A 43,605-nucleotide genomic window follows, 5' to 3' on the forward strand; every position below is an offset into this window, starting at 1 on the left:
TTCACGCTTCTCTGTTGAAACTGCTGGCAGGTTTGACCTAGACGCAGAGCTTAAATTGTGGATAGGCAGCGACACCACGCCAATGGTAAAAGAGCTGAAAAAAGGCACCGACGTGGTTGGCATCCAAAAAGCACTCGCTCAGTTTATTCTTGGTTAATTCTGTTATTAACGGATGACTGAAGAGTAAATTAACAAACAAAATGCCAAGTGCCATTTATACTTGGCTTCTCACACTCCCATAATTAACCACAAATTCAGCCCACAGTTATTAAGCTTCCCTTATTTAGAATGCGATACTTCGTCAACAAATTGATCGTATATATATGTTTTCAATATAGTTACTTCCATATATTTTCAGCTGAGCTATTTCATAAACTACAACACTTGTATATACAACCATTTTATGCCAGACTAGATTTAAATTTGTATATACAAGCTGTATTCTTGTGCGACAAAATGTGGCATTTCAAAAGTAGTACAAAGCAAGCAGTGAAATAACGCGTATAGCGATAAATAATTAGTTGGCAATTCGTTGCCAGCAATCATACTTACAGGTGAACGCCGTACCTGTTAATTTCAGGGCGTCGTTAGTTTCGTTAAATTGAGCGCAACTGGTAAAAACGGTTTTTTGAGCGATATTTAACATATTTGATAATTAGGAGAACAACGTGACGTTTAAATATGGTATTGATCATCTTGATCTTGACATTGTAAACGGCATTGCCGACGGTACAATTAAAGCAGAGCTTTGCCAAGAAGCCCTCGATCAAATTAATAAGAGCAGACAAAATGTCGAGAAAATGGCAAGTTCTGACACTGCGGTATACGGTATCAATACAGGCTTTGGTCCACTATGCGATACACAAATTTCCCCTGAAGAAACGCATTTATTACAGAAAAACCTTTTAATTACTCACGCGGTAGGTGTGGGCGAATCCATTGCCAAAGAAATCTCAAAATTAATGCTTATCACAAAAGTGCATGCATTAAGCCAAGGTTTTTCAGGAATTCGTTTAGAAGTTGTTGAACGCATGCTGGCATTTATCGATTTAGACATCATTCCAGTAGTGCCAGAGCAAGGTTCAGTGGGCGCATCTGGCGACTTAGCACCGCTTTCTCACCTATTTTTACCGCTAATCGGTGAAGGTGAATTCTGGCAAGATGGTAAGGCAGTACCAGCAGCACAAGTACTAGCAGATAACAACCTAGAACCACTTGAATTGCACGCTAAAGAAGGTCTTGCACTCATTAACGGTACGCAGTTTATTTTATCGCATGCCATCACTGCGTTGACAAAAATGCGTTATTTGCTCGATTTAGCTGATTTAGCTGGTGCAATGAGCATTGAAGGCATGCAAGGCAGTGCCTCACCATTTAGAGAAGAGCTACATAAAACACGCCCGTTTGTTGGTAACTTAGAAGTCGCATCACGCATGAGAGCATTTTTTAAGGACTCTCAAAACATGGCGGATCATGAAGAATGTGACCGTGTACAAGATCCTTACTCGTTAAGATGTATTCCGCAAGTTCATGGTGCATCGCGCAATGCCTACTACCACCTAAAAGAATTAGCTGAGATTGAAATGAACTCAGTGACTGACAACCCAATTGTTATCAGTGACGAAGAAGCGATTTCTGGCGGTAGCTTCCATGGTCAGCCTTTAGCTATGGTATTAGATTATACCTCAATCGCTGCGTCAGAATTAGGCAACATCTCAGATCGTCGCTGTTATTTACTACTTGAAGGCCTACACGGATTACCACGTTTGTTAACCACCTCTGGCGGTTTAAACTCAGGCATGATGATCCCTCAATATGCCACTGCAGCGTTAGTCACCGAAAACAAATCTCTTTGTTTCCCACCGTCTGCAGACAGTGTACCTACCTCAATGGGACAAGAAGATCATGTATCTATGGGTAGTATTTCGGGCCGCAAGCTAAATCAGATCTTAGGTAACCTAGAAAAGATACTGGCTATCGAATTAATGTATGCTGCACAAGCTATGGAATTTAGACGCCCTAACATATGCTCTGACATTATTGAGAAGAACTTTGCTCTAATCAGAACAAGGGTCGCCAAGCTTGAAGAAGACAGACTACTAAAACCAGATATCGACGCCATGATCGACATGGTTAAGTCGCAAGCATTTACTGTTAGCGTTGACAAATAAAAAGGAGTGTCGTGATGAATTTTCAAGAACAAATTAAGCAAGGCATTCCAAGTGAACTGCCACCAGCGAAGCCATACCTTGCTGGTGTAAACCGTGCGCCGAAACGTAAAGACATTTTGAGCGCAGAAGAAAAGCAGCTAGCGGTGCGCAATGCCTTACGTTATTTCCCAAAAGAATGGCATGCTGAGTTAGCGCCAGAATTTGCTCAAGAACTTAAAGATTTTGGCCGTATTTATATGTACCGCTTTAAGCCAAACTACGAGTTGAGAGCACGTTCAGTATCAGACTACCCGGCTAAATGTGAACAAGCGGCTGCGATCATGCTGATGATCGACAACAACCTCGATCCTGCCGTTGCACAGCATCCAGAAGAACTTATTACGTACGGTGGTAACGGTGCAGTATTCCAAAACTGGGCCCAGTACCTTCTGACGATGAAGTACTTGAGCGAAATGGAAAGTGATCAAACTTTGCACATTTATTCAGGTCACCCAATGGGGTTATTTCCATCATCTGAAGACGCGCCTCGTGTGGTAGTAACCAACGGTATGATGATCCCGAACTACTCACAACCAGACGATTGGGAAAAGTTCAACGCTTTGGGTGTAACTCAGTACGGTCAAATGACGGCAGGTTCATTCATGTACATTGGCCCACAAGGCATTGTACACGGCACAACAATCACCGTGATGAATGCATTCCGTAAAGTGTTAAACAAAGGCGAAAACCCTAACGGCAAGATTTTCTTAACAGCTGGCTTAGGCGGCATGAGTGGTGCACAACCAAAAGCCGGTAATATTGCTAACTGTATTACAGTATGTGCTGAAGTAAATCCACAAGCGGCGATCAAGCGTCACGAGCAAGGCTGGGTAGATGAGCTTATCGACAACATGGATGCGCTAATTGCACGTGTTAGAGAAGCACAGACCAATGAAGAAGTGGTATCAATTGCATATATTGGTAACGTGGTTGATGTGTGGGAAGCGTTTTATGAAAAAGAAATCTTCGTACACTTAGGCTCAGACCAAACATCACTACATAACCCTTGGTCTGGCGGTTATTATCCAGTAGATATCAGCTACGAAGAGTCGAACCGTCTTATCCGTGAAGAGCCAGAACTGTTCAAAGTGAAGGTTCAAGAAACGTTAAAACGCCATGCCGACGCGGTGAACAAACACACAGCTCGTGGCACATATTTCTTCGACTACGGTAATGCGTTCTTGCTGGAAGCTTCTCGTGCTGGCGGCGACGTAATGGCAGAAAATGGCATTGATTTCAAATACCCGTCTTACGTACAAGATATTCTTGGCCCTATGTGTTTCGACTATGGCTTTGGTCCTTTCCGCTGGGTATGTGCTTCAGGTAACCCAGCCGATTTAGACAAAACAGATGCGATTGCCGCAGAAGTGCTAAACAAGATCATGCAAGAGTCTCCAGAAGAAATTCAGCAGCAAATGCAGGACAACATCACTTGGATTAAAGATGCCAAGCAGAATAAGTTGGTTGTAGGCTCACAGGCACGTATTCTTTATGCCGATGCTCAAGGTCGCATTGAAATTGCCAAAGCGTTTAATGATGCGATTAATCGTGGCGAAATCGGCCCTGTGGTACTTGGTCGTGATCACCATGACGTAAGTGGCACAGACTCACCATTCCGCGAAACGTCAAATATCTATGATGGCAGCCGTTTTACCGCAGACATGGCGATTCACAACGTCATTGGCGACAGCTTCCGTGGCGCGACTTGGGTGTCTATTCATAACGGTGGTGGCGTAGGCTGGGGTGAAGTGACGAATGGTGGTTTTGGTATGCTACTTGACGGCAGCGCTGACGCTGAGTGTAAACTAAAATCAATGTTGTTATACGATGTAAATAACGGCATAGCACGTCGTAGCTGGGCACGTAATGAAGAAGCAAATTTTGCGATCAAACGTGAAATGGCTAGAACGCCTAAGCTAAAAGTGACACTACCAAACCTTGTAGATGACAATCTTCTAGACAACTTGTCGTTCTAAGCATTAGAAACTAATGAGCTATTCTCTTTGTAAAGAATAGCTCTGGTTGCTAACTTAAAAAAGCTCACTTCATTTATGAGGTGAGCTTTTCTTTTTTACCGTTGACAAACAATACAAGAATCAGGCTTATGCCAAAAGCGACAAAAAAGATTAACGTCCCTGCGCCAAATGCACCTAGTAGCCCTGCTCCGGTACCATTTACACTAAGTGAATTTGTGAATATCAAATAAGTTTCAGCGACCACTACCAATGCAGGAATAGTGAGCGTAAAAATGTTTAACGCTGAACCTTTAATATCAGCATCAAACCGCTTCGCAACAAAAAACGATAACCATACAGGCAAAAATGGCAGTACAGCACCTACAACAATATCAGTGAGAGAAATAGTAAGGTCAGGGCGATTCGTGAGCGAAAAAACGGAATAAACCAGAAACAGTAAAAAGAGGTATTTACTATGATTGAGATAGGTTGCCTTCATATAATTGATGTCCTTAAGTGTCTGATAAGCTAACACATTAGCCTTCGTGACATATTATGTCAACCTAAATATAATCTATTCATTCTTTAGCGACGTTTAAATTAAGAGATCTAATCAATTGACAACGAATTAATCTAAATACCAATATTTCGATCTCACTTCGTTAGCTATAGCTCTACAACCATTGTTCAAATTGATCTAAAGTTTCCTCACCTAACGCCTCCTTGAGTGGCGACAAATACGGTTCAAAGTGCTTCCATTGTTCCATGCCTTTTTTGTTGATCGGCTGTCTCACTTGCTCACTACTTGAGGTACGCACGGCACGTTTGTTTTTGTAGAAATCTAAACATTGTTGCTCAAAAGGTAAATTACAGTGGGCTAGTAATTGTCTTACCTGATTTTCGGTGTCTTTGACCATATTCTCGTACTGAACAGTCAGTACTTTGTTCGGCAATACTTCGTTCCAATGATTCATAAGCGATAAGTAACCATTAAAATAATGACCGATATTTTCTAAGCTGTAACTGAAATCGTGGCCATTAGCATAATGTTGCTTAAAATTACTGAAGCCTGTAGATAATGGGTGTCTTCGTGCGTCGATAATGATCGCATTCGGCAGTATCATGTGGATCAGGCCAATATTGAGAAAATTAGGTGGCGCCTTATCGATAAAATAAGGTTTATTAGTACGATATACCTTGGTCTGTTCAATATAAGTTTGACCAAAAGCCCTTAACTCGTCCGGTGTAAATTTGGCAAGTGATTCAGGATAGCTTGCTTGTCTTTTACCACCCTCAATATTAATTCGACGAATGAGCCGAGGTAGGTTAAATAACTCGCCTGTGCCTTCTACGGCAGAATGACTAGACAATATTTGCTCAATTAATGTTGAACCTGAGCGAGGCAAACCAACAATGAATATCGGGGTTACTTCGTCTTTATCTGTCGATGCTTGGCCTTTAAATAGCTCTGAACTAAATGCTTGCATCAATTCGCTATTTTTTTGCTGAAACTCTTGTGCGGTAAAATTAACATCAGGGCGAACTCGGTTGGCGCTTTCATAGCTGCTAAATGCTTTCTCGAAATCGCCCTTGTCTTCATATCCCTTACCTAACGCGAAATATGCTTGAGAAACCTGACCTTTAGGTGCTTCTTTCTTGGCAACGAGTGTTTCCATGTCAGTAATTTCTTCATCACTAAAATGATATGACTTAAGGTCTGCAAGCGCCCAATAAGCGGCTCCGTTGATTTTTTCCATTGCCAAACATTGCTTATACGCATTTTCGCATGCATCACGGTTACCCAACACTTTGTGCATATGACCTTTTTGCAGTTCAATATTAGCGCGCTCCGGTGCAAACTCTTGTGCTTTTTCGTATGCTTTTAGACTTTGTTCATTTTGTCCAATATGGGTCAAATTCCCAGCCAGTTTCATCCAATGTAAGGCGTTAGTTTCGTCTAATTTTATCAAGCGTTTACACGCTTCTATTGCCTGTACATAGTGTCCTAATTCAGAATAGAAAGAAGCGAGTTTGTCCCAAATAGATGGATGATAAGGTGAGTAACGTAAAGCAAAATTTAAGATATCGATAGCATCTTCAAATGCCCCCACCTGACTCGCTAAAATGGATAAATAGTACAACGCCTGAGGATGGTTAGGGTGACGCTGCAAAACGTTGCGACAAGCTCTTTCGGCATCGGCAAAACGTTTAGCATCCATTAACTGCTTTATCTCAACAAAATAAGGATTAAATGGGTCAGTTTGCTGTGCATTTGCAAAGCAGGTGGTAGCTTCCTTTACTTCCCCTCTTTGCATTAACAAGTTACCTAGCAGATGCCAAGCTTCACTATAATTGCTATCAATACTTACCGCTTCGCGATATGCATGTTCAGCCTCTTTCGCCTGACCATTTGACAATAAAGCACCGGCTAAAAGTCCAAAATTTTGCCCCGATTTATGATGAGAAACCAACTCGTTGAATACGCTAATGGCTTTTTGAAGCTTGCCTTGTTTCATTAAGCAGTTGCCCAATAAACTCAAAATATTATCATCAGCTGGAGACGCTTGATTTAATGTATTCAATAGTAACTCGGCGTCAACTAACTTGCCGTCTGACATCAAATTCAGTGCTGATTCGAATGTTTTTTCCATAGTATTCTCATTATATTTCTTATGTTGAACTGCCATTTAAAGAAAAGGCATTCGTTAATTCGGTTAGATAGGCTTTGTAGCCCTGCCAGTGGTCGTCGCGCTTTTTGGTAATTGGCTGCCTTACTTGTTCGCTGCTAGCGGTGTATACAACGTTTTTGTTTTCATAAAACGACAAGCACTGTTGCTGAAATGGCAGCCCGCAATGTTGCAATACGTTTTTAATTTGCGGTTCGGTATTCGCTATTAAGTTGCTATAACTTAGCGTATAAACCCTGCCCGGTAAAATCGCTTGCCAGTGGTTCATTAGGTTTAGATAAAACTGGTAGTAGTCGACAAAGTCTTGTAGTTGATAACTAAACTCGTGTCCATGAGGGTAATCTTGCTTGTAGTTTGAAAAGCCACACGCCACGGCATCACGTCGAATATCTAAAATTATCGCCTGCGGAAATAATTTATGTAGCAAACCAATATGCTTAAAATTCGCCGGTAATTTGTCGATAAAATATCGCTTGTTAGTGCGAAACATTTCCGTTTCATGTAAGTAACTCTGCGCAAATTTAGCTAAGTCAGCTGATGTTAACGTCGCAATGAGCTGCTGAAATGTAACGCCTTGATTGATGGCTCTTAATTTGAGTCGGCGCACCAAATTAGGCACAATCAGCAATTCCATTGTGCATTCAACATCATCATGACTTGCCAGAATTTGTTCAAGCAAAGTCGACCCAGATCGTGGAAGGCCGACGATAAAAATAGGTATCGGTTGAGACGGCGATAACGGCGCAGTTATTGAACAACTTTCCTGAGTATAACTTGAGGTAAGTAACTGCTCCTGTGCTCGTAATTCTTCTCGATCTAAGCGCTCATTTTTTAATTGATTGGCGAGGCTATAGTAATGCATTGCTTGTTGCGTATCTTCGCGATCTTCAAATGCTTTACCTAAGGCAAATGCTAACTTTGATTGCTGGGAATGATTACCAGTTCCTTGTTTACCATCTCCTTGGTGGTCATAGCCTCGGTTAAACGTTTGCAGCATAAATGCTAATTGTTGTTCACTAAAGTGATAGTTCTTTAAATTGGCCAGTCCCCAACATGCATCACCCACTAGCAACGCTGATGTTAAACACTGTTGATAGTTACATTCACACGCCATACGCTCACCAACGCTGCGTTGCAAGTGCGCTAATACTATTGTGAGTTGTGCTTCCGGTAATGTATGCCCAGAGAATAATTTAAGCGCGTCATTACAAATGTTTATTGCTTCATTATATTGTGCGCTTTGTTCAAAACTATTTATCAGTAACAGCCAGTTACCGACTTCTTGCGGCGCAAGTTCTATTAGCTTTTGAGCGGCAAAAATTGCATGAGGATAACTGCATTTTTGCGACATATATTTTGTCATTAGCCGCCATAAATTAACATTTTGTGGTGCGTAACTTAGCCCTTGCTCCAAAATGCTGACGGCCTGTTCGAATCGGTCAAATTCGGCCGCAATCATTGCCAAATAATAAACAGCCTTTGAGTGGTACTTATTTTGGCTAAGAATTTGCTGACAAAGCGATTGGGCGGTAGAAAAGTCTTGATGGGTAATTGCTGTTTCAATGCGCTGAATATCTGAGGCGTAAACATCAGACGAGCTATTCGTTGATAGTCCATCAAATAAGGGACTATTTTGCTGGTATGGTTGATAATTTACATCGAGCATACTGTTGTACCAATTTCACCAACCGAATGTTGTAAGCAATTATTCATAAACACTTTTTTGTATTTGATTATACGTTGTAATAAATGCTGATGACATTGAATTGCCATCAGCACCCTTAATTACTCCGAATGATTTACGTTAGAACGTAAAATCGATACGGAATGTAACGTTGCGGTCTTTACCGTAACGTGCCCAGTTTGCACCTGAGTAACCAGCGCTCGCAGCACGTTTATAAGTAAAGTACTCTTCGTCAAGTAAGTTATTAATATGCAAGCTTAACTTAGTGTTTTCGTTCACTTCGATACGGCCAGAAAGGTTAACAACTTCGTACGCTGGGATTTCATCTAATTCAGTCCCTTTAAAGTACGAATTGTATTTACCGTATACTGCTAAATCAGCACGAATATATGCTTGACGATTGAAGATCTCGAAACCTTGGTCAAATGCTAAATAACCATTGTATTTAGGTACCATAGTCATTTCGTCGCCTTTTTCAACCTTCAATGCTGGTACATCAGACGTCATTTCGGCATCGGTATAACCGTAGTTCAATGTCATGGTTAAGTCGTCAGTAATACTAACTGTACTTTCGAATTCAAAACCTTGCGTTTGCGCTTCTGCAGCGTTAGCCGTGATGCGGAAACCACAGCCCATACGCATTGGCGCTTGAACACCCGTCCAGTCAATACGATAAACCGCCATCGCAACAGACACTCTGCTATCCATTAATGAGGCTTTGTAACCTAATTCATAGTTTTGAATTTCGTCAGACTCATAACGAGGCTTATAGAACTTCGCTAATGGATCATCACGACAGGATTGCGGAAGTTGTGGTAAGTTGTTGCCACCAGGACGGTAACCTTCTGAATACAAACCGTAAACAGACATTTTGTCAGTTGGACGCCAAGACGCACTGAACTTCTTACGGTTGCCGCTTTCTTTACCCGCAGATTCAGCTACTGTTGGTTCAGGGCCATTCCAAATACCAAGTAAGACTTCCTCGCTTGCATCTTCTAGTTCATAGAAACGGATACCAGCATTTAGCTCTAGCTCACCCATGTCAGCTAAATCAAATACATAGCTGATTTCACCGAACAATGCTTGCTCTTTGTTCCAGCTATTAATCGACTCTTGGCTATAGTTGATGTTAGGGTCATTCCAGTAAAACTCACCTAATTCAGCAACAGTATTAATCATTTTACTGGTTGAACCATCTAATGACTCATACTCTTGTCCTAAGTATCCCCAGTAATAACCCCAAAGGTAAGTTGCAAGGGCTTTACCTTCGTCACCATCACCATGGTACTGGTATTGTGCGTTTGGTCTATCGCCTAACGTAGATTTATCGTAGAAGTAACCTACTGTCCAGTCGAACTTGCTCTCTACATTGTTGCTCTGTAGGCGTAATTCATGTGTTACACGATCAGTTGAATAATCATCGATAATCCAGCTACGGAACAAATCCTGGCCATCAGTACGTGACCAATCCTGCATACCGCCAGTTTTGTTCTCACGGTATGAACCGGCATAACTTAATGAACCTAAGCCATAGAAATCTTCGTCATCAATAGTTACCGCGATAAGATCCATTTCATTATAAGCGCGAGTATCCATTTGTTCCCAAATAGCATACTTAGGATGCGCTGTAGTAATAGGACCATCACTTAAACATTCAACGCGCGACAAATTACAATCAGGGCTAGCACCTAACGAAACGTCATAGCCAAATGGCGCATCTTCGTTAGCTGTTAACTCTGCAGAGTAATATGAGTGAAAACCTGTTGATGTATCTGAATCAGAATCACCTAATGCACGTGAATTTTCATGGATGTACGACACATTTACACGAAAATCACTTTGTGGCTGCCATAAAAATTGAGCACGGATCATTTCATCTTTGTTGTAACCCTGTACACCAGTGTTCACGTTAGTGGTTGGTTTAGGATCATCAGAGATTGAACCGGTTACGCGCATTGCCATCGTTTCACTTAACGGCATATTAATCGCTGCATAACCACGGATTTCGTTACCCGGTGTGCGTTTTTGATTGTTCACTTGGAAAGAACCATTCACTTCAAATTCATCAAGCAATGGTTTCTTAGTGATTACACGTACAGTACCACCTATAGCGTTCGAGCCGTAAAGTGTACCTTGAGGCCCACGTAATACCTCAACACGCTCCACGTCATATAGATCGCTAAAATTGTATGGTATACCATCAGTAAAGGTTGAAGTTGTGCCAGGAGTTGAATCATTACTCCCTGCCAATCCACGTAAGATGAGTTCTCCACGAGGGCTCGCAGCACCAGCTACCGTTCTATAGATATCTTCTTTATTCACTAAGTTTCTGTCTGCAATTTCCATTGCCGAAACTGTTGAAACACTCATAGGAACTTCAATGATTGATTCCGCTTTTTTACGCGAAGTAACCATAATGCGTTCCATGCCTTCTTCTGCTTTACTTTCATTTTCAGCAGCATACAAAGGCATTGAAGATAACGCTGACAAGACAGCACTACAAACGAGACTGGACTTTAACACGTTATTAATATTATTAGACATGCATTTTCCTTAAACTTTACAACTAAGTTTGTTGTATTTATCGTTTTCTTGTTTTACTCAAAAGAGTCCAGCTCCCAAGATTTGACACGCTAGTTCTTTATCTCATCGCAAGAATAAGTTGGCAGAACACAAGCAAAAATAGGTGCTGGCAAAAATTAGTAAATCACCAGTTGGTTGCCAAGGCAATAAGGTAAATAGCAGAGTCCAGAGTCAATTTTTTTATTAATCGTTTTAATTGAATTTTTTTTGCTAATTGCACGTATCTCCAAAAAATTAACAATTTCCTAAGAAAGCTAGGTAGGCAAGTTCATTTTGAATAATCACAGATAAATTGTTCAAAATACGGCATACAACATTACTGAATAACTATTCAGTCAGTTTTAAATGTTAAAAAATGTGTATTTGACGTTAATATCGGTAAATATTTGGCAACTAGTTCGTAAATTTTACAAACTCGTTCGCAAATTCACAATTCCAGCTTTGCAATATCGGTTAAATTGACTATTGTATACGGGCAGTAAATATCATTGATTCGCTAAATTACGAATATAGGTAACCGCAAGTTTGCTACATCGCTAAATTTTGTGCTTGGTTGATATTCAGTTATACAATGACATAGTCACTTTTTATGAAGAACGTCTGGTTACAAAAGCATACTGATTTCATGGCATGGCTAACAATTCTGATGCAATGTTACTTTAGTACCAATCATTACCTCGACGCGTGGCAGCCTGATGAAAAGCGAGTCGTTTAGGTTGTACAATACCAAGTCTGTGCGGTTCAATAATAAATCACCTATACTTACTCGTACCCTCATTTAAAGAGCTCAGATGATGTTGCCTATATCTGCTGTATGGTTTGGATGAGACCGTGTTTCCGCGTCTTGATACATAATTTAATTTTACTCGACACAGTTGTGTTAGTCCCTTTTGCCTTTTCATTTGCACAAAGCTCTTATGGTGACAGTACTTCTTTTACCCCGTTTAAAGATGTCGGCTCATCACTTTCCAGCATACGAATATGAAAAACTTTACTGTATCCCAAGGCGGTCAAACTAAGAATATGTTGTTAAATCAGAAACAGAAAACTCGCTATGACGCTGCATACTTTGCCGCTTACCTTGTAAGCAATGTTAGTAACGGAAGTGGTTAGCGCATGAAACGTACAATATGAAAACAATTTTCAATTCATTAGAAAGGCGAACAACAACGGCTGTTATAGTCATTTGTTTATTAGTAGTGTTGTTCATAGTTGCAGTTGCTATATCACTCAATAGCATAGATATTGTTGAACCCCTTTTTATACTCCCTATCGTGATAGTTAGTTGGTACGGGGGAAGAACAGCGGGTTTCTCATTGGTAGCATTGATAGTTACGCTCTCCTTGTTTGTAAAGCATTCAATATTAGAAATATCCTTCCTTTATCCCGGCGCTATTTTTCATTTAATTTTTCATGTTATTAGTTATTTATTGATAGCCATTCTGGTTATTAATTTTAGAGATTCTCATAATGAAGAGTCTCTGTTGGCTAGCACAGACGGTCTTACTGGGCTGTTAAATACAAGAAGCTTTTCAATTGAATTAGCGAATGAAATTCTTCGTTCAATAAGATACGAGCACATCTTTTCATTGGCATATATCGACATAGATAACTTTAAACATATCAATGATTCCATTGGGCACCAAGAAGGTGACAAGCTACTTACAGTGGTATCTCGATGTTTAAGTTCCAGTCTAAGAAAAACCGATATTGTTGCAAGGTTAGGCGGTGATGAGTTTGCCGTAATATTTCCCGAAACAGGGCAACAAGAGGTAAAAAGTGCCTTTGCCAACGCAAGTAATGCACTCAAAAGAAAAATGAAAAACAATAAATGGAGTGTTAGTTTCAGCGTTGGTATTGTAACCTTTGAAAAATTACCTACCGATATCAAAGAAGCGATAAAGATTTCGGACGAGCTGATGTATACAGTTAAAAAAAATAAGAAGAATGATGTAGCGTTTCAGGTTTGGCAAGGTAAAGCTTAACAACTATGGCGCACAACTAAGTGAACCGTACTCCACATTGACGGCTCACTTACTTTAGAGCCAAGGCCAAATGCTTATTTATGACGAGAAACAAGCCTCCCGCTAATAAATGGCCTCACTTCATAAAGCTCATAAATGTTAAATCCTCCATGATTCTACAAAACCACCTTGCAAATGATAATTGTTAGCATTAATATTCGCACACTTTTTTGATGACCAACCATGAACATAATAAAATGCTAAGAACAAAAATAAGCCTATTAACAATACTTATAGCCACCAACCTGAATGCTCAAACAAATACTGTTCAAGATAGCCAAGTAACAAACATCGAACGCATAGTCGTTACTGGCAGCCGTATCGTAGAAAGCATTGATGAAGTACCTGCCACAATTACTATTATCAATAGAGAAGAAATTGAAGCACAGTTAAGAGTTTCGCCTGAATTACAATCGTTACTTGCCGCGTTAGTCCCAGGTTTAGCGCCCAATACTGGCTCTTCCAGTAATTCAACGCAAACACTTCGCGGCCGTTCCCCCCTTGTAATGATTGATGGCGTGCCACAGTCAACACCTCTTAGAAACGGCTCGCTCGGTATTAGAACGTTAGATCCAAACGTTATTCAACGTATTGAAGTGATTAAAGGTGCAACGTCTGTTTATGGTAATGGCGCAGCGGGTGGCATCATTAATTACATCACTACAAAAGCAAATGAGAATGACCAACTAAACGGAAGCATTAGCTTTTCTAGCCGCTTCAGCGCAGTTAAATTTGAAGACAGTGCAGGCCAACGCATCGAAGCCTCTATTGACGGAAACATTAATAAATTTAGCTATGTTTTGAATGCAAGCTATGAGGAAAATGGCGTTCAACGCGATGCAGAAGGGGATGTTTTAGGCTTAATCTATGGTTTGTCTGATGCAAAAGTACAAAATTACTTTTCTAAATTTGGCTATCAGTTTGATGAAGACAAGTCACTTCAACTTACATTTAACCATTATCGCTCGGAGCAAGACAGTGACTTAATCGACGTTACCGGCAGCGTTAACACAGGTGTTAAATCTCACGCAATAAAAGCGCCAGAAGGTACCGTTAAGCCTGGTGTTCCTCAAGGCCCAAAGAATGACAACCTAATGGTGAAATATAGCGACGAAGCACTGTTTGAAAACACGCAAATGGTGATCGACGCCTATTCACAAAAAATCGAAAACATCTTCTTTTTCTCTCCTTCTTTATCTAACCCAAGCGAAGGATATGAAGGCGGCCAATCACTCATTAAATCCAAAAAAGACGGTTTAAGAGTTACGTTCAATAGTCAATTTGAATGGGACAATCTCGAAACTACACTCATTTACGGTATTGATGCGTTAAACGATGTTACTTCGCAGCCATTAGTAGACGGGCGTGTATGGGTGCCGGAAATGGACATGGAGAACCTTGCAGGCTTTATGCAAAGCAAATGGGTATATAACGACGACCTAATCATCAAGGCCGGTATTCGTCGTGAAGAAATTGATTTAGCGGTTGACGACTACAGCACGCTAAAACTTTGTCGTACGCCTGAAACCTGCTCAGTACCCGTTAACGTAAAAGGCGATACCTTAAATTACCGCGCTACCACCTATAATTTTGGTATTCGCTATAACATAGCTGACACTTTCCAGCCGTTTGCTAATTATTCTCAAGGGGCTGATATTTCTGATATTGGTCGTCTGCTTCGTACTGCAACAGTTACAGATATCAGTTTGATACGCACAGAAGCGTCGATTATCGATAACTATGAAATAGGCTTTGTTTCAGATATTGATAATCTACACATGGAATTTTCAGCGTACCGCAGCACTTCTGAATTGGGCACAACCAATAAATATGACGAAGCAACTGGTGTCTATTTGCCCGTAAGAGCGCCGCAAGAAATTTACGGCTACGAAGCATTAGCGCATTACACGATTTCCCCTGAGCTAGGAGTAACCGCAAGCTATGCTTGGGTTGAAGGTAAAGATACAGCTAACGATGAGTATTTAGGCGCTAAGCAAATAAGCGCGCCAAAAGGTTCCGTCAATATCAACTGGAAACCAATAAATAACGCTCACGTAACGATAAGTTATTTATATGTTGGTGATCGTAAGAAGTTTGAGCAAGTGAACGGTCAATATGTCGGTGATCAAGGACCAATTGATAGCTACCACGTGGTCAATCTAAGCGGCAGCTACGTCTTTGATAATGCTTGGTCAGCGTTTATCGGCGTTGAAAACTTGTTTAATCAAGACTATTACCCGGCAAAGTCGCAAGCTTATACCTACAAAGGCTATAACGTGAAAGGCTTAGGTACTACCGTAAATATGGGTGTTAGTTACCAGTTTTAGTCAATAACAGTAATTGAGACTTGGGAGCTACCAACTGCTAGCTCCCTCTAAAATTAATAGACTAGGTAGCCTATCGTGTTAAAAACTTGGATTAGACGCATACATTTAACGTTAGCAGCACTAGCTGGATTGTTATTATTGAATTTAAGCATTTCTGGCGCCTTGCTCTTATACGCAAAAGATATTCAAGCGATAGTAAATCCAGATTATTGGCGCTTACCAACAGGCAGTAACCTACAGCAATCGCACTTACCTTTGTCTACCTTGGCGAATCAAATCGAATCAGCGACCAACAGCAAAGTAAAATTTATTCAACAGGAGGAAAAAAAGGATAAACCGTGGCTTGTTTATTTAGCCAACGGCGAGTATTTGAATATCAACCCGTATTCAGGAAAAATACTACTCAAGTACAACTACTACGACACCTTTTACGGTTTTGTAATGGCTTGGCATCGTTGGCTAGTTTATCAAACCGATTTAAACAACAAGCCACTCAAGGTATGGATGTCTATCGCCAGCCTTGCCCTAATGGTGGAAGTAATACTTGGATGCTTTTTGTGGTTAAAACCCAAACACAGATTAAAGCGTTTAAAAATAAAATGGCGTAGTAAGCCCAAAACCCTTTTTTACCAATTACATACTGTCCTTGGTGTATTTGCCGCTATTCCGCTGATATTAATCGCATTCTCTGGTATGGCCTTTCACTGGCAACCTGCCACAAAACAGGTGGTTGAATGGTTAACATTCAGTAACGTTGAAACAGCCAAATTTGAATCATCGAACGTTGAACAAACATATGTGTACAAACATAGCCAATACGAGCTAGAACAAGCTTATCAAGCAGGTCAGTCTGCACTAGAAGGTAGCTCAGTGTATCGAGTATATTTGCCCCAAAAATCAGGTGAGCCGCTTAAGTTACGACTAGAAATGCCTGATGAAAGCCATGCTTATAGTTGGAGCTGGGTAAATATCGCTTCAGGAAATGTATTGGCTACGTTCGACGCTAGCCAAGCGAGCCTCGCAACCCAGGTTTGGAACTTTAAGTACAAATTCCACATTGGAGAATTTTTAGGTTGGCCAGTAAAAGTGCTATGGCTATTCATAAGCCTGCTACCGAGCTTTTTTGTGATCTCTGGGTTTTATTTGTTGATTAAGCGAAAGAAGTTATTTACCAGAAAACTAAGGCCTGTTCGATGCGCTGCCTAAAAAGTGAGAACTAAGGCAAGTTTGTAACAATACATCAAGCATTTCGTCTCCACAAAACGGCCCTTTCTTTATTAATGGAAGTTTGTTGACTACATTTATTGAACAAATCATAGCCAATAGTTGAAGCCCACATGCATCACTTTAAATTATTAAATTTAATTGCAGTGATAATGGTAGTTACTGCAATAGGCTGTTCAAAAGTCGCTGAAGAAACAGCGCAAAACCCCACTGATAGCAATGATAATACAGAAGAAAGCCAAGCCGTTGTGCTGTTAAGTCGCTTGCCCACATTAAGCACCAAAGACAGTATTGCTATTATTGAGCTTGATCCTGAGTCACAAAACTTTAGCAATATTATTTACGAGTATGCCCTGCCTGAGTTTGACGCTCCACTACACCACCTTTATTACAGCCCTAACGGCCGACTATATGCCACTGGTTTAGGTACGCAATGTAGTTTGGCTGAAATATCCCTAGTGCGAGATGTAAACGCCAATCCATTAATTAATGGTGTAGAGTGCTTAGATACGGGCGGTCAGGTAGTGGGTGAAGACATTATGTGGCACAGCGTGAACAATAAACAATATATGTTTGTTACCTTTATGGGGGGCACCGACTTAACGCAGGCCGATACTGGCTCAGTCGGTGTTTTTGACCCACAAACCAATAAAGTCATAAAAATAATTGAAGCGCCAAAAAGCCAAGTTGGAGAAGGCGAACCTTACATCATGTATCCCCATGGCATTTCTGCCTATGGAGATCGAATGGTAGTGACTTCAACGGTTCATCCAGATCTTGCGACAGGCATTGGTAACAGCGTCACCATTATAGATTTAAACACATTTGAACCTATTGAAAATATTGTCATTGAAGATGCAAAGCCCGTAGGATTTCCATCGTCTCCCGTCGAGGTACTCTTTGTTCGTCCAAGCATCGTCAAAGGCGTTGAACCTGCGGTGTTAGTCAATACGATGTTTGGCTTTGAAACGTGGAAAATCCCTTATAACGAGCAAGATAAATCGTTTGGTACACCTGAAAAATTGTACGACGGCGGTAAAGAAAATACAGGCGTACCGCTTGAGTTCTACGGAAATGAGGAAGAACTCTTTATCAGCCATGCCATTCCTGGCATTGTTAAACGCTACGACTTAAAGCAATTACCCAACTTAGTCTCTTCTGGTGCAGATATAAAGGGGGAACTTGGCGCTCACCATATGATCTTCTTTGAAACAGCCTCCGGACGAAAAGTTGTGGCGCTGCAAAACAATCTATTGAACTTAGGCAATGCTGCTGACAACGATCCTACTGATATCGACTTTATCGCCAAAGTAAATGCCCATTCAATAACCATCCATGACTTAGCCACTGGTGAACGCTTAGCAAGCGTTAACTTTAAAAAACGCTTTAATAAAGGCATTGATAACATTGAAGCGCTGTTTGGCTCAGGGTTTGTTCACCACCATTAACAGCTAAAGTGATGAATAAAAAACTAGGGTGATGAACAAACAACTAACCATTGCGGCGATTTTTCTCGCCGCATTATTGTCAGCAATATTTGGCTACTTGAAATTTAATCAGCCAGCGCCTCCTCGCCTAGCTAAGATCACTTTTCCTTTTATTTTTGGCCGTTTTCAAATTCCGCAAGACAATCCTTTAACACAAGAATCAATCGAGCTAGGAAGGCGCTTGTTTTACGATCCACGGCTATCTAGCAACAATGAAGTCTCTTGTGCGACATGTCACAAACAACATTTAGCGTTCACTGATGGTTTAGCGCGCTCTGTAGGAGTTTCAGGTAAGCCCCTAGAATTTAATGCCATGAGCTTAAGCAATTTACTGTGGGGACCTCAGCATTTCTTTTGGAACGGTCGTTCCACTTCTCTAGAAGAGCAAGCACTACAACCTATTCAACATGTCGATGAAATGGGTCAGGACATAAATGCACTTGTAGATGAATTTAAGCAAGACAAATCCTATCGAAAGTTATTCAAGCAAGCATATGGCGGTACTAGTTCTACAGCCATTGCAAACGCGTTAGCCAACTTTCAACGCACATTAATTTCATCTAATTCCAAATACGATCAATATTTGCGAGGAGAAGCTGAACTAACCCCTCAAGAAGAACTTGGACGAAAACTTTTTACCGCTCACCCAGATACCAAAGTAAATTTACGCGGCGGCAATTGCATTGATTGTCATAGCCAATTTCTCACCAGTGGCTTTAGCACCTTTTATGACGGTTTTAGTAACAACGGTTTAGACAATGACGAAGACTTACCAGAAGGGTTGTTTTCTGTCACAGGAAAAGAGCAACACCGTGGATTATTCAAAACCCCAACATTACGTAATATCGCGGTTACAGGCCCTTACATGCATGACGGCCGTTTTAAAACATTAGCCGAAGTTATGCAGCATTATAATGGCGGCATTAAACGAAGTAAGACATTAAGCCCATTGATTATCGAAGCCGACAATAATCTCAAAACTCAAAAAGACCACATCAGTCTAAACTTAACTCAACAGGAAGAAGAAGCGATTATCGCGTTCTTGCACACACTGACTGACGAAAGCTTTTTAACCAATAAAAAGTTCTCTAATCCATTTAATGAAAGGGACGAAAATGAGTAAAAAAATTGCCCTATTAATTGCAATCGCAGCAGTTGTCATAACAATTGTGCTAACGCATGATAAAACGCCCCCAACTAAGCAGCTTACCCTGCGTTTTAAACCATTCGTAAACGCCCCCCCCTTAGTGTTACATCATCAGAATTACCCCAATCCGGGGGGCGAAGGCACATTCATCATTCGAGAGTTTCAGCTATTCATTAGCAACATCAAACTAACTAGCAATAACAGTAGCTATGTTGAAGCTGAGAGTTACCACCTGCTAAGATTTGACGGTGACAACAACTACTATGAAATAGTTCTTCCGAATATTGGAACATCAGCGTACCAACAGATTGAATTTGCCGTCGGCGTTGACCCTAAGGCTAACGGCAGTATCACAATTGCAGGCGACCTTGACCCAAACAGCCGTATGGCCTGGAGCTGGGATGTGGGCTATAAATTCTTACTTCTAGAAGGCGAATTAACACAATACCAACTGCAAATTCCTTTGGTATACCATGTGGGATTTAACGAAAACTACACGCGCCTCAGTTATCCCATAAACATTGAGGCATACGCAGCCAATTCGCAGCTCAACTTCCACATTGATATAAGTCATTTGTTCGGTAGTGAAAACCCTATCGATTTAGCTGAAATATCGACGGTTAAATTTGATGAAGATGATGCTGCGTTAATAGCGAATGGGTTTAAGTCGTTTATTAGTATGAAGTAGGCTATGGCCGAGTAACTTTCTTTTGATTTAAGCTACCCATTTCAAAATACCAAACTTACAGATGGCACTAGATATTTCAAGAATTTAATATAGGCAGTGTTTACGAACCCTTCATTTAAGATTGTAAAATAGCCACAGACTAAAAGGCCGCTGTTTCACAAAATGTGTTATTGAGTCTAATCCAGTCGAGTATAAATCAAAGGCACTAAACTTTCTTTTAAATTTTCAGAAGTAAAATCAAATAGCCATCAATTACAATAGCTCTCGACAAATTAATCGAGTCATTGGCTCTCAAAATGTAACTATTCGTACTTGGTTTACGTATTCAGATAAAACGGCTTATTTTATAGGTGCTATTATGTATCTATTAAAGTTACTTAATTTAAAAATCTTCAGTATTCTCTATTTCCCTCATTCCCAAGATAACCTAGTACAGAATAAGGTAATAGAAAATAACAAAGTTTCTGGTTTGCAAGAGGCCTTAATCACAGCTTCGTGTAATACACAGTGCATAATGCACAAGCCTATTTATGTTGGGCTTCTAAGATTTTTATATTGGGTATTGTTTAACTACAAGGCTTGTTTCGCTCAAATGAACATCGACAAAATGTCCCGTCAGCAAGCTGATAATGCCCGTTGGTCTGCATTAATGGCCAGCGCTCAAATGGGCAGTAAATCTGATTACCAGCAACTACTCACTGAATTGGCGAATGTTATACATGCTTATCTACGAAAGCACTTAGGTAACCAAGATTTTCTGGAGGATTGTGTACAAGATACGCTGATTGCAATACATCAGGCTCGTCATACCTATGACCCAAAGCGTTCATTTAGACCATGGTTATTTACCATAGTTAGACACAAGTTAATAGATCATTTACGTCATAAAACCACCAACCAAAGAGTCATCCAACATCAACATCACCAAGAAGCTATTCGCCAACAAGGGGAGCAACCAGGCGTAGTGGAAGCATCAATCGACAACAATAGCCTGTTAAATACACTGTCAGTGTTAAATAGAGAAGCACTTACACGTACTAAGCTCTTGGGCTTTACTTGCGCCGAAACAGCCAAACAACTGGGCATTTCAGAAAGTGCCGTAAAAGTGAGAGTACATCGTGCTATCAACAAGCTAAGACAGGTATTAGAGGACGAAGAATAATGCAAAAACGCGAACATTTAATTACCCAGCTTACCGAAGAGCTTACCTCTGTCAAACAAATACCCAATGTAAACCTGTTAGCGATAGCTTGGTTTTCGTTGAGTATTGTTTATGTCATCTTGCTCGTTAATTTATTAGGACCCATTCGACCTGGCGCACTAGACCAACTAATGTCATCACCACGTTTTCTATTGGAAATGCTGCTAGGTATTACGGCAATTGGCTGGTTAAGTTTACAAGCGTTTCGGGATTCTGTACCGGGTATGTTAAGTCGACGGTTTATGGTCGGTAGCATAATATTGATGATACTATGGCAAATGCAATATGTGATTGGTTTCGTGTCGCCTGCTTTGGAGCCATCCACTTTAGGTAAGCGCAACTTATGCCTTTATGAAACAATATTCTATTCACTTCCGCCTATTTATATTGCCTGGTTATTGGTTCGTAGATTCTATCTCCTCCATCCAATGCGCACAGCGGTGTCACTCAGCCTAGCATCGGGAATGATGCCCGCTCTTTACATGCAAATTGCATGCATGTATGACCCGTCACATACATTGAATTTTCATATGGCTCCTGGCTTTTTAATGATAATTATCGGTGTCTCAATAGCGTGGTATTGGCAACCTAGCAATACCAATTCGAATACATAAACCTTTCACTAGTTTGCTTGTTATTTGAGTGACTTTGTAGCACTGTTTGTTTTTAGTAAAAAGTATTAAGTTGCTACCGCAACAGCCAAATGGGTAACAACTTAACACGTACTAACTATGCGATATTATGGCTAAATCGCTCCGTGTTAAGGTGCTTCTCTCCCAGGGCCCAATAAGGGACATAGAAAGTAGACATCTTCATCATCCATCATGCTGTTATCATTGGCATCAACCCACCAACGACCACCATAATAACCTACATCCGTGGGACCAAACTCAGTTTGAACGCCAGTTGGGCCTGCCATTTCAAGCTTTTGAAAATTGCTCGTTCCATTATAGGGCAAAGGTTTCAGTAAGAGCGTATCGTAATACAAGTCCTGAGAAGTGACATAAATGATTGCTTGACCAGGCTTACCAATGCCTTTTGAATGACCGTTGGCATTAGCTGTAGATGCTGTAAAAACGATAGTACTCATTAGAGTGACCGCTAATATTGATTTGTAGATAGTCATAATAGTGCGTTCCTCTTTCGGTTGCCCTGCACTTTCATCAAGCACAGGAACTTAGAATGTGAACCACGATCATTAGATTGTGACCCGTTTACCCGTAGTTAATTTTAGGGTTGATAACGTATACGATGATTGAACTAAAATAGTTACAGATAAAATGTGACTTTTTCAAAAAATTGAAACGTATTTTTTGGGGTACAGTGCGCTAGTGTTGTTATAATGCCGATACAAATAAGCTAACGATGAAAAATTTAGTACTTATCAACGCCATTAATACAAACAAAAAAGGCTAGTACACTTCACTGTACTAGCCTTTTCAAATCAATACTTTTCAATGAATTAGTGATTTTCAGAAACCATATTTGTAGTATGTTTGCTTTACGACAAAGTGCCTTATCCAATCTTAGGGAATTTCTCTTTCATTTTATCAAAAATCAACTCAGCTATTGCCTTAAAACCGTCAGAAGTTGGGTGAATTTCATTCAACCACTCTTTTTTTCCATTTAAAGTTCCACGAGACTCCACAACAATAAACCTATCTCTATTAGCACTTATAGATAAAAGCTCTTCCCCAATTTTTTCCATAAAAATTTTGATAACGTCCGCTTGCAACTCTTCCTTAATATTTACCTCATCCATAAACCTCTTCATCCAAGCTTTGGTTTTGATTAAGCCACCTAGAAACACTCCACCTGTTAATGATGGGTATGGGTAATCATAAGTGTGTGTAATAACAACAGTGTCTGGACTATAGTGATCTCGTATATCTAAAAGCTCTTGATACGCGAGCCCTATTTGTTTGACCTTTCGATCCAAACGGGAAATATTCACACATTCTTCAGCAGTTGTGTACGACGCACCATCACTATTTAAAAAACGTTCAAAATCACTATTTCCAACAATATCATTTCCTCCACCACTAAATAACAACAAATCGATTGGTTTTCTGTTGCTCTTCTTTGTATGCCACCGCAAAATATCAACAAGCTTATGCTTCTGCTTGCCTGATACCATATCAACTGCCTCATCACCATTAGACGCCATAGAGTAAAAGTTTGCTTTCTTTTTTGTCCACTTACTAATATGACTTATTAAATTTGAAGGTTTTCCTGCGATAATCCATTTAGGGGGATACGCAAACCAGGAATCCCCTTCACTTACAATATTGAGACGTTCAGGAAACCTTTCCATCATCAGTAAAAATTCATTTTTATTTGACGTTTTTCTTTTTATTCTTAAGCGATCAAGATTTCCTGTTGATAAAGGCATGAACTTTACTTCCTTTTTAGATTATTGTTGAATTTGACAAGGAAGCTGGTATTCATCTAATAAATCAACTCCCTGAATTTTTATATTACCCATAATTGCATTATTACATTTGTTTATATGACCTAAGATTAAATTAATATCGACCGCTTGATTTCTTCTGACAGGATCATCAATGTCGTTTCCGAAATGATGTAGTCCAACAAGTTGATGATATTTATTAAATATTGGTGAGCCTGAACTACCACCATAAGTATCACAGGTATGTCCAAAGTCAGTGTGATAATTCTTGGAAACACCTTCAAGCTCATTACCATCAACCTTACAATTCACTCTTGTCACCTTCTTAGGATCTCCTTCAGGATGGTGAATCAAATATAAACTATGATTTTTCCATTCATCATCATTTACTACTTTCAACTTGTTATATTGAGTAGTTGGAGCCTCTTTATCCAATGATAAAACTGCATAATCAAGCAATTTGTTTCCTGAGATAAAAGCTGCACAAGCCATTGTTTTGTCCTCGACATTAGGCGGTCGATAGTAATCAAATACAAGTTCAGTATTTAAACAGGTATCTTGACTATTAATACAATGATAATTTGTAAGTACTAACTGATCCGAAACTAAAAAGCCTGTACATGTGTTTTCTTCTTCATCAATGGAGCTTTCAACAAATCTGATTAACGCTACTCCTTTTCCGTTATTCTTAATACTCTCGTTTCCAAACGTATCAGCGTAATCTTCCCAGTCAGGGGTTTCATCACCTATTATTGATTTGGGCGACTTTGGAACCACCTGAAATATATATTTGTCTATTTTGAAAACTGGGGCACTCTCTGCATTTGTTGCGCTAACATCAATGGTTATAGAAGAGCTATAGATACGTTTACTCCAAGCTTCATTTTTGGAGTCAATATCTTGATAATTGACAACAGTTTCAGATATATCCCCCTTGTTTAAATAAACCTTCCAGCCATCGCTCTTATTAAATTTATTAAAAACAAAATGCACCCTAATATATTGACTTGTTTCTTTAGGGTAAAACGTTTGAGCTAACTTCCAAGAATTGTCCTGAGAATTTTCATATGCGGTTGGAGAGTGAATAGGACTTACTAGTGAAACGGCCTTACCACTAACAGTTTTATATCCAGTAAGATCCAAATTGTTGGCAAATACAGTAGAAGAATAAATACTGAACTTAATTAAAACCAAGTATACAAATACCTTGTTCATATATTTTTTCCAGCAGATACGTATAAATCAGCAATGTCACTTAATCTTATTTTTAATTTCTTTCCGCCAGTTCTAAATCTAAATTTATCATCTTCTTTTTGAAAGTCATAAACATCTGAAGGCTGAAACTTAACTCCTGTAAGCTTCTTTAATTCATAACCAGTTGGCTTTTTTTCTTCAACATACATCACTGTCCAGTTTTTTTTATCATGGTTATACCAAATACGCTTAATATCCTTTAATTTGAGAGCTATCCTGTTCTCTTCGTCTAAATGATCAACCCCTGGAGGATAAAGAAATATAGATTGGCCTCGATTATGACTAAAATAACCATGGTATGTCTTCTTAGCTCCACTTCTCAGTTTAATCACATCTCGTCTGACATTATCTATAGCTCGCTCAACATTGAGTGTACCGGAAACAACTTTTTCATTTATATATTCGGAATTAAGATCTGCCGTGTACATTAATCTAAAACGCACTTGTCTGGGAAATAAGTTAGGGTCCATAGACTTTACAAGTGCAGCGGCCCCACTAACAAATGCTGTGGCTTGAGAAGTACCATCATATTCACCATAACCATTCTCAAAAGTAGCACTAAGCACTTTTTCTCCTGGTGCTGCTATATCAATAACTTCTTTCCCATAAAACGAAGGTGATAAGATGTTGTTCATACTATTATTTGCTGCAGTAACCGTAATAGCGTGTTCAATATGTTTAGCGCATACTGCCAGCCGATTGCAATCATAAATGGTAGATTCTGATAACTCTTGTGACTCACCATTTTTTGCATCACCAGCAGCAATAACGAATAGCATAGAATCTGAGCGCAGCACTCTCTGATACCAGCTACTTGGCTGAAGTGGCCTTCTTTGACCGTTTTTAGGGTCATCCATCGCCCAGCTAATATTCACTATATCTGCAGACTCGTTATTAATATCATGTAGTATCGATACTAAATTCTTGTTTAAAATATTATGACCAACAATATCACCAAAAGGATGCAACCCAACTATCCCTTTACCATTATTTTTAGCTGCTATAATAGCCGCAATTGATGTTCCATGATCTTTTTCTGTTGTCTTTAATTTACATTTTGCCGAAGAAACTGATTCGCAAGAACCATTTGAAAATATATTATGATTTAGATCTTCATTACAAAAGTCGTGATGATTTGCATTAATTTCGCTAGCTTCAAGTATCGCAATTTTTGCTAAACCATCTTGCTCTAAAGCCCTAAGCATTAAACTAGAGAACTTAACTTTTTCTTTAAGTTCTTTTTTATAAGAATCTTCACTTGAACCACAAGAATTAGAAGAGTCTTCAGCTGGTATACTTAAAGATTTATAGGCTGCATTATTATCCAAATCTGTAAAAGATATTTCCCATGGATTGATTTTATGGGGAGTATTAGAATTAAAATATAAAGTACTAGTAGGAACATAAGCTTCCATTGAATACTCTGTTAATTTGATCTTTAAAGTCACGTTTGATTTTTGATGTTTTCGGCTTTCCTCTGCAAGCAGTAAGTAAGCATTCTTATACTTTTCTATGTCACCACTAGATAGAAAATAAGCTCGTCCTATTTCATCTATTTTTTTGAGTGAAGGTTTAACATCATCTAAGCCGGAGCGCAGTATAATACGCCTTTCATATTCATTTTGCTTTATTCCCATATTAGGTACAACGATTGACTCATCGAAAGAGTATAAAACAGAACCATTCCGACATTCTTTATCCGGATTTAACTTACAAATTAAATCATCCAGCTCTCTTGGATAGCCTTTAGGTACTATATTTTCGTCGATGACCTTGGTTGACAACCGTTTAGCACTCTTTCCATCAACAGAAATAGATGACGTTTTTAATTGAGAAATTTCATTTAAATAATCATAAAATAAGGCAATATTTCTCGACACATCGCCTTTATCAAAAGTAACTAGAACTCTAGACAAATTTTCTGAGTTTTTTGGCTTATTTTGAAAATCACTTAGGACACTTACCAACTCTTCATCAGGCTTGTTTCTAAATGCATCTCCTGGACCAGCTACCCTTTGAGCGTCTACCAATGGAAATACATTTTTTAGTAAATACTCTTCTACTTTTTCCCAATCTGCTCCGACTTTGTCAGCATTTTCATGCTTCTCATTGGCCAGCTCTAAGATTTTTGCGCCATGGTTAATAGGATCTAAGCTTTTACTATTGAGTTCCACTTCATCAATTATCAATTCAGTTGGAAGTTCGTCAGCTTTAGCATGTAATTTTGTGTTTTGATTAGTATAAGAATGAAATTCAATTACCCGACCCTTGCCGAACTTTTCAACACCATTTTCCCAATACTTTTTATCTTCTCTTTCTACGTGACCGTCAAAGTAGGAATCTTGAATCATATGCATTAGACTTCCTAATGCTGTAGCTTTAGTCCGTTCACTTTGAAACAATGTAATGATATCGCGCTCATAAACACTAGCGTCTTTGTCAAATAGCTTTCTGATTCCTTCTATTTCAACATCCTTGAGCCTCGTTTCACGATGAATTCTCCCAGTACCTACCTTGTAGGTAAACTCGGCCCAAAGCATCATTTTTTCTAAAGTAGCTGATGCTGGCTCTCCATCTTTTGCCGCCATAGAATGAATGAACTGTAAATCACCGAAATGACTCCTTGCTAATAGGTTATCTCCATTCTTATGAAAATGTTTATTCTTAGCTTGCTTCTTAGCTTTTAAAAAATCTAAATACCACTTAATTCCCCATGTATCTGCTTTTTTGCTATTTTTGTCTGACCATAACAAAACCGTTGGGTCATCATTCCAAAAAGCACCTCTGATATAGGCCCGTATAGCTTTCTTCTTATTCTTTTTAGATTTGGTAATTAGTACATTTGAAAGCTCCAATGATTTTTTTGTAAGATTTTCATGAACATCTGAACCATAAAACCAAGTAGCCTTTAAAGCAGCTTCATCTGTAGAAAGCTTGTTTTCCTGACTAGCAATTAGACATAAAGCCTTAAGTTTTTGGTTTACTTCAGAGGCTTGTTCATTTTCTTCACACTTCAATTTAATTTGTTGGGTTTTATCCTCTAACTCAAATACATGAGCAAGTGCATTTGAAGGATAAAGTGCAATACATAATACTAATATGAACAGAGATGATATTGAAAAAAGGCTAGAAGTAAATTTAGATTTTATTGATTGCATCTCAACTTCCTTGTTTAAACAAACTTGTAATTTAGCCTACTCTTCTCAATTAGAATTTCAAGTATAAAATTTAAACTAATTTTTCCGATTTGTAAGTTAGCACTATTCCTTTTAGAGCTCTTCATTTTATTTCATATAACAGGTTAATATTTATAGATTAGTTAACCTCAGCTCGGGATAAAATTTTGAACTAATTGCCTGTTCCACGCTCCGATCTTTCGACCAAAAAACACCAGAAAGAAAAGGAACAGGCGTGAATAAGTTAGTTGAAATATTTTGTGATGTCGATGATTTTTGTCGTGTATTTATGCCTGAATGGGAAAAGCAATGTTTAAGCGATGGCACTCGAAAGCGGAACAGAGCTTGCCGTATGTCAATGAGTGAAATAATCACTATTATTATTGCTTTTCATACTTCTCATCATCGTGATTTCAAAAATTACTATAAAGGCTTCATTAGCCAGTTCTACCGCAAGCATTTTCCAACGTTGCTGAGTTATACGCGATTCTTAGAGGTTATACCCCAAGCGATTGTGCCATTATCAAGCTATTTCAATATACTCAAAGGCGATGCTACAGGCATTGAATTTATTGATTCGACCAGCATCAAGGTATGTCATAACTTGCGCATTCCTCGGCACAAAACATTTTTAGGTATCGCCGAGCGAGGCAATGGAACGATGGGCTGGTTTTATGGTTTCAAGTTGAATTTAGTGACCAATTATCGAGGGGAAATTGTTGATGCAAAACTCACTACAGGGAATGTTCATGATACCAAGCCTGTCATGGCGCTGAGCAAGAAATTATCAGGCAAGCTTTATGCGGATAAAGGCTATATCAGTAAAAAACTGACGGAAAACTTAAAAGAAAAAGGTGTTGATTTGGTGACAACAGTTCGCCGCAATATGAAAGCAAAAGCCTTATCCATGTGGGATAAGACAATGTTATCTCGGCGTTATATTATAGAAACCATTAACGATCAATTGAAAAACATTTCTCAGATTGAACATTCGCGCCATCGAAGTGCGAGTGGTTTTATGTTGAATTTACTCGGTAGGTTGGTGGCTTATTGTCTTAAAGAAAACAAGCCAACACTTAATCTTACTGACGTTGAGCGAAATGCTATGGTTACTGCTTAAACCGATCTGAGGTTAGTTAACAAGAGCTAATTACATAACAATTAATCAGCTTACAAAAAAAAGGCTAGTACACTTCACTGTACTAGCCTTTTCAAATCAATACATTTCAGTGAATTAGTGATTCTCAGAAACCATATTGATGGTATATTTCGGAATCTCTACCACTAAATCTTCGTCAGCTACAATCGCTTGGCAGCCAAGGCGTGATTCAGGTTCTAAACCCCACGCTTTGTCTAGCATGTCGTCTTCTAATTCGTCTGTTTCTTCAAGCGAGTCAAAGCCTTCACGAATAATCACATGGCACGTGGTACATGCACATACTTTTTCACATGCATGTTCGATATCAATATCGTTCTTTAGTGCCACGTTCAGTACACTTTCACCCGCTTCAGCTTCAACGGCTGCGCCATCTGGACAGAGTTCTTCGTGTGGTAAGAAAATAATTTGTGGCATGTTTTACACCTCATCAACCGAATGACCAGACAGCGCTGTGCGAATAGATGAATCCATTCTGCGTTCTGCAAATGCCGCTGTACTGTCGTTTAACTTTTCAATAGCGCGTTCGATGTCATCGGCACTATTCCCTTGACTAACTTGTGCAAGTTCATTGATAGCTTGATTGATTTTCGCTATCTCTTGCTCATTTAATAATTGACTGTCAGCCGCTAGTGCAGATTGTACTGATTCAATCACACGAGCCGCTTCTACTTGCTGCTCTTTAAGCATACGTGCGTCAATATCTTCTTTGGCATTAGCCATTGAATCTTTTAACATTTGGGCTATTTGCGATTCTTCTAAACCAAATGATGGTTTAACCTCAATGCTCGCCTCAACACCTGTTGATTTTTCCATTGCAGAGACTTGCAATAAACCGTCAGCATCAACTTTAAACGTTACACGAATATGCGCAGCACCTGCCGTCATCGGTGGAATACCGCGAAGTTCAAAGCGCGCTAATGAGCGACAATCGTCAACCAACTCGCGTTCACCCTGTAATACATGAATCGCCATCGCCGTTTGACCATCTTTAAATGTGGTAAACTCTTGCGCCTTTGCCACAGGAATGGTTGTGTTTCTGGTGATAACCTTCTCTACCAGCCCGCCCATGGTTTCTAAGCCAAGTGACAGCGGAATAACGTCAAGCAATAACATGTCGCTATCTGGCTTATTACCCGCCAAAATATCAGCTTGAATTGCTGCACCAATCGCTACAACTTTATCTGGATCAATTGATGTTAATGGCGTGCGTTTGAAAAATTGCTCAGCTTCGCTACGTACTAACGGCACACGCGTTGAACCGCCTACCATTACTACTTCTTTGACATCTTCAGCGCGTACTTCGGCATCTTTCAATGCTCTACGACATGCACGCATAGTACGAGAAACCAGTGGCTTAATGAGTTCATTAAAGGCGGCTTTAGTTAGCGTGTATTGCCACGTTTGATTTTCAGGCAACGCAATCGTGATGTCTGTTGCATCACTCGCAGACAATGCTTCTTTTGCGCGGCACGCATGTTCAGACAATTGACGTTCAAGTGATTTTGTTAGTGGACGTTGCAGATCAGCTTGTTCAATTAAATGATCAACGATCACAACATCAAAGTCATCGCCACCTAACGCTGAGTCACCACCGGTCGCTAAAACTTCAAATACGCCTTTGTTGAGCCGTAAGATTGAAATATCAAAAGTACCACCACCTAAGTCATAAACCGCAATTACGCCTTCTTGATGACTGTCTAAGCCATAAGCAACCGCAGCTGCTGTCGGCTCGTTCAACAAGCGAAGCACTTTTAAGCCCGCTAATTTAGCCGCATCTTTTGTGCTTTGACGTTGCGCATCATCAAAATACGCTGGCACAGTAATAACCGCCCCAGTTAATTCACCACCAAGTGCTTCTTCAGCGCGTTGGTTTAGCTTTTTCAAAATTTCAGCAGACACTTCTACAGGGTTAATCGCACCACGGCGTGTCATAAGCTCAGGATGATTATCATCGCCAGTGAACTGATATGGCAATGATGGATATTTGCTTTCAATGTCTTGTAGAGAGCGTCCGATAAGCCGCTTCGCTGAAACAATAGTATTTTCAGGATCAGAAACGGCGAAGGCTTTAGCAGCGTGACCCACTAAAGTATCATCTGCTTGATAACTTACGATAGAAGGAAGAATATCTTTGCCAGTGCCATCAGCCAACGTTTCAGCTATGCCACTTTTTACAGTAGCGACTAATGAGTTAGTAGTACCTAGATCGATACCAACTGCCAGGCGATGTTCATGAGGAACGGTACTTTGACCGGGTTCAGCAATTTGTAATAGTGCCATTTGGGGCTCTTTTTCAAATGATTGATTATGTGATGACGAAAGCACCACATGTTAGATTGATAAAACTAGTCTTCGAATAGCAAATCTTCAAGGCGATCAAGTTCAACGTGTAACTTCTGATAGAACTTCAATTTTCTCAAATTGTCGCATGCTGCCTTATTTGACTGTTCAGAGTTTTCTTTGAGCTGAATCTGCATTTCTCTGAATAACTGTTCAAATTCCACTTCGAGAATTTGGCTCACTTCAAATATCGCACTGTCTATGTCATCAGCGTATTTTACTTCTGCCAGCATCTCGCGTAATTCCATTTGACGCATTAAGAAACTGCTATCGGTAAATGATGCCTGCTCATTCGGCATATCAACACCACGAAGAGTCAGCATGTATTCAGCACGCTTAAGCGGATTTTTTAGTGTTTGAAACGCATCGTTAACCAGCGTTGATTTTTTAACAGCTAATGCCTGTTCTTGGGCTGAAGCATGTGCAAACTTATCAGGATGTACACTTTTTTGAATCGCCTGATAACGTTCGGTTAATTTATCTAAATCGATGGCAAACTTACTCTCAATGCCAAAAATTTCAAAATAATTCACAACTACTCCAGCACCAATAATGCGGTTAACTACACGTTAAAGCTTTCACCACACCCACATTCGCCTTTAGCGTTTGGATTGGTGAATTTAAACCCTTCGTTAAGACCTTCTTTTACGAAGTCTAACTCTATGCCTTCAAGGTATACTAAGCTTTTGGTGTCGATAATGATTTTCACATCCTCAACATCAAAAACCTGATCATCTTCATTTAGCTCGTCAACAAATTCCATCACATACGCAAGGCCTGAACATCCAGTTGTTTTAATGCCTAAACGCAAGCCAATGCCTTTGCCACGATTACTAATGAAACTTCTTACACGTTCTGACGCTGACGGCGTCATAGTAACACTCATACCGCTACCTTAAGTTTAGCTATTCTTACTACGATAATCGTCTAATGCTGCTTTGATTGCATCTTCCGCTAAAATCGAACAGTGGATTTTAACCGGCGGTAATGCCAATTCTTCAGCAATTGCGGTGTTTTTAATTTCAGCCGCTTCTTCAACGCTCTTACCTTTTACCCACTCGGTAACTAAAGAACTTGAGGCAATCGCTGAGCCACAACCATAAGTTTTAAACTTCGCATCTTCGATGATACCTTCTTCAGTTATTTTTAACTGAAGCTTCATTACGTCACCACACGCTGGCGCACCAACCATACCTGTTGCTACTTGCGGATCGTTTTTATCCAAAGAACCAACGTTTCTTGGATTTTCATAATGATCGATTACTTTTTCACTATAAGCCATAATACTTTTCCCCCGATAACTCTTAGTGAGCTACCCATTCAACTGAATCTAAATCAATACCGTCTTGGTACATTTCCCAAAGAGGTGACATTTCTCTTAAATGTGTAATTGCTTTTTGAATAAGCTCGATTGCGTAATCAACTTCTTCTTCTGTGGTAAAGCGACCAAAACTAAAACGAATAGAGCTATGAGCCATCTCGTCATTTAAGCCCAATGCACGTAATACGTACGAAGGCTCTAAACTTGCTGAAGTACAGGCAGAACCTGAAGAAACCGCTAAGTCTTTTAACGACATAATTAGCGACTCACCTTCAACAAAATTAAAACTAATATTTAAGTTACCTGGATAACGTTGATCAATATCGCCGTTAACAAACACCTGCTCCATTGATTTTACGCCATTCCATAAACGATCACGCATTGCTGTTACGTGCGCTAAATCTTTCGCCATTTCTTCTTTAGCGATGCGACACGCTTCACCCATACCAACGATTTGGTGAGTCGCTAATGTTCCTGAACGCATGCCGCGCTCATGACCACCGCCGTGCATTTGCGCTTCTAAACGGATACGTGGTTTACGACGAACGTATAATGCACCGATACCTTTAGGGCCATACATTTTGTGGGCAGAAATTGACATTAAATCAACTTTTAACTTTTGTAAGTCTATGTCGATTTTACCAACACTTTGTGCCGCATCCACGTGGAAGACAATCTTACGAGAACGGCATAGTTCACCAATTTTCTCGATGTCTTGAATCACACCAATTTCGTTGTTTACGTGCATAATGCTCACAAGCACTGTATCTTCGCGCATTGCTTGTTCAAGCTTGCCTAAGTCGATTAAACCATTATCTTCAGGGTCTAAGTAAGTCACTTCAAAGCCAACACGTTCAAGTTCGCGACAAGTATCTAACACTGCTTTGTGCTCAGTTTTAGAGGTAATAATGTGTTTACCTTTTTTCGAGTAAAACTTAGCAGCGCCTTTAATAGCTAAGTTGTCTGATTCTGTCGCACCAGAGGTAAAAACGATCTCGCGTGGATCAGCGTTAAGCAATTCAGCCACTTGATTACGTGCAATATCTACTGCCTCTTCTGCCTGCCAGCCAAATTTGTGCGAGCGAGAAGCAGGGTTTCCGTAAAAACCATCGGTTGTCATGTATTGCATCATTTTTTCAGCAACACGTTTATCAACAGGTGTTGTTGCTGAGTAATCAAAATAAATAGGAAGCTTCATTGGCTTACTTTCTCCAATTGAGTTTCTCTGCTGCCCTAGCAGTCACTCATAATACTTGTAGTTGCAATTAATGTTTCGAGACTATTTTTACCAGACATTTTTAACTGCTGGTTATCTTGTCGTTCCGAAACCATACGAACATTGCGTTGTTCAACGAGCTCTGACAACGAAATGCTTTGTAAAAATTCTTCAATTCGGTGGCTTAAATCAACCCATAATGAATGAGTTAAGCATTGATTGCCTGATTGACAATCACCTTTGCCACCACATCTAGTCGCATTGATGCTTTCATCAACTGCTGAAATAACATCTGCCACCGCGATTTGCGCCGAACATCGTCCTAGGCGATAGCCACCACCTGGCCCACGTATGCTATGTACTAATCCATGTTTGCGTAACTTAGAAAATAGTTGTTCTAAGTAGGAAAGAGAGATACCTTGACGCTCCGAAATATCAGCTAACGGCACAGGCCCTTGCTCGGCATGTATTGCTACATCCAGCATGGCTGTCACGGCATAACGCCCTTTTGAAGTTAGTTTCATTCAGTACCCCTACGAATTTGCCGCGCAATTGTACATAACCCTACAAAATAGTCAAACAAATACTTGAGCAATTTACTCAGGTATTGTAACCCACACCCATCAGGAGTCAACAATACTTGAGTAAATAACTCAAGTATTTGATACCGATTCGATATTAGTTAGCATTAAGCGGCATAAAACGAAAAAGAGAAGTGATTACTCACTTCTCTTTTTCACAAATATACTTATGTTTCATAACGGGGTTATATTTCAGGATCAAATGCGTCAACGTGTGCTTTTCGGCGAGCAGCTGCGGCTTTTTCATCTTCATCGAACTCGCGAACGTTAAGTTCAGGCAGTGCGTCTTGGCACACTTCACCACCTAAGCGATTCACTTCTTTGCATAAATCAGCCACTTTGTTATCCATCAAGTGAACGTGATCAAGCAATCTACCAATCGCCTTTGCCACTGGATCAGGGTTATCAGCCGAAACCGCATAGGCATCAAAGCCATATTTTTTTGCCGCGTCTTTTCGGCTATCGTCAAACTCTGTCGGTTTAGCTTTGATAATTTTTCCCGGAATACCGACCGCGGTAGCATTATCAGGCACATCTTTTACCACAACCGAGTTAGAGCCTACCTTGCCGTTGTTGCCGATAGTAATTGGACCAAGGATTTTCGCTCCGGCTCCAACTACCACATTATCAAGTAGTGTTGGATGGCGTTTACCTTCTTTCCAACTAGTACCACCAAGTGTTACCCCTTGGTATAGTGTGACATCATCGCCAATTTCGGCAGTGCCGCCAATCACTACCCCCATACCATGGTCAATGAAAAAGCGACGGCCAATGGTTGCTCCGGGATGGATTTCAATACCTGTTAGCCAACGAGAAAAAGTTGATAAAGAACGCGCCAACCATTTCCAATCTCGCTTCCACAACTTGTGGCTAACACGATGAAGCCAAATAGCATGAAGACCAGGGTAATTGGTCAACACCTCAAACATATTTCGTGCGGCAGGATCTCTATCAAAGACACTATTAATATCTTCTTTGATACGGCTAAACATAACGGTTCCTTTATCTTACTTTTTCTACTTATAGGTTATTCTTCGTTCTTACGACCTTTAGCAGCTTTTTCAACTGAAGCCAGAATGCCTCGCATCATCTTCAATTCTTTTGCATCAGGTCGAGCGCGATTAAACAATCGACGCAACTTAGTCATTACCAAACCTGGGTGGCTTGGAATAATAAACCCGGTTTCTGTTAATGCTCTTTCAAAATGTTCATAAAAGCGTTCAGTTTCTGCAACGACAGGATACTCTTCTTCGTCTTGGCTTTCATATGGCTGATTTTGATGTTCCAAAAACGCCATTCTCACTTCATAGCTTAGTGTTTGTACGGCCATTGCCAAGTTTAATGAACTGTACTCCGGATTCGCCGGAATCTGCACATGAAAATGACATAACTGCAGTTCTTCATTGGTGAGACCACTGCTTTCGCGACCAAATACTAAAGCAACTGGATAGTCGCTCACTTCACTGATCATTTTTTTACCGCATTCACGCGGCTCTAACATTGGCCAAGGCAAGGTACGAGAACGCGCACTGGTACCAACAACTAAACCACAATCCGCTGTCGCTTCTTCTAATGTTGAAACGACCTTTGCATTAGCCAATACATCAGTGGCACCAGCAGCTAATGCTTGTGCCTGACCATTTGGCATTTCAATTGGATCAACCAAAATAAGTTGGCTTAGTCCCATCGTTTTCATCGCTCTGGCCGCCGAACCAATATTACGGCAGTCGGAAGTGTTCACTAAAACTATACGTACTGAATCTAACATTTTGTCAATTTACTCAATTTATTTGCCTACTACCCTACGGAGTTCATCATCACCAAATCAGCACACGCTGCTAGTATTTCGTCTATATAAAGTAGTAATGTGGACGACTTTAAAATTAAGCGAATATTAACATAGAACCTTATCCTTGTACTGACAAAAAATCATCTGCTTTATCGCGGGTTTCTAGTGCTATTCAATCTGTATTATTTGATTTTTGTCTAAATAACCGTTGTGCCAGATTGGCATTGACGTTTTTGATTGATGTGTTTTTAGCAAGCAAAGCTCGTGTATTGAGCTATAACTAGTTAACAACAAAGGCGAAAAATTGAAGTAAATAAATCATCGCGCGTTACGTAAAACATTGCTATAATGTGCGCCGCTTAAATTCTCGATGAATTTACTTTCGTTCTTTTTAAAAACTGTTTAACAACTTTTAAAGGTAATAGTGTATGCACCCTATGCTTAATATTGCTGTGCGTTCTGCGCGCGCCGCTGGAAATATCATTGTTCGCGCATTTGAACAAGCTGACAAACTAGAAATTGAATCTAAAGGCACTAATGATTTAGTAACAAACGTTGATAGGAACGCAGAGCAAGCTATTATTGATGTAATCAAAAAAGCATACCCTACACACACTATTATCAGTGAAGAATGTGGTGTTGTTGACGGTGAAGACAGTGACTATCAATGGATTATCGATCCACTTGACGGTACAACAAATTTCATCAAAGGTATTCCTCATTTTGCCGTATCAATTGCATTAAAAGTAAAAGGCAAACTAGACCAAGCAGTGATTTACGACCCAATTCGTGGCGAGTTATTCACAGCAAGCCGTGGCAATGGCGCTCAACTGAATGGTTTCCGTATTCGTGTTAAACAGTCAAAAGAACTTACTGGTGGCGTATTAGCGACTGGTTTCCCTTTCAAAAAGAAACATCACTTAGATGCATACCTAGAGATGTTTAAAACTTTATTTACTAAAACATCTGACATTCGTCGTGCAGGTTCTGCCGCGCTTGACTTAGCTTATGTAGCAGCTGGTCGTGTGGATGGTTTCTTCGAAATCGGATTAAAACCTTGGGATACTGCTGCAGGCGAACTGCTTGTTATTGAAGCGGGCGGATTAGTCACTGACTTTACTGGTGGCCATAATCATCAAAAATCTGGCAACATTGTGGCAAGTAGCACACGTGTTTTGAAAGAAATCTTAAAAGATATTCGCCCACACTTAGGCGAAAGTTTAAGCAAGTAATCGAAAGACTTATTCCTAAAACGGCATTGCAGACATAACACTGCAATGCCGTTTTTTTTTGTTGTGCCTAACTAGTTTCCATTAGGTTTGGCAAGTGTTTATTGTCTGATTGAATAAACTCGACAAATGCATCGGCCTCCAACGGCTTGCTATACCAATAACCCTGAATTTCTTCGCAGCCAAGTTTCGTCAAAAAGTCTACGTGAGTTTGTTCCTCTACACCTTCAGCAATTAATGATAGATTCAAGCTCTTACCTAAAGATACGATCGATTGGACTATCGCTTTATCTTCATCATTATTGTGACAATCTCGAATGAATGACTGGTCGATTTTAAGTTTATCGATTGGCAACCTTTTTAAATAAGACATCGAAGAATAACCTGTTCCAAAATCATCAATGGATAGATGAATGCCAACAGATTTTAGCTGCTCAAGCAAAGTTACCATGTGTACTTCATTATGCATGAACACACCTTCGGTGATCTCTAACTCAAGATTTTTAGCCGGTAGTTGCGCTGCCTCAAGGGCTTTCATCACCATTTGGCAAAAATGAGGATGTGAAAACTGGCGCGGTGACACATTCACCGCGATTACAATATCGCTATATCCAAGTGTGACCAGCTTTTTCGCAAAGTGGCAGGCTTGCTCTAGTATCCAACGCCCCATCGACACAATTAAACCGGATTGCTCAGCCAATGGAATAAAGTCTGCCGGTGACACGATTTCGCCATTATGTCGCCAACGCACTAAGGTTTCTAATCCTTTGATTCGCTGAGACGTTAAATCAAGCTGTGGTTGGAAAACTAAAAACAACTCATTCTTTTCTACAGCATTACGCATCGCATCGAGTAATTTGGCATTTTGGCCTAACCCCTCTGCTATCTCTTGTTTAAACAAGCAAAAGTTTTCGTGTTCATTTTCTACCGAAATCGCCAGTGCACTGTGGGCATTCTTTAATATGCCGTCAAACGATTCGCCATGCTCTGGGTAACAAGCAAAACCAAAGTCTAATTCAACAAAGAAATCGCCAAATACCGTGGTAACAGGATGTTCAATAATTGAAGAAATATGACTGGTCAGCTTTTGCAATGACAAACTGTTTACACGCTTAGTGCACATAATGGCGAATTTACTGTTACTCGTTTGGTAAAAGACAATACCACTGTCGAGGTTCTTGCTAATTAATGATGCAAGCGCAGCAACGAGTGTCGATGCGGCTTCCACGCCCATGGCGCTTACTTGACGACTAAATCCTCTTATCGCGATCAACCCTAATGAGAACGGCTTGTCTTGTTCAATTAACTCATTTAAGTCTTCGCGCAATTTGAACTGATTAGGCAAGTTAGAGTTTTGATCGTAAAAGGCTAGATGCTTAACTTTTTGCTCGGCGATTCTGCGCTCAGTAACATCCCAAATATGAATATCGTAAGCGTCAATTTCTCGATGCCAATGTATGCTAGTTTGTAAAATCCGGTATTTAAACTCCGTCTCTACAGTCAACGTAGCATCTTCGACAGTCGCCAATTGCTGCCGCAAATCGTAAAAGTTACTGGGTACCAACAATGTTACATCTTCAACTTCAGCACCAACACGTAGTAATAGTTTTTCGCACGCAGGATTGGCAAATACAACCTCCCCCACATTATTAACACTTAAGATTGGATTAGGGTTTCGTTGAGAAAACAACGCTAAACGCGTGTTCTTGGCTTGTGTGAGTGCGTATTGCCTAATATACCACGCGACAACGGCACTAATGAGTACAATAGAAATACCATAAAAAACCACTACCCAATGGGTGCGGTTCATTTGTGCTAGGGTTGCGTGATGTCCTTCTTGAACAGCCACTTCCGTTTGTTGTTCGATAATAGACAAGGTTGGGATCAAGCCAACACGAATATCAGATATTTGCTGCAAAATGTCGCGCAAATCATCCCAATTATCTTCATCCAACTGCATTTTTTGGTGAAATAGCGCAAAAAGTTTCTCTATTTTTGCCTGACCATCAGTGAATAGTTTTGCTTCTTTGGCAAATCGAGCTTGCGTTAGAATCGCATGGCTATGCATTTGAATTGTCGCTTGAATGCGCGCGGTATTTTGAACAAATGGTTCGCTTTCTTGCGAGCGATAATATTCGTAAATAATGCGTTCTTGCTCGCTTAAGTCCGCTATGATTTCACTGATACTAATTAGTACGGGTATGCGTTTTTCTACTAAATCAACCGCATTGTTCTGAACATTCTCCGTCGACTTATAAACCAGTACTGATAATCCAAGCCCCAATAATAGTGCCAGTCCTGCAAGTATTGATGCTCTAATTAAGTACGGTTTTACCATTGACTTCATAAGTTAGCTCTAGTTCCTTTTTATAACCAGACACGCAAACGCCTTATTTAATTTCTTTTCAATGCTGTTTTCTCTGTTTCACTGACTTTGCGAATTCTCTGCCATTACGAAATGCAATCGAATTCATATACATCACTGTATAGCATAGATTATTCAAGCATTAGCATTTAACAATTTTTCAAGTTAACATGCTCTCACGTGTTCGTTAAGAAGTAGATGCGAAGTTATGTCGTTCTCGCAATGCCCTCATAAACAGGAATTCAAATCAGGTGAAGTCGCTTTAATAGGCTGCGGACCAGGCGATCCCGATTTACTAACGGTACAGGCATATCGGTTTATTCAACAAGCCGAAGTGGCCATTTTTGATCGTTTGGTCAGTGACGAGGTCATGGCACTTTTGCCGGAGACTTGCGAGAAAATTTATGTTGGTAAGAAACAGGCGCTGCATAAAGTACCGCAATCAGGCATCAATCAATTGCTTGTTGACCATGCTAAGCGAAATAAGAAAGTTGCCCGACTTAAAGGCGGCGATCCTTTTGTGTTTGGCCGGGGCGGTGAAGAAGCGCAATTTTTACTGGCGAATAACATCGCCTGTCATATTGTGCCAGGTATGACCGCCGCATCGGCCTGCTCCGGTTATGCTGCCATTCCACTGACTCATAGAGAAGTATCGCGCAGCTGCAGCTTTATCACTGGGCATGTAAGTAATAACGGTGAATTGGCGCTGCCTTGGGAAACGTTAACTAACCCCGAGCAAACCATTGTCTTTTACATGGGTGTAAAAAGCTTGCCAATCATCACTCAACAATTAATAGAAGCAGGGCGCAAAGCGACCACCCCTGCCGCATTAATTGAGCGCGGCACAACGAAAAAGCAACGTATATTTCGCGGCGAATTGTACAATTTAAATACCCTTGTAGAACAACATCACATTAAACCGCCTTCGTTAATTATCATTGGTGATGTGGTTAATACTTTTAACGAAAAACAGCTGTTAAATTTAGGCTATTTGTCGCCATCTGGTTAACCTGTTACCAAGCTGTAAGGTGTTGTTGATAATGTCTTAAGCGCTATGTTCCCTTGCTTACTTGTTATCGAAATGTAGCAATTTCAATTAATTTTGATAAGCTAAGTCGAAATTAGAATCACATGGATTTTCTATGGAAGAAGTAATACAAAGTAACCAACAGCTGGACATTGACCAAATTCCAGAAATAGCTGCCCAGACATTCACCCCATTGGCACCTGCTTATGCAAAAATAAACCTGACAATACACCTTATTATTACATTTTTGCCTCCACTGGTAGCCCTCGTGCTTTTATTCTTGCCATTCATATCGCTGACTGGCGATAACAAAACGGCCATTAGTTATTTAAGCCTCGGTTGGATCGTTTTAATGAGCATGTTCAGCATCTACCGCTTTAAAGCCAATCGTATAAAGGGATATGCGGTACGTGAATTAGATATAAGCTTGAAAACAGGATTGTTTTTCCAACGAATTGTCAGTCAGCCAGTGCTTCGCATCCAGCACGTAGAAATTGAACGCGGGCCTTTGGAGCGCAAGTATGGACTTGCCACGTTGCAAGTATTCAGTGCAGGGGGCGCATTATATACTTTTCAAATTCCTGGACTTCCGGTTAAAACAGCCGAAAGTATTCGTCAATTTTTGTTAAGCCATAAAGACACACAACACCATGGATAACATTTCTTCAGTACCAGAACAGCCACCCGAGACAGCGCAACCTAGCGTACGTGAGTGGCAGCGTATTTCTCCTATTGCGATGATGTATTTCTTGTTTAAGTTTTTTCGCGTACTTGCTGGAAATATTGTTTACTTAGCGCCTGCTATTATTTTTGGCTATAAAACCGTAACAGAAAATTTAGCGATCTCGATTCCAGTTCTTATCGCATTATTATCTCTTTTCTTGCTCAGTACATTTTTAAGTTATTACTTTTTTCAATTTAGGTTAGTCAACCAACACGTACATATTCGCTCAGGTGTATTCGCAAAAAAGCATGTCAACCTGCCCTATGAACGTGTACAAAACATTCAGCTACTTGAACCGGTTTATTATCGGCCATTTGGCTTTACCTGTTTGCAACTGGACACTGCGGGTTCAAACAAGCAAGAAGCCAACATTGTCGCTCTGCCAATGTCACAGGCACTAGCAATAAAAGCTGAAATTTTAAGTCACAATGTGCACCACTTGAATGAAGCAACGCTAAATAGCGAGGACAATTCTCAAGAAGAATCTCTTTCAGCACCTGTAGATAACACTATTGCACAGCCTCAAACCTCTGGTAATGAACAGGTTTTAATCACTCGCAGTTTAAGAGATTTGGTCATTCATGGTTTGTCGAACAATCGCATATGGATATTTTTGGGCGGTCTAACACCATTTTTCGAACAGGTTGAATCGCTGCTTGTTTCTATCGCACAAATACTAGGGATCGATATTGAACTTTTTATCGACACCTATGTTGTTACACCATGGCAAATAGCGACGTTTGCCATTGCCATGTTTTTACTTCTCAGCGTTGTCATTATGTCGTTATCAGTGCTTGGCTCAATTGTTTCCTACTACGGATATACATTGACTAAACATAGTGACAGATACGTTAGAAAAAGTGGCTTGCTGAGTAAACATGAAGTCACTATGAAGCAAAGTCGTCTGCAAATGATTATAAGCTCCCAAAGCTGGCTCGATCGCCTATTTAAACGGACTAATTTGAAATTTGAACAAAACAGCAGTCAATCATCACACGATGGTATGCCGAATAACGACAATAAAATTATTGTACCGTCAGTGACTTATCAAGAAAGGTCGGAACTGGTAAATGATGCCTTCCCAGAAAACTTTTTAGATCACACACACTTTAAGGCAATTAGTAAATTTTTTATTGTGCGCTATGTGCTGTACTGGTTTACCCCAATGCTTTTAATCGCTTGTGGATTTCTTTGGACAATAGAAAAAATCAGCTTAATACCACTGCCATTCACTGTATTTGCGTTGTTATCTGCGATGGTCTATTTTCGTTGGCGGCGTTGGGGCTATAGTCGAGACGAAGCGTTCATCTATGTGCGTAAAGGGTTTATTGGTACTGACCACTACTGTTTTCCAATCGCTAAGGTGCAGCAAACGAGATGGCACCAAAGTGTATTTCAGAAGAAAAGACAGTTATGTCGCGTGCAATTTGTTTTAGCAAGTGGCTCAGTAAGCGTTCCTTATATGCCACAAGATGAAGGCCTGAATTATTGTGACTATGCGCTCCACCAAGTAGAAACACTACGACAGCCTTGGATGTAATGCCATTTATTATCAAGAATAAGAGTGAGCGGATTTTATGTAAGCCTATGCTGTTTATATTAGATATGCTCACACTTCGATTGTTCGTACCTCACACTCATCGAACGATACGATACAGATGTTTTGAATGCGTTCGATGTAATGGTCTCCTCCACCCATAATCGGCATCTATGTGCCATGATTGTAGTGTTAACTCAACAATCAAAATGGAGAAGACCATGACTAACTTTAGTGTATTAGCAATAGATTTAGCAAAA

Annotated in this window: 34 protein-coding genes (1 of these 34 cut by a window edge); 16 read left to right on the forward strand and 18 right to left on the reverse strand. The window is 40.0% G+C overall.

All coding sequences use genetic code 11. The annotated features are described in order from the left end of the window. The 3 genes from ACSLUK_RS15885 to hutU all read left to right on the forward strand — a co-directional run. Positions 1-157 carry the 3' end of a PH domain-containing protein gene (locus ACSLUK_RS15885; RefSeq protein ID WP_448549658.1) on the forward strand. It extends 221 nt beyond the left edge of the window, so only the last 157 of its 378 coding nucleotides appear in the window; its start codon lies beyond the left edge, outside the window; the stop codon is at positions 155-157. 511 nt (positions 158-668) lie between these two features. Beyond that, positions 669-2,171, forward strand: coding sequence for a histidine ammonia-lyase (gene hutH / locus ACSLUK_RS15890; RefSeq protein WP_448549659.1), 1,503 nt, complete (start codon positions 669-671; stop codon positions 2,169-2,171). Between the two features lie 14 nt (positions 2,172-2,185). Beyond that, positions 2,186-4,186, forward strand: coding sequence for a urocanate hydratase (hutU, locus tag ACSLUK_RS15895; protein WP_448549660.1), 2,001 nt, complete (start codon positions 2,186-2,188; stop codon positions 4,184-4,186). 73 nt (positions 4,187-4,259) lie between these two features. Here the strand turns inward: hutU and ACSLUK_RS15900 are convergent, their stop codons facing one another. The 4 genes from ACSLUK_RS15900 to ACSLUK_RS15915 all read right to left on the reverse strand — a co-directional run bounded on the left by ACSLUK_RS15900 (position 4,260) and on the right by ACSLUK_RS15915 (position 11,080). After that, positions 4,260-4,664, reverse strand: coding sequence for a hypothetical protein (locus ACSLUK_RS15900; protein WP_448549661.1), 405 nt, complete (start codon positions 4,662-4,664; stop codon positions 4,260-4,262). 175 nt (positions 4,665-4,839) lie between these two features. Next, positions 4,840-6,816, reverse strand: a complete 1,977-nt coding sequence (locus tag ACSLUK_RS15905; protein ID WP_448549662.1) for a tetratricopeptide repeat-containing sulfotransferase family protein — start codon at positions 6,814-6,816, stop codon at positions 4,840-4,842. A gap of 19 nt (positions 6,817-6,835) precedes the next feature. Further along, positions 6,836-8,518: a tetratricopeptide repeat-containing sulfotransferase family protein gene (locus ACSLUK_RS15910; protein WP_448549663.1), complete on the reverse strand. Its 1,683-nt coding sequence runs from the start codon at positions 8,516-8,518 to the stop codon at positions 6,836-6,838. A 138-nt stretch (positions 8,519-8,656) separates the two neighbouring features. Further along, on the reverse strand, positions 8,657-11,080 hold the full coding sequence (locus ACSLUK_RS15915; RefSeq protein ID WP_448549664.1) for a TonB-dependent receptor: 2,424 nt from the start codon (positions 11,078-11,080) through the stop codon (positions 8,657-8,659). Between the two features lie 1,169 nt (positions 11,081-12,249). Between ACSLUK_RS15915 and ACSLUK_RS15920 the strand changes: the two genes are divergently transcribed. The 8 genes from ACSLUK_RS15920 (at position 12,250) to ACSLUK_RS15955 (ending at position 21,831) form a co-directional block, all read left to right on the forward strand. Next, positions 12,250-13,104 (forward strand): GGDEF domain-containing protein, encoded by an 855-nt coding sequence (locus tag ACSLUK_RS15920; RefSeq protein WP_448549665.1) that lies wholly within the window; start codon positions 12,250-12,252, stop codon positions 13,102-13,104. Positions 13,105-13,340: 236 nt separating this feature from the next. Continuing rightward, positions 13,341-15,470, forward strand: a complete 2,130-nt coding sequence (locus tag ACSLUK_RS15925; RefSeq protein WP_448549666.1) for a TonB-dependent receptor — start codon at positions 13,341-13,343, stop codon at positions 15,468-15,470. Positions 15,471-15,545: 75 nt separating this feature from the next. Further along, a complete protein-coding gene (locus tag ACSLUK_RS15930) occupies positions 15,546-16,676 on the forward strand; it encodes a PepSY-associated TM helix domain-containing protein (protein ID WP_448549667.1) in 1,131 nt (376 codons plus the stop codon). A 170-nt stretch (positions 16,677-16,846) separates the two neighbouring features. After that, on the forward strand, positions 16,847-18,142 hold the full coding sequence (locus tag ACSLUK_RS15935) for a YncE family protein (protein WP_448549668.1): 1,296 nt from the start codon (positions 16,847-16,849) through the stop codon (positions 18,140-18,142). A 31-nt stretch (positions 18,143-18,173) separates the two neighbouring features. Continuing rightward, positions 18,174-19,304 carry a cytochrome-c peroxidase gene (locus tag ACSLUK_RS15940; RefSeq protein WP_448549669.1) on the forward strand — a complete coding sequence of 377 codons (1,131 nt, stop codon included), beginning with the start codon at positions 18,174-18,176 and terminating at the stop codon, positions 19,302-19,304. Further along, positions 19,297-20,016 (forward strand): MbnP family protein, encoded by a 720-nt coding sequence (locus ACSLUK_RS15945; protein ID WP_448549670.1) that lies wholly within the window; start codon positions 19,297-19,299, stop codon positions 20,014-20,016. The genes ACSLUK_RS15940 and ACSLUK_RS15945 overlap by 8 nt, the downstream gene beginning before the upstream one ends. Positions 20,017-20,608: 592 nt before the next feature. Next, complete coding sequence (locus tag ACSLUK_RS15950; protein ID WP_448549671.1) at positions 20,609-21,178, forward strand: sigma-70 family RNA polymerase sigma factor; 570 nt, start codon at positions 20,609-20,611, stop codon at positions 21,176-21,178. Continuing rightward, positions 21,178-21,831, forward strand: a complete 654-nt coding sequence (locus tag ACSLUK_RS15955) for an NrsF family protein (protein WP_448549672.1) — start codon at positions 21,178-21,180, stop codon at positions 21,829-21,831. The genes ACSLUK_RS15950 and ACSLUK_RS15955 overlap by 1 nt, the downstream gene beginning before the upstream one ends. 146 nt (positions 21,832-21,977) lie before the next feature. On the opposite strand, the gene ACSLUK_RS15960 is transcribed toward ACSLUK_RS15955, so the two are convergent. The 4 genes from ACSLUK_RS15960 to ACSLUK_RS15975 form a co-directional block, all read right to left on the reverse strand. Beyond that, positions 21,978-22,343, reverse strand: a complete 366-nt coding sequence (locus tag ACSLUK_RS15960) for a hypothetical protein (protein WP_448549673.1) — start codon at positions 22,341-22,343, stop codon at positions 21,978-21,980. Between the two features lie 390 nt (positions 22,344-22,733). Continuing rightward, on the reverse strand, positions 22,734-23,609 hold the full coding sequence (locus ACSLUK_RS15965) for a hypothetical protein (RefSeq protein WP_448549674.1): 876 nt from the start codon (positions 23,607-23,609) through the stop codon (positions 22,734-22,736). Between the two features lie 21 nt (positions 23,610-23,630). Continuing rightward, on the reverse strand, positions 23,631-24,842 hold the full coding sequence (locus ACSLUK_RS15970; RefSeq protein WP_448549675.1) for a trypsin-like serine peptidase: 1,212 nt from the start codon (positions 24,840-24,842) through the stop codon (positions 23,631-23,633). After that, the gene (locus ACSLUK_RS15975) at positions 24,839-28,039 is read right to left on the reverse strand and encodes a S8 family serine peptidase (protein WP_448549676.1); all 3,201 of its coding nucleotides are present in this window, start codon (positions 28,037-28,039) and stop codon (positions 24,839-24,841) included. Before ACSLUK_RS15975 ends, ACSLUK_RS15970 begins: the two co-directional genes overlap by 4 nt. Positions 28,040-28,292: 253 nt before the next feature. Between ACSLUK_RS15975 and ACSLUK_RS15980 the strand changes: the two genes are divergently transcribed. After that, a complete protein-coding gene (locus ACSLUK_RS15980) occupies positions 28,293-29,177 on the forward strand; it encodes an IS982 family transposase (RefSeq protein ID WP_448549677.1) in 885 nt (294 codons plus the stop codon). A 114-nt stretch (positions 29,178-29,291) separates the two neighbouring features. Here ACSLUK_RS15980 and fdx read toward each other — a convergent pair whose 3' ends face one another. From fdx to trmJ, 9 genes are all read right to left on the reverse strand, one after another. Further along, positions 29,292-29,630 (reverse strand): ISC system 2Fe-2S type ferredoxin, encoded by a 339-nt coding sequence (gene fdx, locus ACSLUK_RS15985; RefSeq protein ID WP_448549678.1) that lies wholly within the window; start codon positions 29,628-29,630, stop codon positions 29,292-29,294. 3 nt (positions 29,631-29,633) lie between these two features. After that, positions 29,634-31,496 (reverse strand): Fe-S protein assembly chaperone HscA, encoded by a 1,863-nt coding sequence (gene hscA / locus ACSLUK_RS15990; RefSeq protein WP_448549679.1) that lies wholly within the window; start codon positions 31,494-31,496, stop codon positions 29,634-29,636. Positions 31,497-31,561: 65 nt separating this feature from the next. After that, complete coding sequence (gene hscB / locus ACSLUK_RS15995) at positions 31,562-32,089, reverse strand: co-chaperone HscB (RefSeq protein ID WP_448549680.1); 528 nt, start codon at positions 32,087-32,089, stop codon at positions 31,562-31,564. A 29-nt stretch (positions 32,090-32,118) separates the two neighbouring features. Beyond that, complete coding sequence (gene iscA, locus ACSLUK_RS16000; protein WP_448549681.1) at positions 32,119-32,442, reverse strand: iron-sulfur cluster assembly protein IscA; 324 nt, start codon at positions 32,440-32,442, stop codon at positions 32,119-32,121. Between the two features lie 15 nt (positions 32,443-32,457). Next, on the reverse strand, positions 32,458-32,838 hold the full coding sequence (gene iscU, locus ACSLUK_RS16005) for a Fe-S cluster assembly scaffold IscU (RefSeq protein ID WP_448549682.1): 381 nt from the start codon (positions 32,836-32,838) through the stop codon (positions 32,458-32,460). A 22-nt stretch (positions 32,839-32,860) separates the two neighbouring features. Then, positions 32,861-34,075 (reverse strand): IscS subfamily cysteine desulfurase, encoded by a 1,215-nt coding sequence (locus ACSLUK_RS16010; protein ID WP_448549683.1) that lies wholly within the window; start codon positions 34,073-34,075, stop codon positions 32,861-32,863. 35 nt (positions 34,076-34,110) lie between these two features. After that, positions 34,111-34,617 carry a Fe-S cluster assembly transcriptional regulator IscR gene (gene iscR, locus ACSLUK_RS16015; protein WP_448549684.1) on the reverse strand — a complete coding sequence of 169 codons (507 nt, stop codon included), beginning with the start codon at positions 34,615-34,617 and terminating at the stop codon, positions 34,111-34,113. A 242-nt stretch (positions 34,618-34,859) separates the two neighbouring features. Next, positions 34,860-35,666 carry a serine O-acetyltransferase gene (cysE, locus tag ACSLUK_RS16020; RefSeq protein WP_448549685.1) on the reverse strand — a complete coding sequence of 269 codons (807 nt, stop codon included), beginning with the start codon at positions 35,664-35,666 and terminating at the stop codon, positions 34,860-34,862. 35 nt (positions 35,667-35,701) lie between these two features. Beyond that, positions 35,702-36,442 (reverse strand): tRNA (cytosine(32)/uridine(32)-2'-O)-methyltransferase TrmJ, encoded by a 741-nt coding sequence (gene trmJ / locus ACSLUK_RS16025; protein ID WP_448549686.1) that lies wholly within the window; start codon positions 36,440-36,442, stop codon positions 35,702-35,704. 449 nt (positions 36,443-36,891) lie between these two features. Here trmJ and suhB point away from each other — a divergent pair, with 449 nt between their 5' ends. Next, positions 36,892-37,695, forward strand: a complete 804-nt coding sequence (gene suhB, locus ACSLUK_RS16030) for an inositol-1-monophosphatase (protein WP_448549687.1) — start codon at positions 36,892-36,894, stop codon at positions 37,693-37,695. Between the two features lie 67 nt (positions 37,696-37,762). Here the strand turns inward: suhB and ACSLUK_RS16035 are convergent, their stop codons facing one another. After that, positions 37,763-40,039 carry a putative bifunctional diguanylate cyclase/phosphodiesterase gene (locus ACSLUK_RS16035; protein WP_448549688.1) on the reverse strand — a complete coding sequence of 759 codons (2,277 nt, stop codon included), beginning with the start codon at positions 40,037-40,039 and terminating at the stop codon, positions 37,763-37,765. 226 nt (positions 40,040-40,265) lie between these two features. Here ACSLUK_RS16035 and cobA point away from each other — a divergent pair, with 226 nt between their 5' ends. From cobA to ACSLUK_RS16050, 3 genes are all read left to right on the forward strand, one after another. Further along, positions 40,266-41,066, forward strand: a complete 801-nt coding sequence (gene cobA, locus ACSLUK_RS16040) for a uroporphyrinogen-III C-methyltransferase (protein WP_448549689.1) — start codon at positions 40,266-40,268, stop codon at positions 41,064-41,066. Between the two features lie 133 nt (positions 41,067-41,199). Next, the gene (locus tag ACSLUK_RS16045; protein WP_448549690.1) at positions 41,200-41,742 is read left to right on the forward strand and encodes a PH domain-containing protein; all 543 of its coding nucleotides are present in this window, start codon (positions 41,200-41,202) and stop codon (positions 41,740-41,742) included. Further along, positions 41,735-43,348: a PH domain-containing protein gene (locus tag ACSLUK_RS16050; RefSeq protein WP_448549691.1), complete on the forward strand. Its 1,614-nt coding sequence runs from the start codon at positions 41,735-41,737 to the stop codon at positions 43,346-43,348. The genes ACSLUK_RS16045 and ACSLUK_RS16050 overlap by 8 nt, the downstream gene beginning before the upstream one ends. The last annotated feature ends 257 nt before the right edge of the window (positions 43,349-43,605 follow it).

Source organism: Thalassotalea fusca (assembly GCF_053485835.1).

What these genes read in the sequence shown, in the direction of transcription:
- hutU (WP_448549660.1), top strand. Translation starts at nt 2,186, where the DNA reads ATGAATTTTCAAGAACAAATTAAGCAAGGCATTCCAAGTGAACTGCCA.
- ACSLUK_RS15900 (WP_448549661.1), bottom strand. Translation starts at nt 4,664, where the DNA reads ATGAAGGCAACCTATCTCAATCATAGTAAATACCTCTTTTTACTGTTT.
- ACSLUK_RS15905 (WP_448549662.1), bottom strand. Translation starts at nt 6,816, where the DNA reads ATGGAAAAAACATTCGAATCAGCACTGAATTTGATGTCAGACGGCAAG.
- ACSLUK_RS15910 (WP_448549663.1), bottom strand. Translation starts at nt 8,518, where the DNA reads ATGCTCGATGTAAATTATCAACCATACCAGCAAAATAGTCCCTTATTT.
- ACSLUK_RS15915 (WP_448549664.1), bottom strand. Translation starts at nt 11,080, where the DNA reads ATGTCTAATAATATTAATAACGTGTTAAAGTCCAGTCTCGTTTGTAGT.
- ACSLUK_RS15920 (WP_448549665.1), top strand. Translation starts at nt 12,250, where the DNA reads ATGAAAACAATTTTCAATTCATTAGAAAGGCGAACAACAACGGCTGTT.
- ACSLUK_RS15925 (WP_448549666.1), top strand. Translation starts at nt 13,341, where the DNA reads ATGCTAAGAACAAAAATAAGCCTATTAACAATACTTATAGCCACCAAC.
- ACSLUK_RS15935 (WP_448549668.1), top strand. Translation starts at nt 16,847, where the DNA reads ATGGTAGTTACTGCAATAGGCTGTTCAAAAGTCGCTGAAGAAACAGCG.
- ACSLUK_RS15940 (WP_448549669.1), top strand. Translation starts at nt 18,174, where the DNA reads ATGAACAAACAACTAACCATTGCGGCGATTTTTCTCGCCGCATTATTG.
- ACSLUK_RS15945 (WP_448549670.1), top strand. Translation starts at nt 19,297, where the DNA reads ATGAGTAAAAAAATTGCCCTATTAATTGCAATCGCAGCAGTTGTCATA.
- ACSLUK_RS15950 (WP_448549671.1), top strand. Translation starts at nt 20,609, where the DNA reads ATGAACATCGACAAAATGTCCCGTCAGCAAGCTGATAATGCCCGTTGG.
- ACSLUK_RS15955 (WP_448549672.1), top strand. Translation starts at nt 21,178, where the DNA reads ATGCAAAAACGCGAACATTTAATTACCCAGCTTACCGAAGAGCTTACC.
- ACSLUK_RS15960 (WP_448549673.1), bottom strand. Translation starts at nt 22,343, where the DNA reads ATGACTATCTACAAATCAATATTAGCGGTCACTCTAATGAGTACTATC.
- ACSLUK_RS15965 (WP_448549674.1), bottom strand. Translation starts at nt 23,609, where the DNA reads ATGCCTTTATCAACAGGAAATCTTGATCGCTTAAGAATAAAAAGAAAA.
- ACSLUK_RS15970 (WP_448549675.1), bottom strand. Translation starts at nt 24,842, where the DNA reads ATGAACAAGGTATTTGTATACTTGGTTTTAATTAAGTTCAGTATTTAT.
- ACSLUK_RS15975 (WP_448549676.1), bottom strand. Translation starts at nt 28,039, where the DNA reads ATGCAATCAATAAAATCTAAATTTACTTCTAGCCTTTTTTCAATATCA.
- fdx (WP_448549678.1), bottom strand. Translation starts at nt 29,630, where the DNA reads ATGCCACAAATTATTTTCTTACCACACGAAGAACTCTGTCCAGATGGC.
- hscA (WP_448549679.1), bottom strand. Translation starts at nt 31,496, where the DNA reads ATGGCACTATTACAAATTGCTGAACCCGGTCAAAGTACCGTTCCTCAT.
- iscA (WP_448549681.1), bottom strand. Translation starts at nt 32,442, where the DNA reads ATGAGTGTTACTATGACGCCGTCAGCGTCAGAACGTGTAAGAAGTTTC.
- iscU (WP_448549682.1), bottom strand. Translation starts at nt 32,838, where the DNA reads ATGGCTTATAGTGAAAAAGTAATCGATCATTATGAAAATCCAAGAAAC.
- ACSLUK_RS16010 (WP_448549683.1), bottom strand. Translation starts at nt 34,075, where the DNA reads ATGAAGCTTCCTATTTATTTTGATTACTCAGCAACAACACCTGTTGAT.
- iscR (WP_448549684.1), bottom strand. Translation starts at nt 34,617, where the DNA reads ATGAAACTAACTTCAAAAGGGCGTTATGCCGTGACAGCCATGCTGGAT.
- cysE (WP_448549685.1), bottom strand. Translation starts at nt 35,666, where the DNA reads ATGTTTAGCCGTATCAAAGAAGATATTAATAGTGTCTTTGATAGAGAT.
- trmJ (WP_448549686.1), bottom strand. Translation starts at nt 36,442, where the DNA reads ATGTTAGATTCAGTACGTATAGTTTTAGTGAACACTTCCGACTGCCGT.
- suhB (WP_448549687.1), top strand. Translation starts at nt 36,892, where the DNA reads ATGCACCCTATGCTTAATATTGCTGTGCGTTCTGCGCGCGCCGCTGGA.
- ACSLUK_RS16035 (WP_448549688.1), bottom strand. Translation starts at nt 40,039, where the DNA reads ATGAAGTCAATGGTAAAACCGTACTTAATTAGAGCATCAATACTTGCA.
- cobA (WP_448549689.1), top strand. Translation starts at nt 40,266, where the DNA reads ATGTCGTTCTCGCAATGCCCTCATAAACAGGAATTCAAATCAGGTGAA.
- ACSLUK_RS16045 (WP_448549690.1), top strand. Translation starts at nt 41,200, where the DNA reads ATGGAAGAAGTAATACAAAGTAACCAACAGCTGGACATTGACCAAATT.
- ACSLUK_RS16050 (WP_448549691.1), top strand. Translation starts at nt 41,735, where the DNA reads ATGGATAACATTTCTTCAGTACCAGAACAGCCACCCGAGACAGCGCAA.